Here is a 57,671-nt window from a genome sequence, read left to right as displayed (position 1 = left end):
GGCCATGGCCAGAGGCCAGTCCTTCATCTCAACCTTCAGGGCGGCCGGGTCGTCCGCGACCATCAGGAGGAGGTCCCGGAGCTTCGGCAGCGTCTCGGTGACGCCCTCCTCCGTCTTACCATCCAGGCTCTTCAGGATCGTCATGGCCGTCTTCAGGCCGGTGTCCGGCAGGAGAAGGATGTTCCTCAGGTGCACGGTCTTGCCCGCGCGCGTGGTCATCTCCATCGCGCGATAGTTAGTCTCAACCTCTGCCAGGGCGTCAGCGCAGTTGAAAGTCATGGTGGTCCCCATTCCGTTCAGAGTCATGTGTGAGTGCGGTCCCTGGAGAGCCCCCGGCCAGGGGGACCAGTCCGGCCGGGGGTGGTTCAGTGCGTCAGGCTGCGACGGAAGCCCACTCGCCAAGGGCATTGCCAATGCTGGAGTGACCCAGAAGAGTGCCCTTGATCGGGTACGTGACGAAACCCTCCGGATCCATTCCCACCGCGTCGGAACCGAGCAGGCTCACGCGCGGGTGCCACATAGGCAGAAAGTTCTCACCGTCGACAATGACGAGAAGGAGTGCCTTCTCCTGAGCCTGTGGGGCCGACGGAATACGGAATGAACCGTCCACCTGCACCGCACTCTCACCGCCACCGAAATAGAGCTGGTAGGTGAGACTCGTCGACTGGATGGACTGAAACGCAATGCTGTACGTGACGTCCGGAGAAGTCACGCGGAGCTTGCGGTTCTGCCACGAACCCAGCGTCTCCGGGTCATCTCCATCACGACCGATTTCCGGGAGTTCATCCAGACTGGTGTGGCCGATAGTCTCCCAGGCAACTCCGGGATCCGTCGGGTCCGTGATGGTGGGCTTAGCAGTGCCGACGGGAGCTACGAAAATGTAGCCGCCTCCCGGCTGGATCACGGAGTTATCGATCTCCGCCATGTCAACCTCCAGGGGTCATTGTTGCCCGTGCGGTCACGCGAACCGTGGCACGGAACATGAACAGGGTGGGGCCGGGGGCCGGAACACTGTTCCTGGCCTCCACAGGGGCCCCGTCAACCGGCCGGAACCAGCTCAGCGAACCGTCCTCCCCCTGGAACCTTGAACGGCAGGCGTCAGACAGGGCGCTGAATGCTTGGCGGGCCAGTGCCGAAGCTTCCCGGCGAGTCTCCGCCAGGGCCTTCAACTCCACGATGCCCGTCACGGACCCCATGCCGGGAGCCTCCCCGCCAGACACCTGGCGAGCCACCACCAGGGGGAGATGGTCCGCCGGAATCTCGGGCATCAGGATTCGTACGTCCGCGTCCAGGTCCGCCGCGCGGAGCGCGTCCAGGATCAGGGCGTCAAGGTCAGGGGTCGGATGCATCAGAGACCCGCCTCAATCGCATGGATGCCTTCAACCCACGAGCCATCTGACGCCACGTGACCGTAGTTGATCGCATAGATCGCCGGGTCCGATATCTCCACCGTGGAGTCGGTGAGGTTCGTACGGACCTTGAAACTCCGCGCCAGTCGGCCGGAACTACTGTTGGCCGTGACCACCGCACGGACACGCGCCGCCCGGCCATCCAGCTCCTTGCGGACTTCCTTCTTCACGGGCGGCAGGTGAGCCACGAACGCGTCTAGGTTGTTCCGAAGAGTCGCCATGCTCACCTCCTGTGGATGGTCGCCAGGTCGTGGGCGGTGCGTCGGGAGACGCCGAACCGGCGTGGTTCGGAAACCACCGTGTAGTCAACGCCGTTGTACGTAACACGGGACCACGCGCCAGCCGGGAGGGACCGCGCGGAGATGTCCAGGACAACCCCCGCCACGTACCCCTCCTGTCCGGCTGCGGTCTCCGAGACGCGAGGCTGAACCAGGCACCGGACCGTGACCGGGGCACCCTCACCCGGCTGCGTCCCGCCGTACCCGTCGTCTGTCTGCACCACGGGGTACACGGTGACGACATGCGGCGGGGTGCCGTAGATGCTCACACGGCACCGCCGAACGACTCGAACTGAACGGAGAAGAGACCGGACACACCCGCCACCGCCTGAAGCAATCGGATCTCCGACGGCTTCAGGTCCACGCCCGTGGGCATGCTGGCAGCAAAGGCGTACTGATACCCGCCCTCCATCTCCTGGCGGTACCCTTCCGGGTTGCGCAATTTGCGCTCAGCGGCTGCGAGAGTCACTGAGATTGCCGTGGCCGGCGCCGTGGCCGGGTCCGGCCAGGGGAGGCCGTAGGCCCGGACCATGGCAGAAGCGTCGTCAAGCGCCGCCTCCGCCATGGGAATCTCCGGGCCTTCCAAGGTCCTCCCCAAACGCGCCTCAAGAGAGGCGACGTCCGCGAGGGGAGTAGCCATGGGTTACCTCTCCGATCAGCCCTCGTCCGGGGTCAGGACGAGCTTGACCGCGCGCTGGAGGGTCTTGGTGCCGACCGTGTCACCGGGGGTGGGCTGGTCCAACATAACTTTGGTGCCCGCGTACGCGTTGACGATCGAGCGGTCCCGCAGCTTGCTCGCGTCGTAGTCGCGGATCCAGCGCATCGAGTAGCCAGCGAAGGACGCACCGGCACCGAAGGTGGCACCCGACGGGATGGCCGGGGCACGGGTCGCCAGGAGGAACGCGGACGGAACGAACGCGTACGCCGACAGGGAGTCGATGGCGTTCGAGGTGACGACGTTGAAGCCGCGGATGCGGCCGATGGTCGCCTCACGGAGAGCCCCGTCCGAACCGGACTGCGAGACGTCGAGGAGGGTGGAGCCGCTCAGAAGGGCTTCCTCAAAGTCGGCACCAACCAGAAGGGTGCGGCCCTCCTGCGGGACGTCGTTCTTGTTGAGGAGGGTACGCGCCCGGGTGATCCCGTTGAGAGCAGCGTTCTGGCCGTCGGCCTCCAGGATGGTGACCGTGCCGACACCCTCCGCGCCGTACGCAGCACCCTCGATCATGGCCGCAACCTGAGCGTCCAGGTAGGCAGCAACGGCACGAACCTGGGGGTCCAGAACCTGGGTACCGAAGTCGGAGATGTCCAGGGTCAGTTCCTCGTCCGTGATGGCCACGGCAGAGTAGATGTCCTTGCTCAGCGACACGGAGACGCTGTCCTCCGCCAGGTTGTCCAGGACGATGCTGGACGAAGAACGGTCGTCCCTCCAGGGGAAGGTGCGGGCGGTCAGGCGGGACGGGATGCGGAGCGACACGGTGTCGTTCTTGGCACCGGTGAAGTCAAGCCCGTGGGAGGTCCACACCAGGTTGGAGAGGATCAACTCTCGCTCCAGCATGCCGACGGCCGCGTTGGCGATGACTTCGGGCTTCAGAAAGGCGTTGTTCGCCATGGTCGTTTCCTCCAGGAGGTAGGTACAGGGTTACCGGCGTGCGCGGGGAATCCGGGCCGCCAGATCAGCGGGAGAGGACGAAGCGGCCGACCTGTTGGGGTCCAGCCCGCCCCGCCCGAGAGGGGTGGTCGCGGTGAACGTCGCCAGAGTTTGGGCGTCCGACTCCAACTCCTCCTCAGTGGCTCCCGTCAGTCGGGATGCGAGAGTGTCAGGAAGGTTGTACTTCGCTGCGACACGCACGCGCATGAGCTGAGCTGACAGCTTGTCCTTCTCAGCCTCCAGCGCGGCGTACTCGTCGGCCGTCTTAGTCGCCCCGAGCGCCTCCGTGGCTTCACGGGCGCGCACGCGGTACCGCGCGGCCTCCGCGCGAGTTTCCTGGAGGCTCTTCTTCAGGGCCTCCAGTTCGTCCCCACCGTCGCCAGTGCCCCGTACGTCGGCACCGGTGTCCTTCGGCTCCTGGGTCTCCGTAGCGGGCGCCTCCGGGGCGGCCGCCGGGGTCTCCGGCGCTTCAGCGGCAGGGTCAGTGGTGTTCTCTTGCTCAGACATTCGCGTGCCTCCTGGGCCCGTCTAGTTGTCGGCGTTGCGGCGCTCGTGGCGCTGCCGTTCAATGTGCTGACGCCATGCCCGCATGGCTTCTTCTCCGGACTTCATCCGGGTGACTCGCTTCCAGTCCTCATACAGGCTCCGGGCCGTTGGAGTCAGGAAGGCTTCCCCGCTGTACACGGGGACTACTTGGCAGTGGCACATCGGGTGGTACCTCTTCAGGGCCTCCGGGTCGCCGCTTTCACGGTCTCCGGCGGACCCCGCCAGCTGCTGTGAGCGGTAGACAGCTCCGCGGCTTGCCAGCATGGAGCAGAAGTGACAGGGGTCGTCGTCCGTGACGCGTGCCCATCCCCGAACACGCCGGTCCCCCTTGGACGCCTGGTCCACAAGGTCCCGCCCTGATCGGATTGCCTCTCTGTCGGCCACGTTCGCGGCTGATCGTCCAGCGGACTCCAGCTCCGCCAAGAAGTCCGGGTCGTCGAGACGGCCCCGTGTCTTGGCCCCCTGGACTACCTCCGCAACCCTCACGGGCCCTGTGTGGGCCAACGAGAGACGGGCTGCCTTCTCCAGCTCCGCCGTGGGTTCCTCCGGCCACTCGAAGCGCTCCACCGGGATCTCCCGGTGGTCACCTTCCTGCGGCAGGTGGATTTGATTCACCTCTCGGTCCCACTCCTGACGGAGCATGCCCACTGTGGTGATCACTGCGGTGGTTGTCGACTGTTCGGGCAGCGCCACCGTGTGGCCGGTCTCCAGCGCCCGGTATAGGCGGTAGAACGCAATTGCGTTGCGGCGGGACCGGCCCCGGCCGTTGCGGACGATCTGAAGGACCGCCACCAGCCAGTCGATGGCCGTAGCCTCCGGGTCGTGTCGGTTGATGCGGCGCCACGCCACCAGGGCCTCCGCCGAAGCGACGGCCCCAATGCGCGCCTGCGCCCTCCAGAACTCGTCAAGTAGCTGCTGTACGGCTCTACTAGGCACTGGCTACCCCCGGAACACTGTTCCCGGCCTCCGAGGTCTGCGGGGCGCTCAGAGCCTTGTCCATGGCCGTGGCCAGGCGGTTCTCACTGCTGTCCGTCTCCGCCATGTCCGCCCAGTCGGCCACGTCGCCATCCGTGACTCCCGGGATGCGGGACCACAGTGCCCGAGGCGGGACGCTGAGCATCTGCGCAGCCTTGCCGAGCGCATCAACGACCTGAGCGAAGGAGCGGGACTCGAAGTCATCCCAGAGCACCTGTGCGCCGGCGTCCACGACAGACCCCTCGGACTCAGACACGAGCGCCAGGACCAGTTCCCACGCCTCTCCCAGCGGCCTCTGAAATTCTTTCACGGCGCGCATCAGGGCAGACTCCGCTGCCGCCAGGGCTTCGGCGGAGAGGTTGACCATGTCGCCAAGGAGGTAATGCGGCGGTGTCTGGGACACAGCCGCGAGCTGCTTGACATCTGCCTTCGCAGCCTCCAGGAACCCGTCGAGCGGAGTTTCGTCCAGGGTCCCGAACTTGGCATCTTCGTTGGGCGTCATCATGAAGCGCGACGCGTCCGCGCGGACGGGGATCGGCGTGGGTCGACCGTTGGCGTCCAGGATCACGTCCCCCGTCTCCGGGTCGCGCTGGAGGTCCGGCGCCATGCCGGTGACCGTGCGTACCTTGAAGGATCCGAAGGTCTGGACGATCAACCGGTCAAATGTGGTCTGGTTGATCCGGTCCTGAATGGGGATCATGGGCTCAATCACGCCCGTGACTCGTCCCTCCAGGTCAATGTCCGGAGCGAAGCGCACGACCGGGCAAACCGGCTGCCCCAGGAGCTTCATGTTGTGCGGGACGGACGAAACCAGTGTGGTGACCGACTTCTTGCCCCCACCAGTGACCGTGACCTGGTAGACGTTCGTCTGGGTGTAGAGCGTCCCCGACGCCACGTCCTTAACGTCGTCCGCGCTGGGGAGGTGGTCCATCATCAGGACCCACAAAGGCAGCGCGTCGGACGCCGGGTCCGCATATGAGGCGTACACCCGGCGGGGAGAAAGCCCCTTCATATGGGTGCCGAACGCGTCGGTGGTGACCGCCACGTAGGCCACGCCGTACGTGAGGGCTGCGCGGTGGATGGCGGTCTGGCGGGAATCCATGCGGTTCTGCTGCCACACGTCCCACTCGGGAGTGGTGTCCGCCCCTCCGTCCCGCCGGTACCCAGTCACGCTCAGCACCTGGGCAGGAGTTTTGACGAGGAGAGGCATCCAGTTGGCGATAGCCCGCTTCGCAAGAAGCTTGTACTCATCCGTCGCGGACTTCGGCATGTAGGGGTCGTCATGTACGCCCCTGATGTAGTTGTCCACGCGGTCCATGCGTGGCTGATCCGTGGCGAGACCGGCAAGCCCGGCAGCGATCATTTCAAGCTCTGTGGCCATGCCGGTCCCTCCTGGGGATCAGAAGAAGTACACCGTGCGATCTGCGACGGTGTCTCGGGTCTTGCGGGACTCCACCAGACGGTGCCTGGCCAGGTCCGCCAGGAGCGTGGCCGCGTACGCGTCGACCTTGTGACTGCTGTCCCGGGTGGACTTGCCGAAGCTCAGCCCGTACTGGTTTGGCCGGCGCCTGGCGTTGAGCACGTGCCTCCGAAGGGTCATGTCCCCGGCGTGGAGGATCTTCCCCTCCTCAACGGCGGACATGAGTCGCTCGTTGGCCACGGTCAGTTCCTGGAGACCGCCACGCATGTCCCGCCCCACGGCGGAACGGGTGGACGCCTTCACCAGGAGGGCGGCTCCGTAGTCCTCGGACCACGTGTCGATGTAGGACTCCCACTGGTTGACGTCCGCGAAGAACGCCTGAACGTCGTACGTCTCCAGGGCGTTGCGGACCACCCCGTCCACCGCCTTACGGTCGACGTTCCAGCCCTCGGCCTCCGGGCCGTCAGGACGCTCCCAGACGGCCAGGGGGAACGCCGCCCGGTCCGAGACGCGGACAGCGACCAGCGCCGTGGCGTCGGAGGACTTGCCTCCGTCGAACCCGAGCGTGATGGAGTCGCCGGGACGGAGCGTCAGGGCGTCGTCCTTGCACCGGTCCCAGTCCTCCGGGGAGATCAGTTGATCCTCCGCCGTGACGAGCTGGTTCAGGTACATGCGCTGAGAGCGGGAGCGGGGCATCGTGCCGGAGTAGATGGTGGAGATGATCCAGTCGACGTCCAGCCATGTGGCGTCGCCACGGGCCGCGATGATCCCGGCCTTCAGCTCGTCTACGTCGCCCATGTTGACGGGCGGGGACTCGACGGAGTCGTAGTACATCCCGCTGTCCCGCTGTTTGCCTTCCTGGATCTTGCTCCAGGAGTGCCAGGTCTGCTCCGCCACAGAGTCCTCTCCGGGGAGCGGAGCGTTGGTAATCTCCATCGTCCGGGCGCCACCGCCACGCGACTTGCCGACGTTACCGGCGATCGTCATAGCCATTTCGTGCCCGCCGTTGGAACTGATCCAGTGGTGGGTCTCGTTCATGACCACGAACGTGGCGCGACCACCTTCCAGGGCCCGGGGCGACGAAGTCACTGCCTCAATCACGCCGTTGGTCCGGGAGTAGATGATCTCCTTGCCCAGGTCGATGCCGTAGTCGGCCAGGCACTCCGCCGAGAAGAGCCCGGGAAAGAGTCGCATCGTGTTACGCGTCTGGTCCTTCGAGACCGCACACACCTGGATCCACGCCGCTTTGTGCGACACGGCCAGGGGAGTCCCGTCCGACTTCCAGCCGCCGAAGCGGCAGGGACCCACGAACTCCACGGCGCACAACGCGGCCAAGAAGGGATCCTTCCCCCACCCCTTCAGCCGCCGGATGGTGCCCTGCTTGCGGGTGAAGACTCCGCGGTCGTCGATCTCGTACCAGCGGAGGACGATGCGGACTTGCTCCGGGGTGAATCTCCACGGAGACCCGGCGTCCGGGCCGTCCGGCTGCCTGAGGTAGCGGGCCGTCCACAGAAGGACGTCCCACCCGAGGGTGCGGGTGCGGTCCGGGACCGTGTCCGGCCACGTGCGTATAGGGTCAAGCTGCGAGGCCATAGGGCTCACCTCCCGTCAGGGGCGGAGGCGAGACGCGGCGCTACTGGCCGCCGGCCGCCTTACGGTAGTCATCCATGAGGGCCACGGCGGGATCCACGGACTGTTCCGTCTCCCCAGCACGCTCCAGCTCCACGCGGGCCCTTCGCCGGGCTCCCTCCGTGGTGAGGAGTTCGGTCATGCCGGACATGACGCTCTGAAAGAGCTGGGCTGAGAACTTGCCCTGCTTGAGGTTCCGACTCATGGCTTCCGCCACGTATACGGCAGTCGCCCAGTCGGACGCTTCGTAGTAGTGGGACTGTCCGGAGTCGATCAGCGACTCGAACCAGTCGGCTGCGATGGGGTGCCATTCAGGGTCCCCGGCAGGGATGGACGGCACTCCCCCAGACACGCCCCTCGTGAGGGCGGGACCGTCGGTCGTGTTCCGGCGCCTGCGTTGATCGCTTCGCTTCGGCACGGGTCCGGGCATGATCGCCCTCCCTTCAGGGGGTCGCGGGGGCATATGCCCAGGTCAGCGCGTTTCGATGGGGCTCAGAGGAACCTTGGAACCCGTACAGATTCTGAGCCGCTATGATCGTTCGGTGCGGGGAAAAGACCAGGAGGGGGAACCCCCCAGGTCAGGAAAGATCTTCAAAAAGATCTCAAGATTTCAAAGATCAAAAAGAGCCAAGATCAGAGGCTCGAAGGATGATCGTCTGAAGGCCTTCGTCTCGGCGGTCTCGGCTTGCCACGTCGTCCCGCTGCCCCCTGCTGGGCAGTGCGCTGCGCATGGTGATACCTGCACAGCGTGCGGAGGTTCGCCAGGCCGTGATCCCACTTGCTACCGATGTGGTCGCACTCGGTTCCAGGCTCGACGCATCGGGCGCCCGTGTCGTAGCGCACGTGCACGCATTGATACCCGTCCCGTCTAAAAACCTGGGCCCTGATCTTTTCCCAGCCGGGGGGTAGTTCGTTTCGGCGATCACTGCCTTCCCACGCCATGAACTACCCCCGTCTTTTTTCTGGGACGATCTACTGGTACGCCAGCACGGTGACCGCAGCCGACGCGGTGAAGGTCAGCGTGGACCCGAACACGTTCGCCGGGAAGTGGCCGAACACACGGACGGCACCCATGGGAACCGTGACTGCCACGTCCTCCACGTCGTACCCGCCCACCTGAGCGACGGTCACGAACGTCACGACGGACGCGCCCGCTCCCTCGCTGTTATCCACCGTGAGGTGGAGCGAGGCCGTGTTACGGACGCTGTTACCGTTCACCAGGTCAGCATCCTCCGCCGTGCCCGGTGCCACCCCGGTGGGCGTCATTCCCGTGAGGGCCAGTGCCGTTGCTGCCATGCGCATCTCTCCAGTCTGGTCCCCGATGGTGGATGTGAAGTGCTCCCAGTTGGATTCGAACCAACGCTGACCGGTGCTTGAAGCCGGGGCCTCTACCGCTGGGCTACAGGAGCGTGTGCCGCTAGTGGGAGTGCGGGTTTCGAACCCGCTCGCGCCGGTGGCTGCCGGTGCTTTCGCCGTGTGCCCGCGTCCGGGCCTCCCTTGTAGGCATCGCGCGGCATTGCCGCCATGCCCCCAACCCGCCCAACCGGCGTGCTGCTGTTGCTGTGTGCCCGGCCCGGGTCGCTCGGCTGGCCGCGCTTCTGTCGAAGCGGCTTACGCACTGCTGTCTCTCGCGACCGGGCGCACGTTGCGCTCCCTCCGCTCCGGGCGTGGACACCGGGACGGAGGGACAATCACCCCCGGCCATCCGCTTGCGAGGCAGTGACCGGGGCCCACGTCCCGCGCTACTAGGTTCCTCTTCCCGACTCCCCCGCCGGGGAGTGGTACTGGGGCCCGGGTTCACGCGGGTCGTGGAAGCTGAGGTCAGCGCGGGCACGCCCTTGATGGGCCTGTGGTGGCGCTGACAGCACTCAACGCCCCGTGCTCGGACTGGGGAGGAGTACCCAGGAGCACGGGGCGGAGGCGAAGGGCAGGGAGTCGTCAGCGTCGGCCACCTCCAGGGGCTGGCTACGAGTGGCTGAACGCTCTCTCTGCTCACTGTAGTTCTGTGTTGCCTGTGACACTTCGGGATCATGGTCGCCCCCTCCGCCAGCCTCTCCGCCAGGCGGTGGGCCCGCCCCGGGAGCAGAAGCAGAAAACCTGCTTCTCGCACCTTCTTTCCTATACGCGCTATAGAGAAGAAGAGTGGAGAAGCAGGTTTTTTGCTTCCCTCCCTCACGCTCAGCTACCGTCCCTCACGTCCAGTCACTCTCGGCAACGAGAGAAGCAGAGAAGCGCTTCCCGGCGGAGAGGCTGGCGGATGCCCGGGGTCAGTCGACGTCGGCCGCTACGGCGTCCAGCTCCATGGCCACGTCCTCCAGGTCCCCAAGATCGAGCGTCACGCGCTCCTCCAGCGGCACCCGGGAGCGGGGCACGTCCGGCGGGAGGACGGACACCGTGGCGCTGACCCGCCGCAGCCATTCGCCCCGCTCCTCCGGGTCCATGGCGTCCCACTCGTCCGCGAACGGCACACCCGTGAGGACGTAGCGCCAGCCAGCCTCCTGGGCTGGCTCCTGGGCCTCCAGGGTGGCGATGCGCTGGGCCGTGTCCGCGTAGCTCTGGCGGAACCGGGCCAGAGCCTCCGGGGTGGAGTACATGCCTGCCCTCCGGTCCTCCTCCAGCTCCGCCAGGTACTCACGCAGCCGGTCGACGTCCTCTCCCGGGGCCTCGCCCTCCACGTACTCCCGGCGGAGTCCCTCACCGTGCCCCATACGGGCCAGGACGGCATCATCCACCCACGCATCCAGGACGTCCGCGCGGACGCTCACCGGGCGGTGTGGAGCCGCTAGGGGACCCTTGCAACGGAACACGGTCACGTCCCGCTGGAAGTTCCCGCCGTTGGACCGCTTCAGGTTCCCCGTGCACAGCCCGCACGTGGCCACGCCGTAGAGCCGGTGCCGGGGTCCCGCCTTGGTGCGTCGGGTCCGGGGGCCGAACCGCTCCGTGATGCGGGCCTGCTCTGCCGGGGTCAGGATCGGGTCCCACACGGTCAGCGGCAGTCCGTCCTCACCCCTCACGACCCGGCCCGTGAACGGGTCCGTCTGGTGGCCGACGATGGCCGGCGACTCCATGATGAGCCGGACGGCCCGGCTATTCCAGGCAGCAGGCTTGGGGTTGGCCTTCGTGGATGTGTGGACCCGCGGGGACGGGACTCCCTCAGACTCCAGTTCCCTGGCGATGGTCGTCATGCCCTTGTCGTGGTTCAGCATGTCGTCCGCGATGCGCCGGATGATGAGGGCAGCTACGGGGTCACGGACCAGCGTCTTGCCCACGCCTCCGGGATGCGGTGCCGCCATGAGCCCGTAGGGGACACGGCCACCGGTCCAGCGGCCAACCTTCAGCATGTATTTGCGGGCGTTGGCCGTACGTGTCCGGATCTGATTCCGCTCGAAGTCCGCGAACGTGGCCAGGATGTGGGCGATGAACCGGCCGTTTGGTGACGACGTGTCCACCCCATCGGACACGGCCACCAGGGTCACGCCGATGGCGTCCGCGTCCTTCAGGATGTCCACGAAGTGGATGACGCCACGGGCGATGCGGTCAAAGGACCAGAACAGGCAGATGTCCCCCTCTCGCCATTCCTTCATCATCCGCGTCAGGTCCGGCCGGTCGGCCAGTTCCGCTCCCCCGGACACGTCCTCATCGGTGTACACGACGATGGGCACGCCAGGCCATCGCTTGGACGCCTCTGTGCGGCCTCCCTCCTCCTGCCGCTCTATGGAAGTGCTCTCCTCCGTAGCCCTGGAGATGCGAAGGTACAGGCGCACTGTGCGTGGTTTCGTCGTCACCCGGGCAGTCTAGCGCCAACGTGTCTTGACGAACAAGGACGAGGCCTACGTCGGGCCCTTCACCTGGGACCTCAAGCGGTTCGCGGCCTCGGTCGCGCTGATCGGCTACGCCAAGGCGCTCAGCGACGAGCAGATCACCGAGCTGGTGCGCACCTACGCCGCCGCCTACCGCGAGCGCATCCACGCGCTGGCCTCCGGGGCGAAGCGCGCCGACAGGGACGAACTGCCGCCCTTCACGCTGGACACCGCCGAGGGGCCGCTGCTGGGCGCGCTGCGCGACGCCCGCTCGCTGACCCGCTTCGGGCTGCTGGATTCGATGACCGAGATCCGCGACTTCGAGCGGCGTTTCGCGGCCGGCGGTGGCAGCGTCGAGCTGGACGCGGCGACCCGCTACAAGGTCCTGGCGGCCTTCGACGGCTATCTGGAGACGCTGCCCGAGTCGAGCCTGGACCGCCCGGACTCCTACCGCGTCAAGGACGTCGTCGGCCGCCGCGGCATCGGCATCGGCTCGGCCGGCCTGCCCTCGTACAACATCCTTCTCGAGGGCAACAGCGACGCCCTGGAGAACGACGTGGTGATCTACATGAAGCAGGCGCAGACCCCGGCGGTCTCGCGGCACATCACCGACCCGCAGGTCCGCGAGTACTTCCAGCACGAGGGCCACCGCACCGTCATCTCGCAGCGCGCGCTCCAGGATCACGCCGACCCGTGGCTGGGATGGACCGAGCTGGACGGCGCGGGCCAGCTGGTCGCCGAGATCTCGCCGTACGCGGTCGATCTGGACTGGTCGGACATAGACGACCCGGAGGAGATCGCGGCGGTGGTCGCGGACCTGGGCCGGGCGACCGCCACCATGCACGGCGCGGCGGACGACGAGAGCGGCCACTCCCTGGTGCCCTTCTCCACCGAGCGCGCCATCGACGCCGCGATCGCCGCCGACGAGGACGGCTTCGCGCGGGTCCTGGTGGACTTCGCGCACTCCTACGGCGCCCGCGCCCGCGCCGACCACCAGATCTTCGTGGACCTCTTCCGCAACGGCCGGATCCCCGGCCTGTAGAGACCGTGGCGGCTCGCGGGTCCGGACTGCAAAGGAACGCCCCGTACGATCACGTAAGGCCACATTCGGCCATATACGTTCACGTACAGGGTGTTTTTCCGGTTCGCGCGACTTCGTCACCCCTTAAGCGTCGCTTACCCCTGGCCATGGCACACTCGGCTGCAATGGACATCTCGGCGGCACACCTGCGGGCACTGCGCGCGGCGCTCTTCACGGCGCTGTGCGTGATGCTGTCCTCGGCATCCCATGTGCTGCTGTCCCGTATGCCGCTACCGCTGACCACCGTCGCCGCCATCGGCGTCACCGTCTTCGCCCTCGCCTACGCCCTCGCGGGCCGGGAGCGCGGCTACTGGCGGATCGCCGCGCTGCTGGTCCCCCTGGAACTGGCCGCCGACACGGTCTTCAGCGTCGGCCAGCACACCTGTTACGGCGAGGCCGGCGGCCCGGCCGCCGGACCGCCGCGCTCCCCGTTCGTGGATCTGCTGTGCGGCGGCGGCAGCGTCGGCTCCCCGCTGGTGCGGCTTCCCGGGGACCAGGCCGCGCCCGCCTCGGTGTGGCTGCTGCTGGTCGCGGCGCATCTGCTCATAGGGCTGCTGGGCGCCGCCTGGCTGCGCCGCGGCGAGGCCGCGCTGGCGCAGCTGCTCGGCGCGGTGGCGGGCTTCGCCTTCCGCCCGCTACTGATCGCCGTCGCGGTCAGCGCCACCCCCGACGCCCCCCGCGGGCCGGTGCCCGCGCCCGTGCGTTCCCGGCGGCCCGCTCGCGCCGTCCCCCTGCTCGTGCACTGCGTCGTGCGCCGCGGACCGCCCTGCGTGCTCGCTGCCTGAGGCCTCGGCCCGCAGCCCCCGCGTACCTCCCCCGGCGGGGGCGTACGCCGTTGACAGCACGCACTTTCCCCACGGACCACGGAGCAGGAACAGACATGAGCAACCGCAACAGCCAGGCCAACAAGCAGGCAGCGCGCGACCGGCTGCGCGCCGAGCGCGAACGGCAGGTCAAGAAGGACCGGGTGCGCCGGCAGCTGACCGTCGGCGGTGCGATCGTGGCGGTGCTGGCGATCGCCGGCGGTATCGGGGTGGCGGTCGCCAACTCGGGCGGTGGCGGCGGCGCCGAGGCGTCCGCGGGCAGCAGCGAGGCGTGGGCGAAGGCCGCCAAGGCGAAGCTGGCCAAGCCCGCGCACACCACCGGCAAGAACGGCACGTCCATCGTCATCGGCAAGGCGGACGCCAAGCACACCCTTTCGCTCTTCGAGGACGCGCGCTGCCCAGGCTGCGCCAACTTCGAGCAGAACGTCGGCGAGCAGGTGCAGAAGGACATCAAGAGCGGCAAGTACAAGGCGTCCTTCCACCTCGGCACGTTCCTCGACGCCAACCTCAAGGGCACCGGCTCCAAGAATGCGCTGAGCGCGCTGGGCGCCGCCCTGAACGTCGACCAGGACGCCTTCCTGAAGTACAAGCAGGCGCTGTACTCGAAGGAGTACCACCCCGACGAGACCGGCCCGGACAAGTTCGCCGACGACAAGTACCTGATCAAGGTCGCCGACACCGTCCCGGCGCTCAAGGGCAACGCCACCTTCCAGAAGGCGCTCAAGGCCGGCACCTACGACCGGTGGGCGCTGGAGATGTCCGACGCCTTCAACTCCGTCAAGGACGTCACCAGCACCCCGACCATCAAGCTCGACGACACGGTGCTGGGCACGGACAGCCCGCAGGGCAAGGTGGCGCCGTCCACACTGGCCGCCTTCAACTCACTGGTCGCCAAGGCCATGAAGTCCTGAACCGCTGAATCCGGCGTCGGAACCGTCCGCGCGGGGGACCCCCGGCCGGCGCGCGTCCCCCGCGCGTCGGCCGATGCCAAATCTTGACCCGGTCCCCTGCCGTGCCCATGGCAGACTCCCGGCATGCAGGGGACGGGAGTTGGCCCGGGGGCTCCGCGAGGAGCCGGTCCCGGCGCGCGGTTGCGGGCGGTGCGGGCCGCGCTGTTCACCGCGCTGTGCGTCACCCTGTCCGCGACCTCGCACGTCCTGCTCTCCCGCGCCCCCCTGCCGCCCGCGACGGTCGCCGCGATCTGCGCCGCCGTCTTCACCGCGGCCTACGCGCTGACCGGCCGGGAGCGCGGCTTCGGCCGTATCGCGGCGCTGCTGGTGCCGCTGGAGCTGGCCGCCGACACCGTCTTCACCGCCGGGCAGCACACCTGTTACGGGGCGGCCGGCGGCCCGGTCACCGGGCCGCTGCGCTCCGTCGGCGTCGATCTGCTCTGCCGCGGCGGCGAGTTGGGTACCCCGCTCGCCCGGGTGGCGGCCCATCCGGACGGCCCGATTCCACCCGTGGTGCCCGCGGCCGGCCCCTGGCTGCTGCTCGCCGCCCACCTGGCCGTCGGCCTGTTCGCCGCCGCCTGGCTGCACCGCGGGGACACCGCCCTGGACGGTCTGCTGCGCGCGGCGGCGGCCTGCGCCTTCCGGCCGCTGCGGACCGCCGCCGCGGTCGGCGCCGCCGTACGCACCCCGCTGCGCCGCCGGATCCGGCCGCTCCGCCCGGTCCCGCCGGCCCGTCCGCTGCCGCTGCTCCTGCACTGCGTGCTGCGTCGCGGCCCGCCCTGCTCGGCCGCCCTCTGAGCGGTCCGACCAGCCATCAGCCAGCAGCACCGAGGGAACCAGGACACCCCCCATGAGCAACCGCAACAACCAGGCCAACAAGTCGGCAGCCCGCGAGCGGATCCGCGCCGAGCGCGAGCGGCAGAAGAAGAAGGAGACGGTGCGCCGCCAACTCGTCGTTGCCGGCGTCGTGGTAGGCGTGCTGGCGATCGCCGGCGGGATCGGCTACGCCGTGATGAAGGCCAACGAGCCCACCGGCTGGGAAGCCTCCAAGGAGGCCAAGCTGGTCAAGCCCGCGCACACCCAGGGCAAGAACGGCACCGAGATCCTGATAGGTGACAAGAACGCCAAGGAGACCCTGGAGGTCTTCGAGGACATCCGCTGCCCGGCCTGTGCGGCCTTCGAGCAGAGCACCGGCAAGGCGCTGCTGGGGGACATCGAGAGCGGCCGGTACAAGGTCCGGTTCACGATGTACTCGTTCATCGACGACATGGGCAGCGGCGGCGGACAGGGCTCCAAGAACGCGCTGAGCGCGCTGGGTGCGGCGCTGAACGTCAGCCCGGAGGCCTTCCTGAAGTACAAGACGGCGCTGTACTCCACCAAGTTCCACCCCGAGGAGCAGGACGACGCCTACGCCAAGGACTCCGAGCTGCTCAAGGTCGCCGCGCAGGTGCCGGAGCTGAAGTCCGACAAGGCGTTCACAACGGCGGTCAAGAAGGGCACGTACGACCGCTGGGCGATGGAGATGTCGTCCCTGTTCGGACGCAAGGGCATCAAGGGCACCCCGTCGTTCATGCACGGGGACAAGAAGCTGGTGATCCCCGAGGTCCCGCAGCAGCAGATGACGCAGGCGCAGTACAACAAGCTCGCCGAGACCAACTTCAAGAAGATGATCGACAAGGAGTTCGGCCCGGCCAAGGGCGCCGGCTCCGGCAAGGACGGCGGCGGGCCCAACGGCATCCGTGAGGGCGAGAAGGACCCCACGAACAAGGACGGCGGCGCCCCCAACGGCATCCGTGAGGGCGAGAAGGACCCCACGAACAAGGGCTGAGTGCCGTAGGGGGAACGGCCGGGCGAATTCCTGGGAATACCGGGAATTCGCCCACCTGTTCCCCCTACCGGGCAGTAAGGTGATCGGCCGTGACCGCCCATGAGCAGATCTCCCGCCGCACAGCCGTTACGGCCGTAGCCGCCACCGCCGCCCTGCTGCCGTTCGCCGGCGCCGCCACCGCGCAGGCCCAGGAGCCCCCGGGCCAGGGCCGGTTCTTCCTGCACGGCGTCGCCTCCGGCGACCCGCTCCCCGACGGGGTCCTGTTGTGGACCCGGGTCACACCGGCCCCGGAGGCCACTCCCGGCTCCGGGCGCGGGCCGGCCGTCAAGGTGAGCTGGCAGGTGGCGGCGGACGCCGAGTTCACGACCGTCGTCGCACACGGAGCGGTGACCGCGTCGGCCGCCGCCGACCACACCGTCAAGGCGGACGTCCGCGGCCTGCGCCCGGCGACCCGCTACCACTACCGCTTCACCGTGGACGGCGAGCACTCCCCCGTCGGCCGCACCCGCACCGCGCCCGCCCACGACGCGGCGGCGGGCAACGTCCGCTTCGGCGTGGTCTCCTGCGCCAACTGGGAGTCCGGTTACTTCTCGCCGTACCGCCATCTCGCCGCCCGCGCCGATCTGGACGCGGTGCTGCACCTGGGCGACTACCTCTACGAGTACAAGTCCGGCGAATACCCGGAGTTCAAGTACGTGGTGCGCCCGCACTCCCCGGCCAACGAACTCCTCGCGCTCGCCGACTACCGCACCCGGCACGGCGCCCACAAGACCGACCCGGACGCCCTCGCCCTGCACGCCGCACACCCGGTCATCGCCATGTGGGACGACCACGAGTTCGCCGACAACGCCTGGTCCGGCGGGGCCGTGAACCACACCCCGGAGACCGAGGGCCCCTGGGCGGCGCGGATGGCGGCCGCGAAGCAGGCCTACTTCGAGTGGATGCCGGTCCGCCCTTCCACCGCCGGCACCACCTACCGCAGGCTGCGTTTCGGCACCCTCGCCGATCTGCACCTGCTGGATCTGCGGTCGTTCCGCGACGAGCAGGCCGACACGGGCAGCGGGGACGTCGACGACCCGGCCCGTACCCTCACCGGTCGGGCCCAACTGGACTGGCTCAAGGCCGGGTTGGAGCGCTCAGACACGGCCTGGCGGCTGGTCGGCACGTCCGTGATGATCTCGCAGGTCGCCTTCGGGGCCGTACCCGCCCATCTGCTCGGCCCGCTCGCCGAGATACTCGGGATCCCCAAGGAGGGCCTCGCGGTCAACACCGACCAGTGGGACGGCTACACGGACGACCGGCGGGAGCTCCTGGGCCACCTCAGCGACCGCGGCATCGACAACACCGTCTTCCTGACCGGCGACATCCACATGGCCTGGGCCAACGATGTGCCGCTGCGGGCCGCGACGTACCCCGCCACCCGGCCGGTGGCGACGGAGTTCGTGGTCACCTCGATGACCTCCGACAATGTGGACGACATCCTGCACGTCGCCCCGCAGACCGTGTCCCTGGCCGGGGTCGCCGCCATCAGGGCCGCCAACCGGCATGTGAAATGGCTGGACATGGACTCACACGGCTACAGCGTCATCGACGTCAGCGCGGAGCGCACGCAGATGGACTACTTCGCGGTCTCCGACAAGGCCGACCCGGACGCCACCAGCCGGCTGCTGCGCTCGTACCGCACCCGGTCCGGCACCCAGCAGGTGGAGCGGGCGGACGGGCCGCTGGCCTGAGGCGCGAGGGCCGGGGACGGCTGGTTCACGGGCCGGGGCCCGCGTCCTCAGGGACGCGCCCCGGCCACCCGCCGGAAATCCGTCACAGGCCGGAGAGGAAGCCCAGGGCCACCTTCCAGGCGCTCTCCGCCGCCTCCGCGTCGAAGTCCGGCAGATCGGGATCGGTGAACAGATGGCCGGCGCCGGCGTAGCGGAAGACCTCGACGTCCGCGCCGGCCCGTCGCATCTGGAGGTACCAGGCGTTCAGCCAGTCGTGCGGCTCGTACGGGTCCGGGTCGGCGACGTGCAGCTGGACCGGAAGATCGTCGGCGACGGTGCCCTCGGCGATGTCGGAGGTGCCGTGCAGCAGGAGCAGGCCGCGGGTCTTCTCGTCGGCCAGCGCGAGGTTCTGCGCGACCGAGCCGCCGAACGAGAAACCGGCGTAGACCAGGCCGCGGTCGGAGTAGGGGGCGGCGGCGGTGACGGCGCGCTTGAGCAGTTCGTCCTTGCCGATCTCATCCTTGATGAGCATGCCGTCCTGCACCGAGTCCGCGGTCCGGCCCTCGAACAGGTCGGGGACGATCACCTCGTGTCCGGCGGCCCGCAGCCGCTCCGCGCCGGCCTGAACCGCCGGCCGCAGTCCGCACACCGAATGAAACAGGACAATCGTCGAAGACCCGCTGGTCGAGGACTCGGTGGCGGCCGGCACTGACATCACATCCCTGTTGTTGGATCGCACTCCCCCCATCGTGCCAGTTACGGTCTGTGGAGCCGGCACGCGCACACCGCACGGCGCCGGACCGGCCGCGCACCGCCCGCGTACGCATCCGTACCGAAGAGGAGGAACCCCGTGTCCCTGGAGGACGTGCTGCGCCCGATCGTCGTCATCGGCGGCTCGATCGTGGTCACGCTCATCCTGGTCCGGGTCGCCGACCGGACCCTGAGGCGGATCGACACCGCACACCCGGAGACCCCGCTGTGGGGGCTGCTGCGGCGCTGCCGGGTCCCGCTGCAAGTGGTGCTCTGCGCGGCTCTGTTGCGCGGTTCGTACGACGAGACCGGGCTGAAGAGCGTCGAGAACCACGCGGCGGGGATCGGGCGCGCGCTGACACTGGTGCTGATCGCGGCCACCGCCTGGCTGGTCGTCCGGGCCTCGGCGGCGATCGTCGAGTCGTCGTACTCGCGCTACGCCGCGGGCGCCCGGGACGCGGCCCGGGTCCGGCGGGTGCGGACGCAGGTGACGCTGATCCAGCGGGTGGTGACCGCGGTGGTGATCGTCGTCGCGGTGTCCTCGATGCTGCTCACCTTCCCCGAGATGCAGGCCGTCGGCACGTCCATGCTGGCGTCGGCCGGGGTGCTGGGCATCGTCGCCGGTGTCGCCGCCCAGTCCACCCTCGGCAACCTCTTCGCCGGGCTGCAGATCGCCTTCGGCGACATGGTGCGGATCGGCGACACCGTCGTCGTGGACGGCGAGTGGGGCACCGTGGAGGAGATCACGCTGACCTTCCTGACCGTACGGACCTGGGACGAGCGCCGGATCACCATGCCGGTGTCGTACTTCACCAGCCAGCCCTTCGAGAACTGGTCGCGCGGGGGCGCGCAGATGACCGGCACGGTCTTCTTCCACCTCGACCACTCCGCGCCGGTGGAGAAGATGCGCCAGCGGCTGCACGAGATCCTGCAGCAGTGCGACGAGTGGGACGGCCGGTCCTGGAGCCTGGTGGTCACCGACACCACCCCCTCCACGATCGTGGTCCGCGCGCTGGTCACCACCCGTGACGCGGACACCCTCTGGACGGTGCGCTGCCAGGTCCGCGAGCGGATGATCGAGTGGATCCAGGCCGAACACTCCTACGCCCTGCCGAGGATCACCACCGCGGCGCCGGAGGGTCGCGAGGGCCGCCAGGGCTGAGCAGTCGCGTACGGGAGGCCCCGGGCCGGCCGCCTCAGGGCGTACCCCTCAGGCTGCGCATGTCCAGGTGGCGCAACACCCGGTCGACGATCTCCGGGTCGGCGCCCGGTTCGCTGCGCGCGGAGAGCACTTCGTGGCGGGCCGCGGACAGCATCTCGCCCTGGATGCGCTGGACCTTCTTCATACGGGTGATGCGCTTCTCGAAGTGTTCGCGCCGCTCGTCGTCGACGATGTCCGGCGCGATGCGGGCGCCGATGTCGTACGCGCGGCGTGCCAGCTGGTCGCTGACCTCCTCGGGCAGCTCCTCGACCTCCAGGATCTCCTTCAGCCGCCGCTTCGACGCCTTGATCACCCGGATCGCCAGGTCCCGCTCCAGCGCGTCCTCGGCGTCGGCGTCGGCCCGTACCCGCAGCTTGCGCACCAGCCAGGGCAGCGTCAGGCCCTGGACGACGAGGGTGGTGAGCACCACGGAGAAGGCGATGAAGAGGATCTCGGCGCGGACGGGGAAGTCCGTGCCGTCGTCGATGGTGTACGGGATGGCCAGGGCCAGCGCGACGGAGGCCACCCCGCGCATCCCGGACCACCACATGATGAGCGTCTCCCGCCAGCTCATCGGGATGTCCTCGTCGTAGTCGCGCCGCTTGTGCATCCGCTTGGCCAGCCAGGCGGCCGGCAGCAGCCACAGCAGGCGGACGCCGACGACCACGCCGACGACGGCCGCGCCCGCCCCGAGCATCTCGCCCCAACGGCCGGACGCGGTCCCGAAGATGTTGTGCAGCTCCAGTCCGATCAGGCCGAAGGCGACGCCGGTGACGAGGGTGTCGACGACCTCCCAGAAGGTGTATCCGGCGAGGCGGCCCATCACGTCGTCGGCGTCGACCGCGTATTCGGAGAGGAAGAGCGCGGTGGTGAGCACCGCGAGCACCCCGGACCCCCGGAATTCCTCGGCCATGACGTACCCGACGAACGGCACCAGCAGCGTCAGACCGATCTGCAGGGTCGGGTCGTCGAGCAGCCCCATCAGCTTGTTGGCGACCCAGCCGATCACCAGCCCGACCGCTATGGCCACGACCGCGGAGAGCACCAGCGAGCCGACCGCGGCGGGCGCGGAGAAGGTCCCGCTGACCGCCGCGGCGAGCGCCACGTGGTAGAGCACGATCGCCGTGACGTCGTTGAAGAGCCCCTCGCCCTCCAGGATGGAGACCATGCGGCGGGGCAGTCCGAGCTTGCCGGCGACGGCGGTGGCGGCGACCGGGTCGGGCGGCGCGACCAGCGCGCCCAGCACCACGGCGGCGGCCAGCGGCATCCCCGGCACCACTGCCTGGGCGACCGCCGCGACGGCGGCCATGGTGGCGAAGACCAGCGCCACGGCGAGCAGGAAGATGGGCCGCAAGTTGGCCGTGAACTGCCGCCAGGAGGTGCGCTGCACGGCGGCGTAGAGCAGCGGTGGCAGCACCAGCGGGAGGATGAACTCCGGTGGCACCTCGACATTGGGCACGAACGGCAGCAGCGCCAGGACGGCGCCCCCGAGGGTCATCAGCACGGGCGAGGGGAGCCCCAGCCGGTCACCGACCGGGACCATCACCACGGCTCCGAGCAGCAGGACGAACATCAGAGCCAGCTGGTCCACGTGGCTACGCTCCGGGGTCGGTTTTGATCACTTTCGGCCCCCAGCCTGCCACGACGTGGCCAAAAGCCTGCTCAGCCGGTCCGCAGCCGCTTGCGCATCGCACGGTGGGCGATGTCGCCGCCGGCGGCGAACTCCGGTCCGTAAGCGGTGTATCCGAGCCGCTCGTAGAAGCCGAGCGCATGGCTCTGGGCCTCCAGATAGACCTCGGCGAGACCCAGCCGCAGCGCCTCCTCCTCGGCCGCGCGCACCAGCGCGACGCCGAGCCCGGTGCCACGCGCGGCACCGGGACGGCGAGCCGGCCGAGCACCGCGGTCAGATCGTCGGAGATCGCGGCGGCCGCGTACTTCTTGCGGGCCGCCGGGCCGTAGAGGAAGCGCGCGGTGCCGACCGGGCTGCCGTCGGGCGCGGTGGCCAGCAGATGGACGGCGTACGCGTCGTACGCATCCATCTCCAGCTCCACCGGGACGCCCTGCTCGCCGACGAAGACCTCACGGCGTACGGCGCGGCAGCCGTCGAGATCGCCGTCCGCGACGACCTCGATGGAGTACGGGCCGCTGCCCTGCTCGCTCATGGCCTGCCGTCCACGCTCAGGAGCTCTCGTCCCGGACGGTGTCCAGGGCGTGCTGCAGGTCATCGGGGTAGGAGCTCTCGAATTCGACCCAGCGCCCGTCCGAGGGGTGCTCGAAGCCCAGCCGCATGGCGTGCAGCCACTGGCGGGCCAGGCCGAGCCGCTTGGAGAGGGTCGGGTCGGCGCCGTAGGTGAGGTCGCCGACGCAGGGGTGGCGGTGTGCGGACATGTGCACCCGGATCTGGTGGGTGCGGCCGGTCTCCAGCTTGATGTCGAGCAGGCTGGCCGCCCGGAACGCCTCTATGAGGTCGTAGTGGGTGACCGACGCCTTGCCCTCGGCGGTGACCGCCCACTTGTAGTCGTGCTGCGGGTGGCGGCCGATGGGGGCGTCGATGGTGCCGCTCATCGGGTCCGGGTGGCCCTGGACGAGGGCGTGGTAGCGCTTGTCGACCGTCCGCTCACGGAACTGCTGCTTGAGCAGGGTGTAGGCGCGCTCGGACTTGGCGACCACCATCAGGCCGGAGGTGCCGACGTCGAGGCGGTGCACGATGCCCTGGCGTTCGGCGGCACCGGAGGTGGAGATGCGGTAGCCGGCCGCGGCGAGGCCGCCGATGACGGTGGTCCCGGTCCAGCCGGGGCTGGGGTGCGCGGCGACGCCGACGGGCTTGACGATCACGACGATGTCGTCGTCGTCATGCACGATCTCCATGCCCTCGACGGGCTCGGCGACGATCTCCACGGGCGGCGGCGCCTGCGGCATCTCGACTTCCAGCCAGGCACCGCCGTGCACCCGCTCGGACTTCATCACCTCGGATCCGTCGACCCGGACCTTTCCGGCCGCGGCGAGCTCGGCCGCCTTCGTACGGGAGAAGCCGAACATGCGGGCCAGCGCGGCGTCGACGCGCTCGCCCTCCAGGCCGTCCGGTACGGGCAGGGTGCGGATCTCGGGAATGGTGCTCACCCCACGAGTATGGCAGTCCCGCCACGGTCCCCCTCCCGGCGGAGGGGCACCGGCCCCGGGCCCCTGCCAAGGGGCCCGGCTCAGCTCTTGTGGAGGGTCCCGTCGGGGTCGAGGCCCCGGAAGGAAAGGATCACGATCAGGATGCCGCCGCAGACGATCGCGGAGTCGGCGAAATTGAAGACCGCGAAGTGTGCGGGGGCGATGAAGTCGACCACCGCACCCTCGAAGACGCCCGGCGAGCGGAACAGCCGGTCGGTGAGGTTGCCGAAGGCGCCGCCGAGCAGCAGCCCCAGCGCGATGCCCCAGGGCAGGCTGTAGAGCTTGCGGGCGATACGGGCGATCACCACGATCACGATGACGGCGATGAGGGTGAGGAAGATCGTCAGCGCCTCGCCCATGCTGAACGCGGCACCGCGGTTGCGGATCACCTCGAACCGCAGCAGCGTCCCGATGACCTCGACGGGCGCGTGGTGCTCCAGCTTCGCGACGACGAGGAGCTTGGTGCCCAGGTCGAGCAGGTAGACGAGCGCGGCGACGAGCAGCAGCGCGAAGATCCGCCGCTTGCCGCGGTCGGCGCGCTGCTCCGGCTCCGCCGGCACTCCCCCTTCGGACCCCGACCGGGGATCCGCTCCGGAACCCGGCTCGGATTCCGACGTACCGGTGATGCGTTCCGCCTCTGCCACGTTTGCGTCCTCAGCCCGTTTGGGTCCGCGGCCGGTCCACGCCTGGCCGAGGGCCTGTCTTTGGGCACGAGGGTACGGCACACACGTACGGTCACGGCGGGGCAGCCCACCCGGAAGCCGGGATCATCCGGCGGCCGTCACATCCGCCGCTCCTGCTTTTGCTTGCACTCCACACACAACGTCGCCCGGGGGAAGGCCTGCATCCGCGCCTTGCCGATCGCTTTGCCGCAGTTCTCGCACAGCCCGTAGGTGCCCGCGTCCAGCCGGCCGAGGGCCCGCTCGGTCTGCATCAGCATCTCGCGGGCGTTGGAGGCGAGCGACAGCTCGTGCTCGCGGGTGATGTTCTTGGTGCCGGTGTCCGCCTCGTCGTCGCCCGCGCCGTCACCGGAGTCGCGCATCAGCCCGGCGATGGCGTCCTCGGAGGCGGCGATCTCGCTGCGCAGCCGCAGCGCCTCGTTCATCAGCTCGGCCCGTGCCTCCTCGACCTCGTCCGGCGTCCAGGGGTCCTCGCCGGGCCGTACGGCGAGTTCGTCCGGCGCCGCGGCGGCGCGGGCCTTGGGCACCGCGGTGTCGCTGCCGTGCGCCGCGGCCGCGGTCTTCTTAGCCACCACCGTCTTGGCTCCCGTCTTCTTTGCGGGTCCCGCGGCCTTCTTGGCCGTGGTCTTCTTCGCGGCCGCCTTCTTGGCCGTGGCCTTCTTCGCCACTGTCTTCTTGGCCGTCTTCTTGGCCGTCTTGGCTGTCTTGGCTGTCTTTTTCGCTGTCTTCGCCGCGGCCTTCTTCGCCGCAGGGTGCTGCGCCGCGCCCGTGTCCGGAGCGGTCGTCGTGGCGTCCGGAGCGGTCGTCGTGGCGTCCGGAGCGGTCGTCGTCGGTGCGTGCTCCTTCGTGACGTCCTCGTCGGCAGGCGTCGTGCTCTTCTCCGCGGCGGTCTTTTTCGCCACCATGGCCGCGACCCCTTCACATATGTGATCTTGTGCGCGAATCGTGACGGGAACGATAAAACGCCACACGGCACGCGGCAACGGGACGCACCGGCCGGCGGACCCGGCCGCCCCGTCCCACCACCGGGTACGCCTCGGTTGTGCCCCGCTGCCCGCCCGGTAATCCGCCGGACACCGGGCGCGCGGACGGGTCCGCACACTCTGCCGCCGCCCGTGGCCATTCGGGTCACGCCACGCCGCCGCGCCCCGCACGGCCACCCCCCGGGAAAACCGGTCGGCCGCTGTCGGCGCGGCCCCGTACACTGGGCCCAGCGAAAGGCATCGACGGGACGAGTAGCGTCGTACGCAGCCAGCAGCGAACCGGGGACGGTGCGAGCCCGGTGGCGTGCGCGACGTGAAGATCACCCCGGAGCCGCCGGAAGAAAACTCTGGACAGTGGGCTCCGCCCACGGGCCGCAGGTCCCCGGGGTGAGTAGAACCGGCAGCGCGACCCCAATGAGGGGGCGGTGGATCGTCACCGCCAAGGAGGGTGGTACCGCGGGAGCACGCTCTCGTCCCTCCGGACGGAATACACAGCAGGTGTCCGCCGGAGGAAGCCCCCGATGAGTCCGCAGCCCCAGTACCGCCAGGTGCCCGCCCAGGTAGACCTCCCCGCCCTCGAGCACGCCGTGCTCGATTTCTGGCAGGAGCAGAAGGTCTTCGCCCGTACCCTCCAGCAGTCCGAGGGACGGCCCGAGTGGGTCTTCTACGAAGGTCCGCCCACCGCCAACGGCATGCCCGGCGCCCACCACATCGAGGCGCGCGTCTTCAAGGACGTCTTCCCCCGGTTCCGCACGATGCAGGGCTACCACGTCGGCCGCAAGGCCGGCTGGGACTGCCACGGCCTCCCGGTCGAGCTGGCCGTGGAGAAGGAGCTGGGCTTCAACGGCAAGAAGGACATCGAGGCGTACGGCATCGCCGAGTTCAACGACCGGTGCCGCGAGTCGGTGACCCGCCACACCGACGCCTTCGCCGAGCTGACGACCCGCATGGGCTACTGGACCGATCTCGACGACCCGTACCGCACCATGGACCCGGACTACATCGAGTCGGTGTGGTGGTCGCTCAAGGAGATCTTCAACAAGGGCCTGCTGGTCCAGGACCACCGCGTCGCCCCCTGGTGCCCCCGCTGCGGCACCGGCCTGTCGGACCACGAACTGGCGCAGGGCTACGAAACGGTCGTCGACCCCTCCGTCTTCGTCCGCCTCCCGCTGACCTCGGGCCCGCTGGCCGGCGAGGCCGCGCTGCTGATCTGGACGACCACCCCCTGGACCCTGGTCTCCAACACCGCCGTCGCCGCGCACCCCGACGTCACCTACGTCGTCGCCACGGACGGCAGCGAGAAGCTGGTCGTCGCCGAGCCGCTGCTGGAGAAGGCGCTCGGCGAGGGCTGGGAGGCCACCGGGCAGTCGTTCACCGGCCGCGAGATGGAGCGCTGGGCCTACGAGCGCCCCTTCGGCCTCGTCGAGCTGGAGGACGCCAACTTCGTCGTCAACGCCGAGTACGTCACGACCGAGGACGGCACCGGCCTCGTCCACCAGGCCCCGGCCTTCGGTGAGGACGACCTCAAGACCTGCAAGGCGTACGGCCTGACGGTGGTCAACCCGGTCCGCCCGGACGGCACCTTCGAGGAGGAACTCCCGCTGATCGGCGGCCAGTTCTTCAAGAAGGCCGACGAGACGCTGGTCGAGGACCTGGACGCCCGCGGTCTGCTCTTCCGGCACGTCCCGTACGAGCACAGCTACCCGCACTGCTGGCGCTGCCACACCGCGCTGCTCTACTACGCCCAGCCGTCGTGGTACATCCGCACCACCGCGGTCAAGGACGCCCTGCTGCGGGAGAACGAGAACACCAACTGGTTCCCGGACTCCGTCAAGCACGGCCGGTTCGGCGACTGGCTCAACAACAACATCGACTGGGCGCTTTCGCGCAACCGCTACTGGGGCACCCCGCTGCCCATCTGGCGCTGCGAGGACAACCACCTCACCTGCGTGGGCTCGCTCGCCGAGCTGACCGAGCTGACCGGCACCGACCAGTCGTCCCTGGACCCGCACCGCCCGTACATCGACGCGGTCACCTTCCCCTGCCCGACGTGCCGGGCCACCGCCACCCGCGTCCCCGAGGTCATCGACGCCTGGTACGACTCGGGATCCATGCCGTTCGCGCAGTGGGGCTACCCGTACCGCAACAAGGAGCTCTTCGAGAAGCGCTACCCGGCGCAGTTCATCTCGGAGGCCATCGACCAGACCCGCGGCTGGTTCTACACCCTCATGGCCGTCGGCACCCTCGTCTTCGACAAGTCGAGTTACGAGAACGTCGTCTGCCTCGGCCACATCCTCGCCGAGGACGGCCGCAAGATGTCCAAGCACCTGGGCAACATCCTCCAGCCGATCCCGCTCATGGACCAGCACGGCGCCGACGCGGTCCGCTGGTTCATGGCGGCCGGCGGCTCCCCGTGGGCGGCCCGCCGGGTGGGCCACGCCACCATCCAGGAGGTCGTCCGCAAGACCCTCCTCACCTACTGGAACACCGTCGCCTTCCAGGCGCTGTACGCCCGCACCTCCAACTGGGCGCCCAGCGCGGCCGATCCGGCCCCCGCCGACCGCCCGCTGCTCGACCGCTGGCTGCTCGGCGAGCTGAACACCCTCGTCGAGGGCGTCACCGAATCCCTGGAGGCGTACGACACCCAGCGGGCCGGCAAGCTGCTGTCGTCCTTCGTCGACGACCTCTCCAACTGGTACGTCCGCCGCTCCCGCCGCCGCTTCTGGCAGGGCGACGCCGCCGCGCTGCGCACCCTGCACGAAGTCATCGAGACGGTCACCCGGCTGATGGCCCCGCTCACCCCGTTCATCACCGAGCGGGTCTGGCAGGACCTGGTCGTCCCGGTCAGCCCGGACGCCCCGGACTCCGTCCACCTCTCCACCTGGCCGGTCGCCGACCAGGACCGCATCGACCCGACCCTGTCCACGCAGATGCTGCTGGTACGCCGGCTGGTCGAGCTGGGCCGGGCCACCCGAGCCGAATCCGGTGTCAAGACCCGCCAGCCGCTGTCCCGCGCCCTGGTCGCGGCCCACGGCTTCGCCGCCCTCTCCGACGACCTGCGCGCGCAGATCGCCGAGGAGCTCAACGTCTCCTCGCTCGCCTCGCTCTCCGAGGTGGGCGGCTCGCTCGTCGACACCACCGCCAAGGCCAACTTCCGGGCCCTGGGCAAGCGCTTCGGCAAGGGCGTGCAGGCCGTTGCCAAGGCCGTCGCCGACGCCGACGCCGCGGCCCTCTCGCTCGCGCTGCGCAACGGCACCGCGAGCGTCGAGGTCGACGGCGAGACCGTCACCCTCGCCCCCGACGAGGTGATCATCACCGAAACGCCCCGCGAGGGCTGGTCGGTGGCCTCCGACTCCGGCGCGACCGTCGCCCTCGACCTGGAGATCACCCCGGAGCTGCGCCGGGCCGGCCTGGCCCGCGACGCCATCCGGCTGATCCAGGAGGCCCGCAAGAACAGCGGCCTGGACGTCGCCGACCGGATCGCCCTGCGCTGGCAGTCCGCCGACGACGAGGTCCGTACGGCGCTGACCGACCACGCCGGTCTGATCTCGGACGAGGTGCTCGCCACCGCGTTCCGCAACGACAGCGCTGCGGCCGACGACGGATACGGCGAACCGTTCACGGACGAGGGCCTGGGCCTGACCTTCCAGCTGCGCAAGGCCTGACCAAGGACCGCCACCCCGCGACAACGCGAAGCCCCCCGGCGCATCCCGCGCCGGGGGGCTTCGCGTTCCCCCGCGGCCCCGGTCCCCACCGGCGGTACGGGTACGAGCACGGGCACCGGCACGAGCACATGCACCGGCACGGACACGGACACAGGCCCGCGATCCAGACACAGTCGCCGCTAACGCCACAGACGCAGGCACAGACACCCAAAAGGGCCGGGCCCCGGGGGAAAGTTCCCTCGGGGCCCGGCCCTTGATGCCGACTACGCGCGTTGCGCTGATGTCAGTTGTCGTCCTCGTCGATGAGGAAGCCACGCATCGGGGACGGCGCCTGCTGCATCGGCTGCGGGCTCTGCGGCCGCACCGGAGCCATCGGCTGGGTCATCGCCGGCGACATCTGCTGCTGGCCACCGTAGGACGGGCCGCCGTTCGACGGGCCACCGTGGCCACCCATCGACTGGTTGCCGCCCATGGTGTGGTTGCCACCCATGGTGCCCGCGCCGGCCGAAGCCATCGACGGGGACGGCGGCAGCGAGGCGGCCGCCGGGGTCCGCGGGGGCGCCAGCGAGTCGTCGGACTGGTTCTCCAGCTGACGCAGCTGGCTCTCCAGGTACGACTTCAGCCGCGTGCGGTACTCGCGCTCGAAGCCGCGCAGGTCCTCGACCTTGCGCTCCAGCGTCGCGCGGGCCGACTCCAGCGAGCCCATCGCCACGCGGTGCTTCTCCTGCGCGTCCCGCTCCAGCGCATCGGCCTTGGCGCGGGCGTCCCGCTCCAGGCCCTCGGCACGGCTGCGCGCCTCACCGACGATCTTGTTGGCCTCCGAACGGGCCTCCGCGATCGCCTGGTCGGCGGTCTGCTGTGCCAGCGACAGCACACGAGCGGCGCTGTCGCCGCCGGGGCCGCCCTGCTGCTGTTGCTGCTGAGCAGCCTGCTGCAGCTGCTGCTGCGGTCCGCCGGGGCCGCCCATCGGGCCACCCATCGGACCGCCGGGGCCCATCGGACCGGGACCGTGCGGACCACCCTGCGGGCCGTGTCCACCGGGACCGGGCGGCAGCTGCGGTGCACCACCGGGCAGTTGGGGCGGGCCACCCATCCCCTGCTGCTGCTGCGGCGGGACCGGCTGCGGACCGGATATGGCAGCGGGCACCGGAGCGCCGGGACGCTGCTGCTGTTGCTGCTGCTGGTCCTGCTGCTGGTCCGGACCCTTGCGCAGACCCTGCTGCTGCTGATTCTGCGCGGCGGCACGGGTCGCGGCGGCCAACTTGGCGCGCAGGTCCTCGTTCTCCCGCAGAAGACGGGTCAGTTCGGCTTCGACCTCATCGAGGAAGGCATCGACCTCGTCCTCGTCATAGCCTTCTCGGAGGCGAACGGTCGTGAACTGCTTGTTCCGCACGTCCTCGGGGGTCAACGGCATCTCTACTTCACCTCAACGTAGTCGTCGGCAATCGGCAAGACCGTCTCGTTCACACCAACAACACCGACCTGACGACGGTGATCAGGATGTAGACGATGATCATCAGTACGAAGAAGGACAGGTCGAGCGCCACGCCCCCGAGACGCAGCGGCGGGATGACCCGCCGCAGAAGCTTGAGTGGCGGATCGGTGACAGTGTAAGTGGCCTCAAGAACGACCACCATCGCCTTGCCTGGTTGCCATGAACGGGCGAACTGGAAGACATAGTCCATCACCAGCCGGAAGATCAACACGACTAGGTAGCAGTACAGCGCGATATAGATCACCTGACCAGCGACACTCATCTCGCGCGTCCCTCTCCCCTTGCTCTGTTGGCCCTCGCGGCCTTGGTGTGCCCGGTGTTGCGTCTCAGCTCTGGTTGAAGAATCCACCCTCTGCGATACGGGCCTTGTCCTCCGCCGTGACATCGACGTTAGCAGGCGACAACAGGAACACCTTCTGCGTCACCCGCTCAATACTCCCGTGCAGACCGAAGACGAGTCCGGCGGCAAAGTCGACAAGTCGCTTCGCGTCGGTGTCATCCATCTCCGTGAGATTCATGATCACCGGAGTGCCCTCACGGAAGTGTTCCCCGATGGTACGGGCTTCGTTGTAGGTCCGGGGGTGGAGTGTGGTGATGCGGTAGGGCTCCCGCTCGGACACAACCTTGGGCATGATCACCGGTGCGTTCTTCTCCAGATTCGGACGGTCGGGTGTGATGGATGCCACGGGGGCGATTCGCGCGGGTCGTCCGCTTTCCGGGGCGAGCGGAGCGGGCTCGCGCTGCGCCGGAGGCGTCACGGCCCGTACGGGTTCCTCCCGTTCCGGGCGCGTTTCGGCCTGGACTTGGTGCTGTTGCCGCCGTCCTCTATCCGGTTCCGGGTCCAGCTCGGGCTCGAACTCGTCGTCGGGGTCAAAGCCCCGGCCGTCGTACCCATCGTCCTCCACGAGGCCGAGGTAGACCGCCATCTTGCGCATCGCGCCGGCCATTCTCTGCGTCCTCCGCTCTGTGGTGGATCGGCTCCGTCACCGGGTGCCTTGGATCCACGTGGCCTGCCCGCTTTTTGCGGGAATGACCATATTTTGTGCTGTGGTCCGACTTGCTTGGCGACGTTACCCGAGCTGTGGTCGGACTCCGAGTACCGCAGTGCCGACGCGCACATGTGTCGCCCCGGCCGTGACGGCGTCTTCGAGGTCCGCACTCATGCCTGCTGACACCATGTTGGCAGCAGGACGGGCACGGCGCAGGTCGGATGAGATTTCCATCAGTCGCTCAAAAGCCGCGAGTTGGCGGCCGGCATACACACCGGCCAGCGGCGCGACGGTCATCACGCCGTCCAGGCGCAGACCTTGGGCGTCGGCGATGACCTCGGCGAGCGCCTCGACACCGTCCGGCGCCACCCCGCCGCGCTCCCCCCGCTCGCCCGACTCGGCGTCGAGCGCGACCTGGATCAGGCAGCCCAGTTCACGTCCGGCGCGCACCGCTTCCTTGGAGAGCGCCGTCACCAGCCGGGCGCGGTCGACGGACTGAACAAGTCCGGCATAACCGGCAACGGATCGGACCTTGTTCGTCTGCAATTGACCGACGAAGTGCCAAGTAAGGGACAGATCGGCGCATTCCGCGGCCTTGGGCGCCGCATCCTGATCGCGATTTTCCGCGACATGGCGCACTCCCAGCTCCGCGAGCAGCCGGACATCGCTCGCCGGGTAGGTCTTGGTGACGACGATCAGCGTCACGTCGTCGCGCGGCCGGCCGGCCTTGGCGCAGGCGGCGGAGATCCGCTCCTCCACCCGCGCGAGATTGCCGGCCAGTTGCGTCTTGCGGTCGTCCGTCACAGTCCGGCCTCCCCCAGCCATACGTAGCTCGCGAGCCGCCCGGTTGTGCGGTCGCGGCGATAGGAGAAATGGTCCGCCGATTCGAGCGTGCAGATGTGTGAATCCTCACGGGCCTGCACGCCCGCCGCGGCGAGTTGGGCCGCGACCCCCGCGGCGACATCCACCGCCGGGGTGCCCCAGCTCGTCGTCGCGTAGGCCTCGGGCACCGCCCTGGCGACGTCGGAGCGCATCACCTCGGGGACTTCGTAGCAGCGGCCGCATACCGCGGGCCCGGTGCGGGCGATGATCCGGGACGGTGCGGCGCCGAGTTCCGTCATCGCCGCGACCGCCGCCGGCACGACTCCGGCGACCAGGCCTGGCCGGCCGGCGTGGGCTGCGGCCGCGACCCCGGCGACGGGGTCGGCGAGCAGAACCGGCGTGCAGTCCGCGGTGAGTACGGCGAGAGCGAGACCCCGGCGGGCGGTCACCACCGCGTCCACACAAGGGATGTCGTCGGTGCGCCACGGCCCGTCGACCACCGCGACGTCCTTGCCGTGGACCTGGTTCATCCAGACCACGGCGGCCGGGTCGAGGCCGAGTTCCTTGGCGGCGAGCTCGCGGTTGGTGCGTACCGCCCGCGGGTCGTCGCCGACCGCGCCGCCCATATTGAGCTGGTCATACGGAGCGGCGCTCACCCCGCCCCACCTGTCGGTGAAGGCGAAATGCGCGCCGCTCTCGTGGTGCTGTTGCCCTATCACGTGGGTTCTTCGGTCACTTCAGGAAGTCGGGGACGTCCAGCTCCTCGGCCGCGGTGTCCGAGTACGGACGGGCCGGGGGAACCTGCGGGGCGTTCGCCGGGGGCGCCGGCACCTCACCCAGCGACGAGGACTCGGCCGGGGCCGGCTCCTCGTCCCTGACCGGGACGGCGCCGAGTCCGCCGAAGGACGACGACGAGCGCGGCTCGGCCGGAACGGCCGGACGGCTCGTGGCCGGGGCGGGCTCCTCGCGCTTCGCGGACGACAGTCCGGACTGCGAGTCGCGGCGGGCCGGCGGCTGGCCGCCGTCGAAGCCCGCGGCGATGACCGTCACCCGGACCTCGTCGCCCAGCGCGTCATCGATGACCGCACCGAAGATGATGTTGGCCTCGGGGTGCGCGGCCTCGCTGACCAGTTGCGCGGCCTCGTTGATCTCGAAGAGACCGAGGTCGGAGCCACCGGAGATGGAGAGCAGCACACCGCGGGCGCCGTCGATGGACGCCTCCAGGAGTGGCGAGGAGATCGCCATTTCCGCGGCGGCCACCGCGCGGTCGTCGCCACGCGCCGACCCGATGCCCATCAGCGCCGACCCGGCCTCCGACATCACGGACTTGACGTCGGCGAAGTCGAGGTTGATCAGGCCGGGGGTGGTGATGAGATCGGTGATGCCCTGGACACCCGACAGCAGCACCTGGTCCGCCGACTTGAACGCGTCGAGCACGCTCACCTGGCGGTCCGAGATGGACAGCAGCCGGTCGTTGGGGATGACGATGAGGGTGTCGACCTCTTCGCGCAGCTGGGCGATGCCGTCCTCGGCCTGGTTGGCGCGGCGGCGGCCCTCGAAGGTGAACGGCCGGGTGACCACACCGATCGTCAGGGCACCCAGCGAGCGGGCGATGTTGGCGACGACGGGTGCGCCGCCGGTGCCGGTGCCGCCGCCCTCGCCCGCGGTCACGAAGACCATGTCGGCCCCCTTGAGGACCTCCTCGATCTCCTCGCGGTGGTCCTCGGCCGCCTTGCGACCCACATCCGGGTTGGCGCCCGCGCCGAGTCCGCGCGTCATTTCGCGGCCGACGTCGAGCTTGACGTCGGCGTCGCTCATCAGCAACGCCTGCGCATCGGTGTTGATCGCGATGAACTCGACGCCCTTGAGCCCGACCTCGATCATCCGGTTGATGGCGTTCACGCCACCGCCGCCGATGCCGACGACCTTGATGACTGCGAGGTAGTTCTGCGGTGCTGCCACGTCGAAGGCCTCTCGCCTCGAGTTACGTGTCGTCGCCTCACATTCCGTGTGGACGCCGACTGATGCCGATGGGACGGTCCGTATCGCCGACCCGAACCCTAACGTTGAAGTTTAGGGTTACCTGTGCCTGTGTTCCTTGGTTCCATAGTCCCTTTGGAACGAGACACTAAGTCGACAAGGCGCGCGCGTTCAACGAACACGCCGAACCTCCCGTTTTTCTTTTCACCCTATGTGATCACCCATAGTCGTAGCCATCCAGGGTGCTGGCCTGCGACTTCGCACGTCAACTCGCTGACACCGCAGGCGCACTGGGCACCGAGATGTCGAAGTGGCGCGCATCACGAGCCGCTTTCAGCAGTGCGGTCAGCACCTTCGCCTTCTCCGGCCCTTGTTCACCGCTGCCCCACACGACCGTGCGGCCCCCCGTCAGTTCGAGAACGACGGAGTCGTAGGAGCGTACGCGGATCTTCCGTACATCCTTGTGCACGGCCTCGGGGAGATCGCCGGCCACACGGACCGCTTCCCGTCGCAACCGGTCGAATCCGAACCGATGCAGGCTCGGAGAGTCGGATGCGGTCATTTCCAGAAGCGGAACACCCTTGGGAGCAACCGCGGCGGTGGCGAAACGGACACCCTCGGCGTCCACTTCGACAAACTTTCCGCCTGATCGCATCAGGAGTTCCGGCGTCCTTTCGGTCACTTTGAGACCGATCGTGTGCGGCCAGGATCGCACGACTTCCACCCTCTTGATGCGCGGCAGCCGCGCGCGCAGCCTCCGGGCGAGCGCGTCGGTGTCCACGGAAACCAGCGGCGCATGCATCGGGGCGCGCGCCGCGGCGGCGACCTCACCCGGTGTCAGGACTTTTGTTCCGGTGGCCCGGACGCGTTCCAGGCGCAGCCAGTTCGAGCCGTAGAGGGCCCAGACGCCGAACGCGCCGAGCAGCAGCGCGAGCGCAAGAATGATGATCAGACCGCGACGGCCCGGCGCGCGAAAGGGAATGCGCAGGCGCACCCGCGGGAATCGCCGCGCGGGGGGCGGCTTGCCGGAAAGCGGGCCGGACGGCGAGTCCTTCTGGTCCGGCCGGTTCTCCCGGCCCCTCTCGCCGCCGCGCCGGGCGGTCGTCGGTCCGGCCACGCTCTCCTGCTCTCTCTCGCCCGCTAGTTGTTCTGGGCGATCGCCTCGTAGACCATGCCGACGAGGAGCTCGTCGGCGTCCCTGCGGCCGAACTCGGAGGCCGCGCGGGACATCTCGTACAGCCGGTGGGGATCGGCCAGGACCGGGAGCACGGTGTTCTGCACCCACTCCGGGGTCAGCTGGGCGTCGTCGACCAGCAGGCCGCCGCCGGCGTTGACCAGCGGCTGGGCGTTGAGCCGCTGTTCGCCGTTGCCGATGGGCAGCGGGACGTAGGCGGCCGGGAGCCCGACGGCGGACAGTTCGGCGACGGTCATCGCGCCCGCGCGGCAGAGCATCATGTCGGCAGCGGCGTACGCGAGATCCATCCGGTCCACGTACGGTACCGGGACATACGGCGGCATCCCGGGCATGTTGTCCACGTGCGGCAGTTCGTTCTTCGGGCCGACCGCGTGCAGGACCTGGATGCCGGAGCGCTGCAGCGCGGGGACGGCGGCCTGGATGACCTCATTGAGCCGGCGTGCGCCCTGCGAACCGCCGGACACCAGCAGCGTCGGGAGGTTGGGGTCGAGGCCGAACGCGGCCCGCGCCTCGGGGCGGACCGCCGCGCGGTCGAGGGTGGCGATGGTGCGGCGCAGCGGGATCCCGACATAGCGGGCGCCGCGCAGCTTGCTCTCGGGGGTGCTGACGGCGACGAACTTGGCGTATCGCGAACCGATCTTGTTGGCCAGGCCGGGGCGGGCGTTGGCCTCGTGGACGATGATCGGCACGCCGAGCCGCTTGGCGGCCAGGTAGCCGGGCAGTGCCACATAGCCGCCGAAGCCGACGACGCAGTCGGCCTTGGTGCGCTCCAGGATCTGTTCGGCGGCCTTGATCGTGCCGCGCAGCCGCCCGGGGACGGTGATCAGTTCGGGGGTGGGCTTGCGTGGCAGCGGTACGGCGGGGATCAGGCCGAGTTCGTAACCCCGCTCAGGGACGAGCCGGGTCTCCAGTCCCTTCTCCGTGCCGAGAGCCGTGATACCCACGGTCGGGTCCTGCCTCCGCAGGGCGTCCGCGAGGGCGAGCGCGGGCTCGATGTGGCCGGCGGTCCCCCCACCGGCGAGTACGACATGCACCGAAATTCACCGCTCTCCGGACGGTCGCTTCTTGACGCGCCGTCTCATCGTCTTCCATCTCACCCCAGCCGGTTTCCTTCCGAAAACCGGCTTCCGCGTGGCCAGTGCCGCCAACGCCGCCCGTGCAGCGGGCTCGTCACGCGCGAAGGCGATCAGCAGCCCGATGGCGAACATCGTCGGAAGCAGCGCGGAGCCTCCGTAGGAGAACAGCGGGAGCGGGACACCGGCGATCGGCAACAGGCCGAGCACCGCACCGATGTTGATCACGGCCTGCGCCGTGATCCAGGTGGTCACGCCTCCCGCGGCATACCTGACGAAGGGATCCTCCGTACGTCCGGCCACGCGGATACCCGCATAGCCTAGAGCCGCGAAGAGGGCGAGCACCGACAGCGTCCCCGCCAGACCCAGTTCCTCCCCGGTGATGGCGAAGATGAAGTCGGTGTGCGGTTCAGGGAGTTCACCCCATTTTTCCATACTCGCGCCCAGCCCGGAACCGAAGAATCCGCCGGACGCCAGGGCATAAATGCCGTGTACGGCCTGCCAGCACTGATCCCCGGGGCCCGGATCGGTGGCGCCGATGCAGGCGAGCCGGGACATCCGGTTGGCGCTGGTCTTGATCAGCAGCGCCCCGATCACCCCGGCGGCCGCGAGCACGCCCACGAACAGCCGGGTGGGCGCTCCGGCCAGCCAGAGCAAGCCGAAGAGGATGGCCGTGAGAATGATCGCGGTACCCATGTCGCCGCCGAGCATGATCAGCCCGAGCAGCAGGAAGGCGACCGGGATGAGCGGCACCAGCAGATGCTTCCACTGGGCCAGCAGCTTCTTGTCCTGTTTGCGGGCGAGCAGGTCGGCGCCCCACAGGACGAGCGCGAGTTTGCCGAACTCGCTCGGTTGCATCTGGAAAGGACCGCCGAGGTTGATCCAGTTCTGGTTGCCGTTGACCGCGACCCCTATCCCGGGCACCTGCACCAGGATCATGAGGAAGACGGAGCCGGCGAGCAGCGGATAGGCCATCGCACGGTGCAGCTTGACGCGCATCCGGGACGCGACCAGAAGCAGTCCGCCACCGAGGACGGCGGCGAGCAGCTGCTTGCGGAAGAAGAACGTCGGGGCGAGGCCGGACTGCAGGGCCTTGATCTGGGAGGCGGAGTAGACCATCACCAGCCCCAGGACGGTGATGAGGAGGCTGCCCCCGAGGATCAGGTAGTAGGCCGTCAGCGGCCGGTCCCAGGCCCGTTTCGCCTGTGCGTAGAGCCGCCGCGGTCCACCCCGTGTACGCGGAGCGCGCGGCGGGCGCACCAGGGAGGTCCGGCGTGCCGGACGCGGTGGGGCCGACTTCGCCGATCGGGCCGTCATCCTCGTCCCCTCCACAGGTGCGCTCGGCGCCGGTTCCCGGCGACAGCGGGGAGAAGCGGTCTAGCGATCCCGTGCGGTCAGCTCGCCGACCGCGTCGGCGAAGGCGTCGCCCCGCTTGTTGTAGTTCACGAACATGTCCATCGAGGCACAGGCCGGGGCCAGCAGGACCGTGTCGCCGGGCTCGGCCAGGCGGGCTGCTTCCCGAACCGCCTCGGGCATCGCCCCAGTGTCGGTCCGGTCGAGGTCGACCACCGGGACATCCGGGGCGTGTCGCGCCAGGGCTTCGCGAATCAGCGCGCGGTCGGCGCCGATCAGCACCACACCGCGCAGCCGCGCCGCGGACTTCGTCACCAGCTCGTCGAAGGTCGCTCCCTTGGCGAGGCCGCCGGCGATCCACACGATGTGCTCGTACGCCGCCAACGACGCCTCGGCGGCGTGGGTGTTGGTGGCCTTGGAGTCGTCGATGTAGCTGACGCCGTCGACGTCCGCGATGTGCTGGATGCGGTGCGCGTCGGGGTGGAAGGCACGCAGTCCGTCGCGTACCGCCGTGGGGCGCACGCCGAAGGCGCGGGCGAGGGCGGCCGCCGCAAGGGCGTTGGCGATGTTGTGCGGGGCCGGCGGCGTGACGTCGGCGACCTCGGCCAGCTCCTGCGCCTGCTGCTGCCGGTTCTCGACGAAGGCACGGTCGACGAGGATGCCCTCGACGACGCCGAGTTGGGAGGGGCCAGGGGTGCCGAGGGTGAAGCCGATCGCACGGCAGCCCTCCTCGACGTCCGCCGACCGCACCAGGTCCTCGGTCGCCTTGTCGGCGACGTTGTAGACGCAGGCGACGGTGTTGCCCTCGTAGATCCGGCCCTTGTCGGCGGCGTACGCCTCCATGGAGCCGTGCCAGTCGAGGTGGTCGGGTGCGAGGTTGAGGACGGTCGCGGAGTGGGCGCGCACGGAGGGCGCCCAGTGCAGTTGGTAGCTGGAGAGTTCCACGGCGAGGACGTCGTACGGCCGGTCCGTGCTCTCACCGAGCACGACGTCGACCAGCGGCACGCCGATGTTGCCGACGGCGGCGGTGCGCAGCCCTTCGGCCTCCAGGATCGCGGCGAGCATCCGGACGGTGGTGGTCTTGCCGTTGGTGCCGGTGACGGCGAGCCAGGGCGCGGAGTCGGGCCCGCGCAGCCGCCAGGCCAGCTCGACATCGCCCCATACGGGGACGCCGGCCGCTTCGGCCGCGACGAAGAGCGGGCTGGTGGGCTTCCAGCCGGGGGTGGTGACGACGAGTTCGGTGCCCTCGGGCAGGGTGTCGCCGTCGCCGAGCCGGACCGTGACGCCCAGCGGCTCCAGTTCGGCGGCCTGCGCGCGCGGCCGCTCACCGTCAATGCCGTTGACGACGGTGACGGTGGCGCCGAGGCCGGCCAGGGCGCGGGCGGCGGGTACGCCGCTCACGCCGAGGCCGGCGACGGTGATGCGCATACCGGCGAATTCCTCGGGGGCCCGCGGGTCGTACGCGGTCACTTGGCGGCCTGCCAGCCGCCGTAGAAGATGCCGAGTCCGACGATCACGCACATGCCCTGGATGATCCAGAATCTGACCACCACCAGCACTTCGCTCCAGCCCTTCAGTTCGAAGTGATGCTGAAGTGGCGCCATGCGGAAGACACGCTTGCCGGTGAGGCGGAAGGACCCGACCTGGATCACCACGGACATGGTGATGAGGACGAAGAGGCCGCCGAGGACGGCCATCAGCATCTCGGTGCGGGAGCAGATCGCCAGACCGGCCAGCGCGCCGCCCAGGGCCAGCGAGCCGGTGTCACCCATGAAGATCTTGGCGGGCGAGGTGTTCCACCACAGGAAGCCGAAGCAGGCACCCATCAGGGCCGATGCGACGACCGCGAGGTCGAGCGGATCCCTGACCTCGTAACAACCGGGCCCGGCGGTGATCTGGTTGGCGCACGACTCCTGGTACTGCCAGATGCCGATGAAGGTGTAGGCGCCGAAGACCATCACCGAGGCGCCGGTCGCGAGACCGTCGAGACCGTCGGTGAGGTTCACGCCGTTGGACATCGCCAGGATCATGAACAGCGCCCAGATCACGAAGATCACCGGGCCGACCTGCCAGCCGAAGTCCTGGGTGAAGGACAGCCGGTCGGATGCCGGGGTCTGTCCGCGCAGGTCGGCGAACTGCAGCGAGAGCACCGCGAAGGTGATGCCGACGATCAGCTGGCCGGCCATCTTCGCCTTGGCCCGCAGGCCGAGCGAACGCTGCTTGACGATCTTGATGTAGTCGTCGAGGAACCCGACCAGGCCCATGCCCGCCATCAGGAACAGCACCAGCACACCGGAGAAGGTGGGGTCGCTGCTCGTGATGACCTTGGTCAGCGCGTACGCGATGATCGTGGCCAGGATGAAGGCGATACCACCCATGGTGGGCGTACCGCGCTTGCTGTGGTGGTCCCGCGGCCCGTCGTCGCGGATGAACTGCCCGTAGCCCTTTTTGGCCAGCAGCTTGATCAGTACCGGAGTGCCGATCAAGGTCAGGAAGAGCCCGATCATTCCGGAGAAGAGGATCTGCTTCATCGAGTTCATCGGGACGCGGCTCCGCCCTCGGCGAGGGGTACGCTCTCGCCGTCCAGCAATGCCGCGGCGACCCGTTCAAGCCCCACTGACCTGGACGCCTTCACCAGCACGACGTCTCCCGGTCGCAGCTCGCTGCGCAACAGGTCGATCGCCGCCCGCGCGTCGGACACGTGCACCGACTCCTCACCCCACGAACCCTCGTTATAAGCGCCCATTCGCAGCCAGGCCGCTTCCCTGCCGCCGACTGCCACGAGCTTGCTGACGTTGAGCCGGACGGCGAGCCGCCCGACCGCGTCGTGTTCGGCGAGTGCGTCCTCGCCCAGCTCGGCCATCTCACCGAGCACCGCCCACGTACGACCGCCCTCCGCCTTGCCGGCTGCGCCCATCGCGACCAGCGCGCGCAGCGCCGCTCGTGTGGACTCGGGATTCGCGTTGTAGGCGTCGTTGACGACCGTCACGCCGTCCGCGCGCTCGGTGACCTCCATCCGCCAGCGGGAGAGCGTGCCGGCTTCGGAGAGCGCGGTGGCGATCTCGTCCACGGGCATGCCCAACTCATGGGCGACGGCGGCCGCGGCGAGCGCGTTCGACACGTGGTGCTCACCGTACAGCCGCATGGTCACATCGCTGCACCCGGAGGGTGTGTGAAGCGTGAAGGCAGGCTGACCTTGGGGGCTGAGATGGACATTCTCGGCACGGATGTCGGCGTTCGCGGCCTCGCCGAACAGGACGGTACGGGCCTTGGTCCGCACGGCCATGGTGCGTACGTAGGGGTCGTCGGCGTTGAGGACGGCGATGCCGCCGTCGTCGGCGGCCGGCAGTGCCTCGACGAGTTCGCCCTTTGCCTGCGCGATCTGCTCACGGCCGCCGAACTCGCCGATGTGCGCGGTGCCGACGTTCAGCACCACACCGATCCGGGGCGGGGTCAGCCCGGCGAGGTAACGGATGTGCCCGACGCCGCGGGCGCCCATCTCCAGGACGAGATGGCGGGTGCCGGCGTCGGCGCGCAGCGCGGTCAGCGGCAGCCCGATCTCGTTGTTGAGGTTGCCCTCAGGCCACACGGTCGGGCCGTGCCGCTGCAGGAGTTGGGCGATCAGGTCCTTGGTGCTGGTCTTGCCGGCCGAGCCGGTGAGGCCGACGACGGTGGTGCCCAGGCGCTCGACGACGGCGCGGGCGAGGGCCCCGAGCGCGGCGACGACGTCGTGGACCACGATCGCGGGAACGCCGAGGGGCCGGGCGGCCAGTACGGCCACCGCGCCCGCCTCGACGGCTGTGACGGCGTAGTCGTGGCCGTCGACGCGTTCACCGGCGAAGGCCACGAAGAGGCCGCCGGGGCGTACGGCGCGGGAGTCCGTCACGACCGGGCCGGTGACCTGGAGGCCGTCATCCGGTATGTCGTGCTGCTGCCCGCCGACGATGCTCGCGATCTCGGCGAGGGACAGGGAGATCACAGGTCACCCCCGGCGAGGGGCAGGAGGTGCCAACGGAAGGGTTGTGCGCGCATGGCGGTGTGTCATCCCTGGTGGTTCGGCTGCGGTGACTTCAAGGAAGCCTCGATGGCCTCGCGCAGGACCTGGCGGTCGTCGAAGGGGCGTACCACTCCGGCGATGTCCTGGCCCTGCTCGTGGCCCTTGCCCGCGACGATCACGGTGTCGCCCGGCTCCGCGCGGGCGACGGCGGCGGCGATGGCGGCGGCCCGCTCCTCCTCGACCAGCACCGTGCCGCGCTCGTGGATGGGCACCTCGGCGGCGCCCGCGAGCATGGTGGCGAGGATCGAGAGCGGGTCCTCGTTACGGGGATTGTCGGAGGTCAGCACGGCGGTGTCGGCGAGTCGGGCGACCGCGGATCCCATCGGGACGCGCTTGTGCGGGTCGCGGTCGCCGCCGCAGCCGAGGACCGCGTGCAGCTTGCCGTCGGTGACCTTGCGCAGCGCGCGCAGCACCGATTCGACGGCGTCGGTCTTGTGCGCGTAGTCGACGACGGCGAGGTAGGGCTGGCCCGCGTCGATGCGCTCCAGGCGGCCGGGGACACCGGGGACGGCGGCGACGCCGTCGGCCGCCGTCTGCGGGTCGATGCCCGCGACGACGAGCGAGGTGATGGCGGCGAGCGCGTTGGCGACGTTGAACGGTCCGGCGATCGGCGAGGCGGCGCGCAGCCGCTCGCCGGCCGGGCCGTGCACGGTGAAGGTGGAGCCCAGGGCTCCGACCTCGACGTCCGCGGCGCGCCAGTCGGCGTCCGGGTGGCCCTCGGCGGAGAAGGTGGTGACCGGGACCTCGGACTCGCCCGCGGCCAGCCGCTTGCCGTATTCGTCGTCGAGATTGACGACGCCGGCGCGGCTGCGGGCCTTGGTGAAGAGCCGGGCCTTGGCCTGGAAGTAGTCCTCCATGCCGGAGTGGAACTCCATGTGCTCCGGGCTGAGGTTGTTGAAGATCGCGACGTCGAAGACGCAGCCGTCCACCCGGCCGAGGACCAGCGCGTGGCTGGAGACCTCCATGGCGACCGCGCGGACTCCGCGCTCGCGCATCACCGCGAACAGCGCCTGCAGGTCGGTGGCCTCGGGGGTGGTGCGCTCGGACTTGATGCGCTCACCGCCGATCCGGGTCTCGACGGTGCCGATCAGGCCGGTCAGCGAACCGTCGCCCTTCGCGGCGGCGGCACGCAGCCCGCCCTCGATGAGGTACGCGGTGGTGGTCTTGCCGGAGGTGCCGGTGATGCCGATCTGGAGGAGGTCGGCGCCCGGGGTCCCGTAGATCGAGACGGCCAGCGCACCCATCCGGGCGCGCGGATTCTCGACGACGAGGACCGGCAGGCCGGTCTCCGCGGCGCGTTCGCTGCCCGAGGGGTCGGTCAGGATCGCGGCGGCGCCGAGGTCGGCGGCCTGGGCGACGAAATCCGCGCCGTGCAGACGGGCACCCGGCAGCGCCGCGTAGACGTCACCGGGGCGGACCGCCCGGGAGTCGTGGGTGATGCCGGTGACCGCGACGGGCTGGGCGGCGCCGCCCGCACCGGGGGACGCGCCCTCGGTGGGAGCCTGGATACCCAGCTGCTCGGCGAGGTCCGCCAGGGGGGTGGGGCGGACCCGCTCGGGGCGCGGCGCTCCCGGATATTTGCCGGGGCCGCCCTTCTCAGCGTTCTGGGCCTTGGGGGACTGATCAGCGTGTGACACGGCGGTGAGCGTACCGGGCACCACAGGCCCGGGGCGAAGTGAGGGCCGTGCGGAGGAACAGTTCCCGGTGTCGGGAGTACCGTCCGGCGCGCTGTCGGGAGTGATCGTCGTCACGGCGGTATTGCCTCGATTTCATTCGCCTGGCTTGAAGGAGACCGGAAGTCGGGGGGACTGGGTGCCGGTCGGCGGGACCTGGAGGGTTTTCAACGCGAACTCCATGACCTGCTGGTAGATCGGCCCGCAGATCTGGCCGCCGAAATAGCTGCCTTTGGTGGGGTTCTGGACGGCGCAGTAGACGGTGATGCGGGGCTTGTCGGCGGGCGCGAATCCGGCGAAGGAGGCCGTGTAGCCGTGGTACCTGCCGGTCTGCGGGTCCACCCGGTTGGAGGTGCCGGTCTTGCCGCCGACGCGGTACCCGTCGATCTTCGCCTTCGCGCCGGTGCCTTCCTCGTCGTCGATCACCGATTCCAGCATGGTGGCGAGGGTTGCGGCGGTCTTCGGGCTGACGACGCGGTTCCGCTCGGGCTTGGGCGACGGGACGTAGCGGCCGTCGGGGCCGGTGGTGCCGCGCACCAGGGAGGGGGCGATGCGCTCGCCGCCGTTGGCGATCGTGGAATAGACGGAGGCGGCCTGGACGGCGTTCAGGGAGAGCCCCTGGCCGAAGGGGATCGTGTACTGCTGCGAGGTGTTCCAGTCCTTCGGCTTGGCCAGCAGCCCTGCCGTCTCACCCGGGAAGCCGAGCCCGGTGGGCTTTCCGATCCCGAATTTCCGCAGGTAGGAGTAGAGGACCTGGTTGGCCTGCGGCTGGGTCTTGCCGAGCTGCCCGGTCGCCAGGATGGTGCCGATGTTGCTGGACTTGGCGAGCACGCCGTTGAGGGTGAGATGCCAGGTGGCGTGGTCGATGTCGTCGGCGAACAGCCGGTCGCCGCGGTGCAGCCGGTTGGGCACGGTGACCCGGGTGGCGGGGGTCGCCACGCCCTCCTCCAGGACGGCGGCCATCGACATCAGCTTGCTGGTGGAGCCGGGCTCGAAGGCGTCGGAGAGCGCGGCGTTGCCCAGCGCGTCCGCGTCGGCCTTGGAGATGTCGTTGGGGTCGAAGCCGGGCGAATTGGCGAGCGCCAGGATCTGGCCCGTCCGGGTGTCCTGGACGACGACGTAGCCGCGGTCCGCCCTGGACTTCGCGACCTGCTTGCTGATGGCCTGCTGGGCCGCCCACTGGATGTCCCGGTCGAGGGTCAGCTCGACGTCGGTGCCGGGGACGGCGGGGTGTTCCTGGGTGTCGGCGGTGGGGACCCGTCGGCCGCCGGACTGCGCGTAGACGAGCTTGCCGTCCTTGCCGGCGAGAGGCTTGTCGAGACGCGCCTCCAGGCCGCCGGCGCCCTTGCCCTCACTGTTGACGAAGCCGAGGACCCCCGAGGCGAGGTCCTTGTTCGGGTAGACCCGCTTGCTGTGCTTGTCGGCGAAGATCCCGACCAGGACGTTCGGGCGGGGGGCGCGCTTGGGGGCGGCGGCCGCCTTGGCGTCGAGCCCCTGGCGGAGGTCCTTGATCTGCTTCCAGACCTGCGGGGTCTGCTGGCGGGAGAGGAGTACGTAGCGGGCCTTGGGCTTGGCGAGCTTCCCGGCGAGGGTGGCCCGGTCCTCGTCGAGGATCGGCGCGAGCAGCGCCGCGGCCTGCTGCGGAGCGTCGTCGATCTTGGTCTTGCCGGGCGCCAGCAGGCTCGGGTCGGCGGTGATGTCGTACGCGTCGACGGTGGTCGCCAGGTCGACGCCGCCGCGGTCGGTGATGGCGCCGCGCTCGGCCGCCAGCTTGACCGGCACATAGCGGTTCTCGTTGGCCTTGGCGGCGACCGTCGAGGCATCCACGGCCTGCACCTGGAAGAGCCGTACGACGAAGACCAGCATGATCAGCGTGAGCGCGAGGGACACCAGCCGCAGCCGGGGGCGCGGGCTGCCCAGGCGGAGCGCGGCGGGGGGCTGCCTGCGGGCGCCGGGGCCGTGCGCGGTGCGGCCGGCCGCGGGGCGCGGTCCGCCGCCGCGGGCCGGGGGCGGTACCCGCCTGCGGGGGTCCCTGGGCCCGGTCATGCCGCGTTCTCCGGGGCGTGCGCGGGGGCGGTGGGACGCGTCACGGGGTCACCTGCCGGCGGTCGTCGGGGTGGGGGCGGGCGGACTGCCGGGCGCGGGCCGTGCGGGGCCCGCCGGGGAGGCGGGGGTGTGCGGAGCGGCGGAGGGAGCGGGAGCGGGGGTGTGCGGTGCCGGGGAGGCCGCGGCCCGCGGAGTCCCCGGCGAGGCCGACGGGCCCGGCGCCTTCGGCGTGGCCGGCGCGCTCGGCGCCGCGGGCGGGGGCAGGAGTGACGGGCCGGCGGGGGCGCTCAGCGACGACGGTTCGGCCGTGGCCTCGCTCGGGCGGCCGCGGACCGTACCGTCCGGCAGCAGGAACGCCGGGTTGCCGCCCGGGACCATCCCCAGCTGGCGGGCGCGGCGTTCGAGCGCGCCGGGGGCCGAGAAGGTGTCCACGTCCTGCTGCAGCGCCTGCTGCTCGTCCTTCAGCTCGCCGGTCTTCCGCTCCAGTCTGCTGAGTTCGAACGAGCCCTGGTTGAGGGCGGAGTTGAGCAGCAGCAGGGTGATGAGTCCGGAGCCGAGCAGCACGACGACCAGCAGCACGAAGGGCGTGCGCGCCGCGGTGCCCGCTCCGGAGGGGAAGAGCGCGGCCAGGCGTCCCGCCCCGCCGCGCACCTTCCCCTTGGCCTTCACGCGATGTCCTCGCGGATGCGCTCGGCGCCGCGCAGCCGGGCGGGGGCGGCGCGCCGGTTCTCGGCGACCTCCTCCTCCGTGGGCAGCTCGGCGCCCCGGGTGAGCAGCTTCAGCCGCGGCTGGTACTGCTCGGGGACGACCGGCAGCCCGGCCGGTGCGGTGTTGGCGGCGCCGGCCGCGAAGACCTGCTTGACGAGGCGGTCCTCCAGCGACTGGTAGGACAGCACGGCGATCCGGCCGCCGACCGCCAGCGACTTCACGGCGGCCGGAATGGCCCGCTCCACACTGGCCAGCTCGCCGTTGACCTCGATGCGCAGCGCCTGGAACGTGCGCTTGGCGGGGTTGCCGCCGGTGCGCTTGGCGGCCTGCGGCAGCGCGTCCCGGATCAGTTCGACCAGCCGGGCACTGTTGCTGAACGGCTGCTGCACCCGCTCGCGCACGACCGCCTCGACGATCCGCTTGGCCTGCTTCTCCTCGCCGTAGGCGCGCAGGATCCGGACGAGTTCACCGGGTGCGTAGGTGTTGAGGACGTCCGCGGCGCTGATGCCGGTCGTCTGGTCCATCCGCATGTCCAGCGGGGCGTCCTGGGCGTACGCGAAGCCGCGGTCGGCCTCGTCGAGCTGCATGGAGGAGACGCCGAGGTCGAACAGCACGCCCTGGACGCGCGGCAGCCCGAGCCGGTCGAGGACGCCGGGGAGCTCGTCGTAGACGGCGTGCACCAGGGTGGCGCGCTCGCCGTACGGCGCCAGTCGCTCGCCCGCGAGCTTCAGGGCGGACGGGTCGCGGTCGAGGCCGACGAGCCGGGCCGCGGGGAACGTGGCGAGCAGTGCCTCGCTGTGCCCCCCGAGGCCGAGCGTGCAGTCGACGACGGTCGCGCCGGGTTCGGCGAGGGCGGGGGCGAGCATGTCCAGGCAGCGCTGGAGCATGACGGGGACGTGGCGGGTGTTGTTGCTCATGCGCCCTCCCCGCTTCGCTCGGCGGGCCTGCCGTGGCAGAGCGCGCACCTCTTTCCGATTCGCTCGCTGCGCTCGCTCATATGCCTTCCGATGGGATGGTCGGCAGGTGGGTCCCCGGCCGTTGGCTGGGGGATGCCGCACGTACCGCTTGGTCCCCGCCCGCTCTGAAGGGGAAGTGGTCATCCGGCGACGGGGAAGTGCCGTCGGAAGACCGTGGAGCGGGAGGAGGCCGAGCCGTACGTACGGACGCGCACGCGGATTCGGGATCCAAGGAGAGCTTCACGCCTCCCACTTCGCGCCACTTTAGTCCACCGCCCGCCCCGGTCAATCAACCGGTTCCGCGCGTCCCGCGACGGCTTTCGCGGGGCCTTCTCACCCGGACGGCGGCGGCCCGGATGCCCTTGTGGAGTACCTCACAAGGAGTGATGTTGCCCCCTATGCCCGTCCTCACATGCAGCCGGACGGGCCGTCGACGATTAAGTTGAATCCATGTCCATACCTGCGTCGCAGCCGCTGCCCCCGTCCGCTGACAGCGCCGCCGTCCCCTCCGGCGGCACGGTCACTGACCGTCTCGTGGCGGCGAACGAGCAATACGCCGCCGCCTTCACCGACCCCGGGATGGATGCCCGGCCCGTCCTCCAGGTCGCCGTCGTGGCCTGTATGGACGCCCGGATCGATCTGCACGACGCGCTGGGCCTGGAGCTGGGCGACTGCCACACCATCCGCAACGCGGGCGGCGTGGTCACCGACGACATCATCCGGTCGCTGACGATCAGCCAGCGCGCGCTCGGCACCCGCTCGGTCGTGCTCATCCACCACACCAACTGCGGGCTGCTCAGCCTGACCGAGGATTTCCGCCACGAGCTGGCGGCCGAGGTCGGACAGCGGCCCACCTGGGCGGTCGAGGCGTTCAAGGACCTCGACGAGGACGTCCGCCAGTCCATGCAGCGGGTACGCACCTCGCCCTTCCTGCTCCACACCGACGACGTCCGCGGATTCGTCTTCGACGTGACGACGGGGCTGCTGCGGGAGATCGACCCGCAGAGCTGACACACCGGCGGGCCCCCGGGCCCGCCACCGTGCCCGCCCCGGCAGCTCCGCCGCGGCGGGATGCGGTATCCCCCTCTTCGCCCGGACCCGAAGGTGGCCGGGATCTTTCCCCCGCGGCCACCGGACCCGGCAGGACATAACGGCACCAGATATCCACAGGCCATGACGCGAAGCCGCGCGGGCGGCAAGAATGCGTGGTGGGCGTTGTTCCGGCCGAGGCCGGAGAGCGTTCACTTTCGGGGTGGGCCGGGTCCGTACTCAGGGCATCGGCCTCAAGAACGGGCCGAGGAGGGCCGAGTGACGACGTATGACGAACGAGCGAGCCTCAGCGATCTGACCACCACAGCGGAGCGGGTTCACCGGTCGGTTGAGGGCGTGATCGAGGGCAAGCCGGAGGTCGTACGGCTCTCGCTGACCGTGCTGCTGGCCGAGGGACACCTGCTCATCGAGGATGTGCCGGGCGTGGGCAAGACGATGCTCGCCAAGGCCCTGGCCCGCTCCATCGACTGCTCGGTGCGGCGCATCCAGTTCACCCCCGACCTGCTGCCGTCGGACATCACCGGCGTCAGCGTCTTCGACCAGCAGCGCCGGGACTTCGAGTTCAAGCCCGGCGCGATCTTCGCCCAGATCGTGATCGGCGACGAGATCAACCGCGCCTCGCCCAAGACCCAGTCGGCGCTCCTGGAGTCCATGGAGGAGCGCCAGGTCACCATGGACGGCCAGACCTACGAGCTGCCCAGCCCCTTCATGGTCGTCGCCACCCAGAATCCGGTCGAGATGGAGGGCACCTACCCCCTCCCCGAGGCGCAGCGGGACCGCTTCATGGCCCGGGTCTCGATCGGCTATCCGAGTCCGGCCGCCGAACTGCAGATGCTGGACGTGCACGGCGGCGCCTCCCCGCTGGACGACCTCCAGCCGGTCGCGCACGCCCACGAGATCGTCAAGCTGATCGACGCGGTGCGTACGGTCCATGTCGCCGAAGCGGTCCGCAGATATGCCGTGGACCTGGTGGTGGCCACCCGCAGCCACCCCGATCTGCGGCTGGGCGCCTCCCCGCGGGCGACGCTGCACCTGCTGCGGGCCGCGAAGGCCGCCGCGGCCCTGGCCGGCCGGGAGTACGCGCTGCCCGACGATGTGCAGTCGCTGGCCGTCGCGGTGCTCGCGCACCGGCTGCTGCCCACCGCCCAGGCCCAGTTGAACCGTCGCACCGCCGAGCAGGTCGTGCTGGAGATCCTTCGGCGCACCCCCGTCCCGGACCCGTCGGCGCAGCGGCACGGCCGCGGCCAGCAGCCGCCCGGCATCCGGGGGTTGTGATGTCCGGCGGGGGGAGTCCGGGGCCACCGCAGCGTGACGGACTGCGGACGGCCCTCGGCGGCCTGACGACGCGCGGCAGGTCCTTTCTCGCCGCCGGCCTGGCCGCGGCGGCCTGCTCGTATCTCCTGGGGCAGGCCGATCTGCTGCGGGTCGGACTGCTGCTGGCCGCGCTGCCGCTGGTCTGCGTCCTCGTCCTGCACCGCACCCGCTACCGCGTCGCCGGCAGCCGCACCCTCTCCCCCGCCCGTGTGCCGGCGACCGCCGAGTCCCGAGTCCGGCTGCGGGTCGAGAACGTCTCCCGGATGCCCACCGGACTGCTGATGCTCCAGGACCGGGTGCCATACGTCCTCGGGGCACGACCGCGTTTCGTCCTGGACCGGATCGAGGCGGGCGGCAGCCGCGAGGTGTCCTACCGCGTCCGCTCCGACCTGCGCGGACGCTATCCGCTGGGGCCGCTGGAGCTGCGCCTTTCCGACCCCTTCGGGATGTGCGAGCTGACCCGCTCCTTCAGCACCTTCGACACCCTGACGGTGGTGCCGCGGGTCGAGTCGCTGCCGCCGATCCGGCCGGCCGGCGAGGCCTCCGGATACGGCGACGGGCGGCACCGCTCCCTGGCACTGGCCGGGGAGGACGACGTCATCCCGCGCGGCTACCGCCATGGCGACGACCTGCGCCGCGTCCACTGGCGGTCCACCGCGCGCCACGGCGAGCTGATGGTCCGCAGGGAGGAGCAGCCGCAGAAGGCGCGCTGCACCGTGCTGCTCGACACCCGCGCCACCGCCCACCAGGGAAGCGGCCCCGACTCCGCCTTCGAATGGGCGGTCACGGCCGCCGCGTCGGTGGCGGTGCATCTGCTGGAGCGGGGGTTCTCGGTGCGGCTGCTGACCGACACGGGCAGCTCGGTGCCCGGCCCGGACGGTGCCGGCGGTTTCGCCGGCGGCGCCGAATCCGCCGGTGCCGCCGGCCTGCTGCTGGACACCCTCGCCGTGGTGGAGCACTCCGACGAGGAGGGCCTCTCCTCGGCGTACGACGTGCTGCGCGGGGGCAACGAAGGACTGCTGATCGGCTTCTTCGGCGATCTGGACGACGAGCAGGCGGCGGTCGCCGGGCGGATGCGGCAGCGCAGCGGCGCCGCGGTCGCCTTCGTCCTGGACGGCGACGCCTGGACCCGCGGCCCCGGCGGCATCAGATTCTCCGGCGGCGAGGTGCCGCTCGCCGACCGGCTGCGGATGCTGCGCGAGGCGGGCTGGACGGCGCTGCCGGTGAAGCCCGGCGCGATGTTCGCCGACCTCTGGCGCTCGGCTGACCGCGCCCTGGTCCGCGAGGACCGGCCGCTGCGGCCCGGGGCCGCCGCGGCCCCGACGGCACCGGGAGCAGGATCGTGAGCGGGCGGGCGCGGCTGGCACTGTGCGCGGCGGTGGCGAGCCTGAGCGCGGCCTGCGCACTGCTCCCGCTGGTGGACCCCTTCACCTGGCTGCTGGAGGCGGCCGTCCTGCTGGGCATCGTGTCCGGGGTCGGGGCGCTGACCCGCCGGGTGCCGCTGGCCCGGCCGCTGACCCTCGCCGCCCAGGCACTGACCTGCGTTCTCCTGCTGACCCTGCTCTTCACCCGCGGGCAGGCGGTGGCCGGTCTGCTGCCCGGCCCGGATGCCCTCACCCAGTTCGGCCGGCTGCTGCAGGACGGCGTCCAGGACGTCGGGCGGTACGCCATCCCGGCCCCCGTGACCCCCGGAATCCGGCTGCTGCTGGTCGGCGGGGTGCTGGTGATCGGCCTCGTCGTGGACGCGCTCGCGGTCACCTACCGCAGCGCCGCGCCCGCCGGGCTGCCGCTGCTCGCGCTGTATTCGGTGGCGGCCGGGCTGTCCCAGGGGGGCGCCGGCTGGCTGTGGTTCCTGATCGCGGCGGCCGGCTATCTGCTGCTGCTCCTCGCCGAGGGCCGCGACCGGCTCTCCCGGTGGGGCAGGGTGTTCGGCGGCGGCGCTCCCGCCGGTCCGGGCGGCGCGGCGGGAGCAGGGTTCGCAGGGGCCGCCCTGGCCCCGGTCCGTACGGGCCGCAGGATCGGCGCGCTGGCGCTGGGGATCGCCCTGGTGGTGCCCGCGGTACTGCCCTCGCTGGGCGGCGGGCTGCTCGGCCCGGCCGGCGGCGGTGCGGGGCCCGGGGGCGCCGGCGGCACGATCTCCGCGGTGAACCCCCTGGTCTCGCTGCAGAACAGCCTGAACCAGCCCGCGGACAAGGAAGTGCTGAACTACCGCACGACGTCCCGCGACGCCGGCGACATGTATCTCCGGATCGTCGCCCTGGACCAGTTCGACGGCAGCGCCTGGAAGCCGTCGGAACGTACCGTCGTGGACGTCCCCGACCAGCTGCCCGGCCCGCCCGGCCTCGGCTCCGGCGTGGACACCACCCGGGTGAACACCTCCGTCTCCACCGCCAAGTGGTACGCCCAGAACTGGCTGCCGCTCCCCTACCCCGCGTCCAAGGTGGACATCGCCGGCCGCTGGCGCTTCGAGCCCAAGGGCCGCACGCTCGTCGGCGACCGCGGCCAGAACACCCGCGGCGTGCAATACCAGGTCGAGAGCCTCCAGGTACGGCCCACCGCCCAGCAGTTGGCCGTCGCCCCGCCGCCCCCCGCACAGCTGCAGCGCGAGTACACCAAGGTGCCGGATTCCCTGCCGCGGGTGGTGCGCAGCACCGCGCGGAAGGTCACCCACGGCGCCAAGGACTCCTACGAGAAGGCCGTCAAACTGCAGGACTGGTTCGCCTTCAACGGCGGCTTCAGCTACAACACCGAGGTCCGGGCGGGCAGCGGCTCCGAGGCGATCTCACGCTTCCTGGTGCAGAAGGAGGGCTTCTGCGTCCACTTCTCGTTCTCGATGGCGGCGATGGCCCGGACCCTGGGCATCCCCGCCCGGGTCGCGGTCGGCTTCACCCCCGGCACCAAGCAGGTGGACGGCACCACATCGGTCGGCCTCAAGGACGCACATGCCTGGCCCGAGCTGTACTTCCAGGGCATCGGCTGGACCCGCTTCGAGCCGACCCCGAGCCGCGGCAGCGTCCCGGACTACAGCTACCCCGACAGTCCGGAGCCCGAGGACCCCGGTGCCCCCTCACAGGAGCCGAGCCAGTCCTCGGAGTCGCCGGGCGGCTCGTCCGGTGACCCGACCTGCCCGCCCGGCCAGGAATCCGCGCAGCGGGGCTCGGTCTGCGGGACGGTGAGCATCGAGGCGGGCGGCCGCCCACCGGACGACGGCGCCCCTGGATGGGCCGTGGCCGGCATCTCGCTGGCCGCGCTGCTCGTCCTGCTGCTGCCCGCCGTCCCGCTGCTGTGGCGCCTCCGTGCACGGTCCCGGCGGCTGGCGGGCGGCGGGCCCGACGCGGACATCACAGCGATCACCATGGCCGCCTGGCGGGAGCTGCTCGACACCGCCTGGGACCACGGCATCCTGCCGGACGAGTCCCTCACGCCGCGCAAGGCGGCCGCACGTCTGGTCCGCGTCGGGGAACTGCCGCAGGAGGCCGCCGACGCCGCCCAGCGGGTGGCAGCAGCGGTCGAGCAGGTGCTGTACGCACCGCAACCGCAGCCGGCGGCCGGTCTCGTGGCCGACGTGGCGCGGGTACGGGCCGGGCTGGACGCGCGGGCGAGCGGCCGGCAGCGGCTGCGCGCGCGGCTCGCCCCGCGCTCCTCGGTCCGCCTGCTGTGGGCTCTGGCCGCCCGCTGGACGGCACTCACCACCCGCTGCGCCACCAGCCGCCCGGTCGTCGCGGCCCGGCGTGCCGCCGCAGCGTTCCGGCCCGGGCGGCAGCGGGCCTGAGCGCGGCCCGGGGCGGGAACGCTCCGGCGGCACGGACGGGCCCGCCCGCTCTGCCGGGCCCGTCCCGGCGGCGTGGGCGGCCCCGTCCCGGCGGCGTCCCGGCGGCGTGGGCGGGCGCGTCCCGGCGGCGTCCCGGCGGCGTGGGCGGGCCCGTCCCGGCAAAGTGACCCAGCACGGCACGGCATCATCCCCGGCATCGGGATCGGACTCGGGATCGGGATCCGGATCGGGATCGGGAAAGACTGAAACGGGCGGGCGGTCCCGGAATCCGAGAGCGAAAACGACCGCCGGAACGGCTCGAAGGCGAATCCCGACACGCATCATGCGGAAGCGGAAAAGCCCGGCGCGGAATGCCACCAGCGGAATGCCGTCCGCAGAACGCGGAGCCGGAACGCATCGAGCCCGCCAAGAGAGAGTCCGTCGTGCGGAGAACTCCACACGGAAAACTCTCTCGCGGCGGGCTCTGCGGAACTCTCCGGGGAGAGCCGCGAAAACCTGGCGAGAAGGGAACGACGAGCCGTGAGGCCTGGTGAAGGCCGGAGGGCTCAGTGGCCCTGTTCGTCCCGGCGACGCTGCCAACGATCCTCGATGCGGTTCATCATCGAGCGCCGTTGTCGGGCCTGGCGGCGCTCGGGTGCACCGGCGGTGCCTCCGGGGCCCGCTGCGGCCTGTTGTTCACCAGGTTTGGGGGCCTTACGCCATCCGGTGACCGCCAGTACCGCGCAGCCGAGCATGACGAGGAAACCCACCACGCTGATCCAGATCTGCTGCGCGACCATTCCGGCCATGAGCAGGGCGATACCCACCAGGAAGCCCGCGACCGCTTGGTAGACCCGTCGCCGGGTGTACGTACGCAGCCCGCTTCCCTCAAGCGCTGTCGCGAACTTGGGATCTTCGGCGTACAGCGCTCGCTCCATTTGCTCGAGCATGCGCTGCTCGTGCTCCGAGAGCGGCACGGAGTCCTCCTACTCGTCGGTCGCGGGGGCGACCGGGTGCGACCCTTTCAGGATAGGCAGGGAATCGCCCCCGTGAAACCCGCCCCTCTACGCCAGTTCACAGTCCGGGCCGCCACGGCGGCTGGTGGTGATGCTGCCTGCATTCCCCACCCGCCTATCCGTCATGCCGGAACGTCGTACCCCGATCATACGGGGAGAAGGGGCTGATCGGGTGGCCTGTGGCCGACTGCACGCGGTAGTCGTGCCGCTCGCGTGGGTCAGTCGCGCTCGGCGAGGACGTGCAGCTGGGTGGCGACGGCATGGAAGGCGGGCTGCTCGGCGGCCGCCGCCTCCAGCTTCAGCAGCGCTTCCATGGCACCCGGCTCGGTGTCGACGAGCACGCCGGGGACCAGGTCGGCGAAGACCCGCACGCCGTGCACCGCGCCGACCGTCAAGCCGGTGAGGGAGACCAGCGCGGTGAGCTGGTCGGCGGTGAAGCGGCGCGGGACCGGATCGCCGTCGCCCCAGCGTCCGGCGGGGTCGGTGAGGGCCTGGCGGGCCTCGTTGAAGTGGCCGGCGAGGGCGCGGGCGAGGACGGCGCCGCCCAGGCCCGCGGCGAGCAGGCTGAGGGTGCCGGCCGGACGCAGGGCGTCGACGGCGTTGCGGACGCCCTCGGCGGGGTCGTCGACGTACTCCAGCACGCCGTGGCAGAGCACCGCGTCATAGCCGCCGCGCTCGACGACGTCGAACAGGCCGTGGGCGTCACCCTGGACGGCGCGCACCCGGTCGGCGACACCGGCCTCGGCGGCCCGGCGCTCCAGGGCGAAGAGGGCGTTGGGGCTGGGGTCGACGACCGTGACGCGGTGACCGAGGCGGGCCACCGGGACGGCGAAGTTGCCGGTGCCCCCTCCGGTGTCGAGGACATCCAGGGCGTCGCGCCCGGCGGCCTTGACCCGGCGGTCCAGGGCGTCCTTGAGGACCTCCCAGACCACGGCGGTACGAAGGGATGCGCGCGGGCGCAGCGGGTCAGACACGGCGGGTGGCTCCTCGGCGGGGGCATGAACGTCTAGGCGTCCACCACCCTATTGCGTCCCGGACCCTCCGCCGCCTGCGGCGCCGCCCCACGCCGAGGGCACCGCCCACGGAGACGGCACGGTTACCGAACGTTGCCGGGCGGGGTGGGGCGAGGCCTGGTGGGGGCGGCGGGGGTGGGGCGAGGGCGAGGCGGGGGCGAGGCGGGCCGTGGTGGGGCCCGCACGCTTCCCTCCCTGCTCTCCCCCCGCCCCCGCCCCACCCCCACCCCCTCTCCGTCACCCTGCAGCCAGGCTCGCCACGGTCGCCACAGCCACCACGGCCGCCCCGCTCACCCCCTCCCCCCACTCACGGCCACGCACCGAGCGCGGCCGCCGCCCCCGCCCTCGGGCACAGCCACCGCCGGGCACGGCGTCACCGCTCACGGCCGCCCGCAGGGCTCGTGACCGCCCCTGGGCACGGTCGCGCGCCCCGCTCGCCGCGACCTCCGGATCACCGCCCCGTCAGCCCGTCCGCCCGTCAGCCCGTCCGCTGCGGCGGCAGGGAGGGCTGGAGGAGCAGCATGCGCTCCACCAGGCGCAGGAACATGGCGGCGTCCCTGAGCAGATCGTCGGCGTCGAGGCGGGTGGCCGCGCCGGCTATGCCGGCCTCCGCCCTGGCCCTGCGGGTGGCGCCGGAGGCGAACAGCGCGCTCCATTCGGCGAGTTCGGGAGCGACCTCGGGGAGGACCTCCCAGGCGCTGCGGATACTTGCCCTGCGGCTCCGGCGCGGGGAGGGCCCCGGCCTGCGGCGCGCGGCGGCCTCGGGCCCGCCCCGGACGGCGAGCACCGCCGCCGCAGTGCGCAGGGCGGCGAGATGGGCCGTGGCGAACTGTTCGTTGGGGGTTTCCAGCGTCCGCGCTTCCGCGAGGCCCTCCTGGGCCTGGGCGAGCAGGGCGAGGGCGGCGGGTGGCGCGGCCGTCCGCCGCAGGACGGGGTGGACATCACTCGGGGGACCGTACGCAGCGGAGCTGCCCGCTGTGGGACGAGCTGCCATGACGAACCTCCAGTCGTCGTATACCGGTTCGGGACCGTATGGACCCCATCGTGAGGTACACCACTGACAATCGGCGCTGACCTGCTCTTTCGTGGGAAAGCGGACGGATTCCCAACACCCCCTTGCGGGAAGGGGGGTGGGGTGCTGCATACTTTTTGAACTGACCGGTCAGTTCAGGGAGGGATCGTGGACAGCACCCCGCACGGGGCGGCGGTCACGGCCGCGGGATTCGGGGTCAAGGGCCCCCGCGGATGGGCGTTCCGAGACATCGACATCGTTGCGGGCCCCGGCTCGCTCATCGCCGTGCAGGGCCCTTCGGGGTCGGGCCGTACGTGCCTGCTGCTCGCACTCACCGGCCGGATGAAGACCGCCGCCGGAGCCGCGGAGATCGGCGGCCTGCCACTGCCCAAGAAGCGGGCAGCGGTCCGGTCCGTCACCGCGCTCGCCCATGTGCCGGGCGTCGCGGAACTCGACCCCGCACTGACCGTCGGCGAGCATCTGCGCGAACGCGCCCTCCTGCAGGGCCGGTTCGGCGGGTCGGTACGCGCACTGCTGCGGCCCCGTCAGGAGCGCCGGGCCGCGGCCCGTGCCCTGGTGGACACCGCGCTCGACGCGGCCGGTCTCGACCTGGAGTCGCTGCCCAAGGGGATCCGTACCTCGGTGCGCGACCTGGAGCGGCTGGAGGCGCTGCGGCTGTCCGTGGCGCTCGGACTGATCGGCGGCCCGCGACTGCTGGCCGTGGACGACACCGATCTCAAGCTGTCCGACGGGGAGCGCGCCGAGGCCTGGGCGATGCTGCGCGGCCTCGCGGCGGCCGGCACGACGGTCGTGGCGGTGTGCAGCGACCCGCCGAAGGACGCCGGGCGGGCGGATTCCGCGGACCTGGTGCTGGTGCGCACCGGCCCGGCGGAGCGGGACGCCCGCAGCGGCGCGGACGACGAAGCGGAGCCGGGCGGCAAGGACGACCCCGAGAACCCGGACGACCGGGACGGCCAGGACGACGGGAAGGGGGCCGCCGATGCGCTCGCCGAAGCTGGCCGCGCTTGAGCTGAAGCGCTTCGGGAGGGGCAAGCTGCCGCGCGCGGCGCTGGCCGCCCTGCTGTTGCTGCCGCTGCTGTACGGCGCCCTGTACCTGTGGTCGTTCTGGGACCCCTACGGGCGGCTGGACAAGATCCCGGTCGCGCTGGTCAACGAGGACGGCGGCGCCCGCGTCGACGGCAAGCGGATAGCGGCGGGCGACAGCATCGTCGAGGGCCTGCGGGACAGCCATACCTTCGACTGGCGCTCCGTGGACGCCGCCGACGCCGACAAGGGCGTCGAGGACGGCTCGTACTACCTCTCGCTGCGCATCCCGAAGGACTTCAGCAAGCGGATCGCCTCCAGTTCCGGGGACCACCCGGAGACCGGCGCCCTCAAGGTGCGCACCAACGACGCCAACAACTACATCGTCGGGCAGATCTCGCGGACGGTGTTCTCGGAGGTGCGCTCGGCGGCGTCCACGAAGTCCTCCCGCACCTTCCTCGACAAGATCTTCGTCTCCTTCTCGACGCTGCACGGCAAGACCGAGGAGGCCGCGGACGGCGCCGACAAGCTCAAGGACGGCATCGGGCAGGCCAAGGACGGCACCGGCAAACTGGCCGACGGCCTG

49 protein-coding genes, 1 tRNA gene and 2 pseudogenes (2 of these 52 only partly in view) are annotated in these 57,671 nt (G+C 70.4%); 14 read left to right on the top strand and 38 right to left on the bottom strand.

From position 1 onward, the window contains the following. The 13 genes from ACIRQ7_RS16045 to ACIRQ7_RS15985 form a co-directional block, all read right to left on the bottom strand. Positions 1-291, bottom strand: partial view of a phage tail assembly protein gene (locus ACIRQ7_RS16045; protein ID WP_404262910.1) — the 5' portion only. 66 nt of this gene lie to the left of the window's left edge; the window shows 291 of its 357 coding nt (coding positions 1-291); its start codon is at positions 289-291; its stop codon lies off the left edge, out of view. Between the two features lie 82 nt (positions 292-373). Beyond that, entirely contained in the window at positions 374-925 is a 552-nt protein-coding gene (locus ACIRQ7_RS16040; RefSeq protein ID WP_404262908.1) for a hypothetical protein, read from the bottom strand. A 423-nt stretch (positions 926-1,348) separates the two neighbouring features. Next, a complete protein-coding gene (locus tag ACIRQ7_RS16035) occupies positions 1,349-1,630 on the bottom strand; it encodes a DUF5403 family protein (RefSeq protein ID WP_404262906.1) in 282 nt (93 codons plus the stop codon). Between the two features lie 322 nt (positions 1,631-1,952). Continuing rightward, positions 1,953-2,327 carry a hypothetical protein gene (locus ACIRQ7_RS16030; RefSeq protein ID WP_404262905.1) on the bottom strand — a complete coding sequence of 125 codons (375 nt, stop codon included), beginning with the start codon at positions 2,325-2,327 and terminating at the stop codon, positions 1,953-1,955. A 15-nt stretch (positions 2,328-2,342) separates the two neighbouring features. Beyond that, a complete protein-coding gene (locus tag ACIRQ7_RS16025; RefSeq protein WP_404262903.1) occupies positions 2,343-3,296 on the bottom strand; it encodes a P22 phage major capsid protein family protein in 954 nt (317 codons plus the stop codon). 30 nt (positions 3,297-3,326) lie between these two features. Further along, positions 3,327-3,842, bottom strand: coding sequence for a hypothetical protein (locus ACIRQ7_RS16020; protein WP_404262902.1), 516 nt, complete (start codon positions 3,840-3,842; stop codon positions 3,327-3,329). A 21-nt stretch (positions 3,843-3,863) separates the two neighbouring features. Further along, the gene (locus ACIRQ7_RS16015) at positions 3,864-4,730 is read right to left on the bottom strand and encodes a hypothetical protein (protein WP_404262901.1); all 867 of its coding nucleotides are present in this window, start codon (positions 4,728-4,730) and stop codon (positions 3,864-3,866) included. A gap of 79 nt (positions 4,731-4,809) precedes the next feature. Next, positions 4,810-6,237 carry a phage portal protein gene (locus ACIRQ7_RS16010; RefSeq protein WP_404262899.1) on the bottom strand — a complete coding sequence of 476 codons (1,428 nt, stop codon included), beginning with the start codon at positions 6,235-6,237 and terminating at the stop codon, positions 4,810-4,812. An 18-nt stretch (positions 6,238-6,255) separates the two neighbouring features. Continuing rightward, the gene (locus ACIRQ7_RS16005; protein ID WP_404262897.1) at positions 6,256-7,869 is read right to left on the bottom strand and encodes a terminase; all 1,614 of its coding nucleotides are present in this window, start codon (positions 7,867-7,869) and stop codon (positions 6,256-6,258) included. 40 nt (positions 7,870-7,909) lie between these two features. Beyond that, positions 7,910-8,245, bottom strand: coding sequence for a hypothetical protein (locus tag ACIRQ7_RS16000; protein WP_404262895.1), 336 nt, complete (start codon positions 8,243-8,245; stop codon positions 7,910-7,912). A 632-nt stretch (positions 8,246-8,877) separates the two neighbouring features. Then, the gene (locus tag ACIRQ7_RS15995; RefSeq protein ID WP_404262893.1) at positions 8,878-9,207 is read right to left on the bottom strand and encodes a hypothetical protein; all 330 of its coding nucleotides are present in this window, start codon (positions 9,205-9,207) and stop codon (positions 8,878-8,880) included. Between the two features lie 34 nt (positions 9,208-9,241). Then, positions 9,242-9,314, bottom strand: a tRNA-Leu gene (locus ACIRQ7_RS15990). Positions 9,315-10,172: 858 nt separating this feature from the next. Then, a complete protein-coding gene (locus ACIRQ7_RS15985; RefSeq protein WP_404263150.1) occupies positions 10,173-11,669 on the bottom strand; it encodes a recombinase family protein in 1,497 nt (498 codons plus the stop codon). Between the two features lie 58 nt (positions 11,670-11,727). On the opposite strand from ACIRQ7_RS15985, the pseudogene ACIRQ7_RS15980 reads away from it, so the two are divergent. The 6 genes and pseudogenes from ACIRQ7_RS15980 to ACIRQ7_RS15955 form a co-directional block, all read left to right on the top strand. Next, positions 11,728-12,747 (top strand): annotated as a pseudogene (locus ACIRQ7_RS15980) (DUF2252 family protein); the annotation flags it as partial. A gap of 164 nt (positions 12,748-12,911) precedes the next feature. After that, positions 12,912-13,571: a hypothetical protein gene (locus tag ACIRQ7_RS15975; RefSeq protein WP_401475828.1), complete on the top strand. Its 660-nt coding sequence runs from the start codon at positions 12,912-12,914 to the stop codon at positions 13,569-13,571. Positions 13,572-13,666: 95 nt separating this feature from the next. Further along, positions 13,667-14,521, top strand: a complete 855-nt coding sequence (locus ACIRQ7_RS15970) for a thioredoxin domain-containing protein (RefSeq protein ID WP_404262892.1) — start codon at positions 13,667-13,669, stop codon at positions 14,519-14,521. Between the two features lie 123 nt (positions 14,522-14,644). Beyond that, complete coding sequence (locus ACIRQ7_RS15965; RefSeq protein WP_404262890.1) at positions 14,645-15,358, top strand: hypothetical protein; 714 nt, start codon at positions 14,645-14,647, stop codon at positions 15,356-15,358. Between the two features lie 52 nt (positions 15,359-15,410). Next, a complete protein-coding gene (locus tag ACIRQ7_RS15960; RefSeq protein WP_404262888.1) occupies positions 15,411-16,388 on the top strand; it encodes a thioredoxin domain-containing protein in 978 nt (325 codons plus the stop codon). Positions 16,389-16,477: 89 nt separating this feature from the next. Continuing rightward, positions 16,478-18,121 carry an alkaline phosphatase D family protein gene (locus tag ACIRQ7_RS15955; RefSeq protein WP_404262887.1) on the top strand — a complete coding sequence of 548 codons (1,644 nt, stop codon included), beginning with the start codon at positions 16,478-16,480 and terminating at the stop codon, positions 18,119-18,121. Positions 18,122-18,203: 82 nt separating this feature from the next. Here the strand turns inward: ACIRQ7_RS15955 and ACIRQ7_RS15950 are convergent, their stop codons facing one another. Beyond that, positions 18,204-18,815, bottom strand: coding sequence for a dienelactone hydrolase family protein (locus ACIRQ7_RS15950; protein WP_401476380.1), 612 nt, complete (start codon positions 18,813-18,815; stop codon positions 18,204-18,206). A 141-nt stretch (positions 18,816-18,956) separates the two neighbouring features. Between ACIRQ7_RS15950 and ACIRQ7_RS15945 the strand changes: the two genes are divergently transcribed. Beyond that, positions 18,957-20,012 (top strand): mechanosensitive ion channel family protein, encoded by a 1,056-nt coding sequence (locus tag ACIRQ7_RS15945; protein ID WP_404263148.1) that lies wholly within the window; start codon positions 18,957-18,959, stop codon positions 20,010-20,012. Between the two features lie 34 nt (positions 20,013-20,046). Here the strand turns inward: ACIRQ7_RS15945 and ACIRQ7_RS15940 are convergent, their stop codons facing one another. From ACIRQ7_RS15940 to ACIRQ7_RS15920, 5 genes and pseudogenes are all read right to left on the bottom strand, one after another. Continuing rightward, a complete protein-coding gene (locus tag ACIRQ7_RS15940) occupies positions 20,047-21,642 on the bottom strand; it encodes a Na+/H+ antiporter (protein ID WP_403670936.1) in 1,596 nt (531 codons plus the stop codon). A 71-nt stretch (positions 21,643-21,713) separates the two neighbouring features. Next, positions 21,714-22,213: pseudogene (locus tag ACIRQ7_RS15935) on the bottom strand (GNAT family N-acetyltransferase). 16 nt (positions 22,214-22,229) lie between these two features. Continuing rightward, positions 22,230-23,171 carry an RluA family pseudouridine synthase gene (locus ACIRQ7_RS15930; protein WP_404262886.1) on the bottom strand — a complete coding sequence of 314 codons (942 nt, stop codon included), beginning with the start codon at positions 23,169-23,171 and terminating at the stop codon, positions 22,230-22,232. 80 nt (positions 23,172-23,251) lie between these two features. Beyond that, entirely contained in the window at positions 23,252-23,854 is a 603-nt protein-coding gene (gene lspA, locus ACIRQ7_RS15925; RefSeq protein ID WP_401475852.1) for a signal peptidase II, read from the bottom strand. A gap of 137 nt (positions 23,855-23,991) precedes the next feature. After that, positions 23,992-24,795: a TraR/DksA family transcriptional regulator gene (locus ACIRQ7_RS15920; RefSeq protein WP_404262884.1), complete on the bottom strand. Its 804-nt coding sequence runs from the start codon at positions 24,793-24,795 to the stop codon at positions 23,992-23,994. 599 nt (positions 24,796-25,394) lie between these two features. Here ACIRQ7_RS15920 and ileS point away from each other — a divergent pair. Further along, positions 25,395-28,538 carry an isoleucine--tRNA ligase gene (gene ileS / locus ACIRQ7_RS15915; protein WP_404262882.1) on the top strand — a complete coding sequence of 1,048 codons (3,144 nt, stop codon included), beginning with the start codon at positions 25,395-25,397 and terminating at the stop codon, positions 28,536-28,538. Between the two features lie 283 nt (positions 28,539-28,821). Here ileS and ACIRQ7_RS15910 read toward each other — a convergent pair whose 3' ends face one another. The 16 genes from ACIRQ7_RS15910 to rsmH form a co-directional block, all read right to left on the bottom strand. Then, positions 28,822-29,952 (bottom strand): DivIVA domain-containing protein, encoded by a 1,131-nt coding sequence (locus ACIRQ7_RS15910; RefSeq protein ID WP_401475861.1) that lies wholly within the window; start codon positions 29,950-29,952, stop codon positions 28,822-28,824. A gap of 49 nt (positions 29,953-30,001) precedes the next feature. Continuing rightward, positions 30,002-30,295: a YggT family protein gene (locus ACIRQ7_RS15905; protein WP_401475864.1), complete on the bottom strand. Its 294-nt coding sequence runs from the start codon at positions 30,293-30,295 to the stop codon at positions 30,002-30,004. A 64-nt stretch (positions 30,296-30,359) separates the two neighbouring features. Then, a complete protein-coding gene (locus ACIRQ7_RS15900; protein ID WP_401475867.1) occupies positions 30,360-30,980 on the bottom strand; it encodes a cell division protein SepF in 621 nt (206 codons plus the stop codon). Positions 30,981-31,103: 123 nt separating this feature from the next. Then, the gene (locus tag ACIRQ7_RS15895) at positions 31,104-31,847 is read right to left on the bottom strand and encodes a YggS family pyridoxal phosphate-dependent enzyme (protein WP_404262879.1); all 744 of its coding nucleotides are present in this window, start codon (positions 31,845-31,847) and stop codon (positions 31,104-31,106) included. After that, complete coding sequence (gene pgeF, locus ACIRQ7_RS15890; protein WP_404262878.1) at positions 31,823-32,563, bottom strand: peptidoglycan editing factor PgeF; 741 nt, start codon at positions 32,561-32,563, stop codon at positions 31,823-31,825. Before pgeF ends, ACIRQ7_RS15895 begins: the two co-directional genes overlap by 25 nt. 13 nt (positions 32,564-32,576) lie before the next feature. Next, complete coding sequence (gene ftsZ / locus ACIRQ7_RS15885) at positions 32,577-33,806, bottom strand: cell division protein FtsZ (protein ID WP_404262876.1); 1,230 nt, start codon at positions 33,804-33,806, stop codon at positions 32,577-32,579. A 283-nt stretch (positions 33,807-34,089) separates the two neighbouring features. Next, positions 34,090-34,941, bottom strand: coding sequence for a cell division protein FtsQ/DivIB (locus ACIRQ7_RS15880; protein ID WP_404262874.1), 852 nt, complete (start codon positions 34,939-34,941; stop codon positions 34,090-34,092). Between the two features lie 23 nt (positions 34,942-34,964). Next, positions 34,965-36,053, bottom strand: a complete 1,089-nt coding sequence (gene murG, locus ACIRQ7_RS15875; RefSeq protein WP_401475882.1) for an undecaprenyldiphospho-muramoylpentapeptide beta-N-acetylglucosaminyltransferase — start codon at positions 36,051-36,053, stop codon at positions 34,965-34,967. Between the two features lie 6 nt (positions 36,054-36,059). Beyond that, a complete protein-coding gene (gene ftsW, locus ACIRQ7_RS15870) occupies positions 36,060-37,409 on the bottom strand; it encodes a putative lipid II flippase FtsW (RefSeq protein WP_404262872.1) in 1,350 nt (449 codons plus the stop codon). A gap of 60 nt (positions 37,410-37,469) precedes the next feature. After that, a complete protein-coding gene (gene murD / locus ACIRQ7_RS15865; RefSeq protein WP_404263146.1) occupies positions 37,470-38,873 on the bottom strand; it encodes a UDP-N-acetylmuramoyl-L-alanine--D-glutamate ligase in 1,404 nt (467 codons plus the stop codon). A 38-nt stretch (positions 38,874-38,911) separates the two neighbouring features. Beyond that, complete coding sequence (gene mraY / locus ACIRQ7_RS15860; RefSeq protein ID WP_401476389.1) at positions 38,912-39,976, bottom strand: phospho-N-acetylmuramoyl-pentapeptide-transferase; 1,065 nt, start codon at positions 39,974-39,976, stop codon at positions 38,912-38,914. A 5-nt stretch (positions 39,977-39,981) separates the two neighbouring features. Further along, on the bottom strand, positions 39,982-41,424 hold the full coding sequence (gene murF, locus ACIRQ7_RS15855) for a UDP-N-acetylmuramoyl-tripeptide--D-alanyl-D-alanine ligase (RefSeq protein WP_404262870.1): 1,443 nt from the start codon (positions 41,422-41,424) through the stop codon (positions 39,982-39,984). Between the two features lie 62 nt (positions 41,425-41,486). Beyond that, positions 41,487-43,253, bottom strand: a complete 1,767-nt coding sequence (locus ACIRQ7_RS15850) for a UDP-N-acetylmuramoyl-L-alanyl-D-glutamate--2,6-diaminopimelate ligase (protein ID WP_401475891.1) — start codon at positions 43,251-43,253, stop codon at positions 41,487-41,489. An 18-nt stretch (positions 43,254-43,271) separates the two neighbouring features. Further along, positions 43,272-45,221, bottom strand: coding sequence for a peptidoglycan D,D-transpeptidase FtsI family protein (locus ACIRQ7_RS15845; protein ID WP_404262868.1), 1,950 nt, complete (start codon positions 45,219-45,221; stop codon positions 43,272-43,274). 48 nt (positions 45,222-45,269) lie between these two features. Further along, on the bottom strand, positions 45,270-45,890 hold the full coding sequence (locus ACIRQ7_RS15840; RefSeq protein ID WP_404262866.1) for a septum formation initiator family protein: 621 nt from the start codon (positions 45,888-45,890) through the stop codon (positions 45,270-45,272). Further along, on the bottom strand, positions 45,887-46,846 hold the full coding sequence (gene rsmH, locus ACIRQ7_RS15835; protein WP_404262864.1) for a 16S rRNA (cytosine(1402)-N(4))-methyltransferase RsmH: 960 nt from the start codon (positions 46,844-46,846) through the stop codon (positions 45,887-45,889). The genes ACIRQ7_RS15840 and rsmH overlap by 4 nt, the downstream gene beginning before the upstream one ends. 489 nt (positions 46,847-47,335) lie before the next feature. On the opposite strand from rsmH, the gene ACIRQ7_RS15830 reads away from it, so the two are divergent. The 4 genes from ACIRQ7_RS15830 (at position 47,336) to ACIRQ7_RS15815 (ending at position 53,021) form a co-directional block, all read left to right on the top strand. Continuing rightward, positions 47,336-47,896, top strand: a complete 561-nt coding sequence (locus ACIRQ7_RS15830; protein ID WP_404262863.1) for a beta-class carbonic anhydrase — start codon at positions 47,336-47,338, stop codon at positions 47,894-47,896. 297 nt (positions 47,897-48,193) lie between these two features. After that, on the top strand, positions 48,194-49,210 hold the full coding sequence (locus ACIRQ7_RS15825) for an AAA family ATPase (protein ID WP_401475905.1): 1,017 nt from the start codon (positions 48,194-48,196) through the stop codon (positions 49,208-49,210). Continuing rightward, a complete protein-coding gene (locus ACIRQ7_RS15820) occupies positions 49,210-50,595 on the top strand; it encodes a DUF58 domain-containing protein (RefSeq protein WP_404262861.1) in 1,386 nt (461 codons plus the stop codon). The genes ACIRQ7_RS15825 and ACIRQ7_RS15820 overlap by 1 nt, the downstream gene beginning before the upstream one ends. After that, entirely contained in the window at positions 50,592-53,021 is a 2,430-nt protein-coding gene (locus ACIRQ7_RS15815; RefSeq protein ID WP_404262859.1) for a transglutaminaseTgpA domain-containing protein, read from the top strand. Before ACIRQ7_RS15820 ends, ACIRQ7_RS15815 begins: the two co-directional genes overlap by 4 nt. A gap of 545 nt (positions 53,022-53,566) precedes the next feature. Here the strand turns inward: ACIRQ7_RS15815 and ACIRQ7_RS15810 are convergent. From ACIRQ7_RS15810 to ACIRQ7_RS15800, 3 genes are all read right to left on the bottom strand, one after another. Beyond that, positions 53,567-53,977 carry a DUF3040 domain-containing protein gene (locus tag ACIRQ7_RS15810; RefSeq protein WP_401475914.1) on the bottom strand — a complete coding sequence of 137 codons (411 nt, stop codon included), beginning with the start codon at positions 53,975-53,977 and terminating at the stop codon, positions 53,567-53,569. Positions 53,978-54,234: 257 nt separating this feature from the next. Beyond that, positions 54,235-54,990: a class I SAM-dependent methyltransferase gene (locus tag ACIRQ7_RS15805; RefSeq protein ID WP_401475917.1), complete on the bottom strand. Its 756-nt coding sequence runs from the start codon at positions 54,988-54,990 to the stop codon at positions 54,235-54,237. Positions 54,991-55,507: 517 nt separating this feature from the next. After that, positions 55,508-56,023 carry an SAV_6107 family HEPN domain-containing protein gene (locus ACIRQ7_RS15800; RefSeq protein ID WP_404262857.1) on the bottom strand — a complete coding sequence of 172 codons (516 nt, stop codon included), beginning with the start codon at positions 56,021-56,023 and terminating at the stop codon, positions 55,508-55,510. Between the two features lie 186 nt (positions 56,024-56,209). On the opposite strand from ACIRQ7_RS15800, the gene ACIRQ7_RS15795 reads away from it, so the two are divergent. Continuing rightward, positions 56,210-57,070 (top strand): ATP-binding cassette domain-containing protein, encoded by an 861-nt coding sequence (locus ACIRQ7_RS15795; protein ID WP_404262855.1) that lies wholly within the window; start codon positions 56,210-56,212, stop codon positions 57,068-57,070. After that, on the top strand, positions 57,042-57,671 hold the 5' portion of the coding sequence (locus ACIRQ7_RS15790) for a YhgE/Pip family protein (protein WP_404262854.1). Its footprint extends 1,578 nt past the window's final position; only the first 630 of its 2,208 coding nucleotides appear in the window; its start codon is at positions 57,042-57,044; its stop codon lies off the right edge, out of view. Before ACIRQ7_RS15795 ends, ACIRQ7_RS15790 begins: the two co-directional genes overlap by 29 nt.

It is taken from the genome of Streptomyces sp. NPDC101393 (genome assembly GCF_044767385.1).
Classification (GTDB): Bacteria; Actinomycetota; Actinomycetes; order Streptomycetales; family Streptomycetaceae; genus Streptomyces.
The sequence above is the reverse complement of the archived record's forward strand: the minus strand, read 5'-3'. Positions and strand labels throughout refer to the sequence as shown.

What these genes read in the sequence shown, in the direction of transcription:
- ACIRQ7_RS16040 (WP_404262908.1), bottom strand. Translation starts at nt 925, where the DNA reads ATGGCGGAGATCGATAACTCCGTGATCCAGCCGGGAGGCGGCTACATT.
- ACIRQ7_RS16035 (WP_404262906.1), bottom strand. Translation starts at nt 1,630, where the DNA reads ATGGCGACTCTTCGGAACAACCTAGACGCGTTCGTGGCTCACCTGCCG.
- ACIRQ7_RS16030 (WP_404262905.1), bottom strand. Translation starts at nt 2,327, where the DNA reads ATGGCTACTCCCCTCGCGGACGTCGCCTCTCTTGAGGCGCGTTTGGGG.
- ACIRQ7_RS16025 (WP_404262903.1), bottom strand. Translation starts at nt 3,296, where the DNA reads ATGGCGAACAACGCCTTTCTGAAGCCCGAAGTCATCGCCAACGCGGCC.
- ACIRQ7_RS16020 (WP_404262902.1), bottom strand. Translation starts at nt 3,842, where the DNA reads ATGTCTGAGCAAGAGAACACCACTGACCCTGCCGCTGAAGCGCCGGAG.
- ACIRQ7_RS16010 (WP_404262899.1), bottom strand. Translation starts at nt 6,237, where the DNA reads ATGGCCACAGAGCTTGAAATGATCGCTGCCGGGCTTGCCGGTCTCGCC.
- ACIRQ7_RS16005 (WP_404262897.1), bottom strand. Translation starts at nt 7,869, where the DNA reads ATGGCCTCGCAGCTTGACCCTATACGCACGTGGCCGGACACGGTCCCG.
- ACIRQ7_RS15995 (WP_404262893.1), bottom strand. Translation starts at nt 9,207, where the DNA reads ATGCGCATGGCAGCAACGGCACTGGCCCTCACGGGAATGACGCCCACC.
- ACIRQ7_RS15975 (WP_401475828.1), top strand. Translation starts at nt 12,912, where the DNA reads ATGGACATCTCGGCGGCACACCTGCGGGCACTGCGCGCGGCGCTCTTC.
- ACIRQ7_RS15970 (WP_404262892.1), top strand. Translation starts at nt 13,667, where the DNA reads ATGAGCAACCGCAACAGCCAGGCCAACAAGCAGGCAGCGCGCGACCGG.
- ACIRQ7_RS15965 (WP_404262890.1), top strand. Translation starts at nt 14,645, where the DNA reads ATGCAGGGGACGGGAGTTGGCCCGGGGGCTCCGCGAGGAGCCGGTCCC.
- ACIRQ7_RS15960 (WP_404262888.1), top strand. Translation starts at nt 15,411, where the DNA reads ATGAGCAACCGCAACAACCAGGCCAACAAGTCGGCAGCCCGCGAGCGG.
- ACIRQ7_RS15950 (WP_401476380.1), bottom strand. Translation starts at nt 18,815, where the DNA reads ATGTCAGTGCCGGCCGCCACCGAGTCCTCGACCAGCGGGTCTTCGACG.
- ACIRQ7_RS15920 (WP_404262884.1), bottom strand. Translation starts at nt 24,795, where the DNA reads ATGGTGGCGAAAAAGACCGCCGCGGAGAAGAGCACGACGCCTGCCGAC.
- ileS (WP_404262882.1), top strand. Translation starts at nt 25,395, where the DNA reads ATGAGTCCGCAGCCCCAGTACCGCCAGGTGCCCGCCCAGGTAGACCTC.
- ACIRQ7_RS15910 (WP_401475861.1), bottom strand. Translation starts at nt 29,952, where the DNA reads ATGCCGTTGACCCCCGAGGACGTGCGGAACAAGCAGTTCACGACCGTT.
- ACIRQ7_RS15905 (WP_401475864.1), bottom strand. Translation starts at nt 30,295, where the DNA reads ATGAGTGTCGCTGGTCAGGTGATCTATATCGCGCTGTACTGCTACCTA.
- ACIRQ7_RS15900 (WP_401475867.1), bottom strand. Translation starts at nt 30,980, where the DNA reads ATGGCCGGCGCGATGCGCAAGATGGCGGTCTACCTCGGCCTCGTGGAG.
- ACIRQ7_RS15895 (WP_404262879.1), bottom strand. Translation starts at nt 31,847, where the DNA reads ATGGCTGGGGGAGGCCGGACTGTGACGGACGACCGCAAGACGCAACTG.
- ftsW (WP_404262872.1), bottom strand. Translation starts at nt 37,409, where the DNA reads ATGACGGCCCGATCGGCGAAGTCGGCCCCACCGCGTCCGGCACGCCGG.
- murD (WP_404263146.1), bottom strand. Translation starts at nt 38,873, where the DNA reads ATGCGCATCACCGTCGCCGGCCTCGGCGTGAGCGGCGTACCCGCCGCC.
- mraY (WP_401476389.1), bottom strand. Translation starts at nt 39,976, where the DNA reads ATGAAGCAGATCCTCTTCTCCGGAATGATCGGGCTCTTCCTGACCTTG.
- ACIRQ7_RS15845 (WP_404262868.1), bottom strand. Translation starts at nt 45,221, where the DNA reads ATGACCGGGCCCAGGGACCCCCGCAGGCGGGTACCGCCCCCGGCCCGC.
- rsmH (WP_404262864.1), bottom strand. Translation starts at nt 46,846, where the DNA reads ATGAGCAACAACACCCGCCACGTCCCCGTCATGCTCCAGCGCTGCCTG.
- ACIRQ7_RS15830 (WP_404262863.1), top strand. Translation starts at nt 47,336, where the DNA reads ATGTCCATACCTGCGTCGCAGCCGCTGCCCCCGTCCGCTGACAGCGCC.
- ACIRQ7_RS15820 (WP_404262861.1), top strand. Translation starts at nt 49,210, where the DNA reads ATGTCCGGCGGGGGGAGTCCGGGGCCACCGCAGCGTGACGGACTGCGG.
- ACIRQ7_RS15800 (WP_404262857.1), bottom strand. Translation starts at nt 56,023, where the DNA reads ATGGCAGCTCGTCCCACAGCGGGCAGCTCCGCTGCGTACGGTCCCCCG.